Source organism: Clostridium sp. MD294 (assembly GCF_000364165.2).
Lineage (GTDB): Bacteria > Bacillota > Clostridia > Lachnospirales > Anaerotignaceae > Coprocola.
Genome location: NZ_CP097810.1, coordinates 2,133,844 through 2,191,514, shown reverse-complemented (window position 1 = coordinate 2,191,514; position 57,671 = coordinate 2,133,844). Strand labels below are relative to the sequence as shown.

Below are 57,671 nucleotides of genomic sequence, written 5' to 3'. Positions count from 1 at the left end.
CAAATCAATCAAATAGATAAGGAATGTGTAGATTTAATAGAATGGCGTTGTGATTGGTATGAGTACTGTTTTGATACGTCAAAAGTATTACAAACACTTAGTGTAATAAAAAATATGGTGAAGCAAATACCTATATTATTTACATTTCGTACAGAAAAAGAAGGAGGTCAAAAAGAAATTTCTCAAAAACAATATGAAGCACTTCTTTTAGCTGTAATAAAGTGTAAAAAAGTAGACATGATAGATATAGAATTGTTTACAGATAGTATAGTTTTAAATTCTCTATTGCAAAAGGCAAAACAATATGCTGTAAAAACAATAGTATCTAATCATGATTTTAAAAAAACACCACAGGAAAATGAAATTATATCACGACTTTGTACTATGCAGAAATTAGGAGCAGATATTACTAAAATTGCAGTAATGCCCCAAAATAAAAAAGATGTTTTAACACTTCTGTGTGCTACAGAGCAAATGCAATGTCAATATGCAGATAGACCTTTTGTTACTATGTCTATGGGTAATATGGGGGGTATTTCTCGCATTGTAGGAGAAATTTTCGGCTCTGCTATTACATTTGGAGCAGTACAAAAAAGTTCTGCACCAGGACAAATTGAAGCAAAAAAGTTAAAACAACTACTTCAAATGATACACAATAGCATGATTGAAATGTAATGTGGAGAAGTGATACAATGCCTGCTTATTTTAATGTTTCACTACAATTCAAAAGAGAAGACATATACAGCAATTTTATGAATGATTTTTATATAGCACTAGATATTGCTGGTTTAAAATTTTTACATGGGTGTGATAATGAGATTTCTCAAAAACAAATTGTAGAGTGGAACCAACATAAAATAGAACAAAATTTTGTATTAGGTTTTACAGAACATCGCTCTCATGACTATAAACAAAGTGTATTTTACTTTAAAAATTACAGCGAAATAAGAGGATTTTGGTTAAATAATTATCCAGAAGATAATACATTTTGTTATGAAATTATTATACCTGAAAGTGACGTTTTAGTTTCAGAATGTGACACTATATTTCAGCAACAAAAAATAAATGAATTATTAGAATTATCAAAAAAAATATGGCAGTTTCCATATATTAAAGTAATACAAACCGGTTTAGAAGAAAATGACGCTTCTACTAGATTAAGTAAAATAGAACAAGGAGAATATCCTAATATAAGCCCTTTTGCTATAGTAGAAAAAGAAAATATACAATTTATCAATTCAGAATATTATGTCAATCAGTTTCTAGGTGACAGAAATGGCATATTACTGATTTTACCAAGTGTTAGTAAAAAGATAATCCTCTAACAAAAACAAAAGTTAGGGGACTATTTTTTTAATATGATTTAATGAAATACAGAAATAAAATAAAGATATACCAATAGATAACAGTAACAAATATTGTTTTGATAAAAAGCTAAATCCCCAAAATAGACTATATACAAATAGTACAAAAGGAGATAACAAAGGAAAATGTACTCCATACCTTTGCCAAGACATATATAGAATATGAAATAATAGTACAACAAACCAAAATATAGCTGAAAATTTTAAATAAAGCATATTTTTTTCTATACTAAATTTTTTTAATACTTTATACCAGCAATATAAATACACAATAAATAGTATAAAGCATACAAAGTTAGCTTTTTTTTCTATTGCCATAGGTATTATATTTTGAAATGCAATAAACAATGTAAAAATGACAATAAAAATACAATGTATCATAGTCATTTCCTTTCTTTATGCCTCAATATCAACTGTTGTATAACAATACTAGTAATACCCATAGCATAAAAATGCGAGGGTATTACTTATTATTGATAAACAATTTAATTTGTATTTTGTTCTGTATTTTCTTCTGGTTGAGGTTCTTCTTCAGGTACAGCAGTAGCATTTAGTTGTTCTAAAGCATTTTGGGCGTTAGCAACATTATTAGAGTCTGGATATTTTTCTATAATTCTTTGATAGTATTCTATTGCCGCTGTAACATCACCTTTTTCTTGTGCAATTTGTCCTAAATAATAAAACGCATCATCAATGAAATCTTCAGAAGAAGCATATTTTAAACAGTTTTCAAAATTTTCTTTTGCTACATCATAATTTTTATTTAAAAATTCATTTCGTCCTTGTGTATATAATATAGAAGTTGCTTCTGGTAAAACAGATGATTTTAGTGCATTTAGTGCAACATTTTCTTCTTCTGAAAAGTTTGAAGTATCAATTAAAATAATTTTAGCAGCAGAATCAATAAAATTATTATTTTCTGCTAGAGCAGATGCTTCTTGTAATAGCGTAATATTTTGTTGTTTTACAGCTTCTGCTTTATACTTTTCATTTTCTTTTTCTAATTTTTCTGCTCTTTCACGTAGTTCTGTCAGTTCTTCAGGTGTAATATTACCATTTGCTGTAGCAGATGACACTTTAGAGCGTAAATCATCAATAGTTTTATCTTTTTGTTCAGATAATGCAGGCATCACCAAAGAAAGCAATACAATAGCAACGCTAACACCACCAATAAAAAAGGCAATGATTTCATTTTTAAAGCTGCTTTGACGAATTTGTTTGCGATATGTGGGAACAGGGGGAGCAGCATCTGTTCTTTTTGCAGTATTGTTATCTGTATTGTTTTTTGCTGATTTTTTATTCATTGCAATATCTAATTCTCTTGCATAATGCAAGGCAGTAGGATTATACTGGTCGATTTTAAGCACTTTTTGCACAAAATAAGAAGCTCTATTAAAATTTTTTTCTTGTAGACAACAAAGTGTCATTAAATTACAAGCTTCCACAAAATTACTATTATAGTCTAAGGCACGTTTTAATTGTATTAGTGCTAAATCATCACTTCCTTGCTGCAAATAAGCAATTGCTTGATTATAAAACTGGACAGCGTCATTTTTTTTCTCCATTTTTCTACCATCTTTTTGTAATATGTCCATATAACGAGAAGCAGGATTATTTTTGTGTTCTATAGAAGCACTTACAATCCATTGTTTCAAAGCATCTGCAATTTGTCCTTTTTCATGATATACTAATCCTAATAGATTACGTGCAATATAATTATTTTTATCAAAAAGTATACTTTGTTCTAATGATTTAATGGCACCTGTTAAATCACGTGATTTTGCTTGTTCTAATCCCTTATTATATAAACGAATTGAAGTATTACGAGTTTTTCTAAATATAAAGGCGTCTACACCACAATTTGGGCAAACTACCCCTTGACGTATAAAATAACCACAATTTGGACATTTCATTAGACATTCTCCTTAAGAATTTTGTTTTGGTCGACTGTGTACTGTTTGATTTTGCATTGTTTGAGTATAAGCACCTTTTGAAAGGTGCTGTAGTATGTCAAGAATGTCTTGTACTTCGCTAGTATGAATAGAGTCCTCTATTCGTTCTAATTCTAATATAGGTTGGTATTTAGAAAGTTCTTGTTTAAAATCTATCATATATAAAACCTCCAGATAAGAGATGTCGTTTTTTTAGTTACAAATAATATCATTTATAAAAAAGTATGAAATAGTATAATACCATTTCTATTCTATTTTTGTACAGTTTTTATTTACATTTGTGCTGATTTAATTTCTCCAATCATATAAAGAGAACCACAGCAAAGTAATATATCTTTTTTTGCTGTAATAGATAGTGCTGTTTGATATGCTTCTATTACATGAGCATTTTTTAATATTTTTTTATGAGAATATTGCATTGTTTTTTCTAATTTTTCAATATCTAATTTTCTGCTACTCATAGGTTCTGTTAATACTACAATATCTACCATAGGAAGTATAATATCAATCATTTTTTGATATTCTTTCTCCTGCAATACACCTATAAGAAGTGTTATTTTTTTATGTTTGAAATATTTTTTGATAGAATGAGAAAGCATAATAATGCCATCTATATTATGTGCTCCGTCTAATATTACAATAGGATAATGTTGTATTATTTCCATTCTACCTTGCCATTTTGTTTTTTGGATACTATTTAATATAGTTTGTTCTGTTAAATGAAAACCATATTGTTTCAATACATGACAAGCTAACAATACAGTAATACAATTTTGTATTTGATACTCCCCTAATAATGATAAATTTACCATATCATATTGAAAATATTTTGTAGAAACAGAGAATAATGTCTTTTCTAAATTTTGCAAAAGTATTTTTGTTTTAACATTATTTTGCAAATCGTAAAGAGGAGATTGTTTTTGTTTACAAATATCTGCTATTTTATTATATACTAAATTCTTCTGAGGATACAACACTACAGCACAATTTTGTTTTATAATGCCTGCTTTTTCTATTGCAATTTGTTCAATGGTGTTTCCTAAAAATTCTATATGGTCTATACCAATAGACATAATTAAACAAAGAAGTGGATTTTCGATTATATTAGTAGCATCAGATAAACCACCTAAGCCTGTTTCCAACAACACTATATCTACATTTTGCTGTGCAAAATAATGAAAACAGATAGCAGTTAAAAATTCAAACAATGTAGGAGCTTCAAAACCTTCATCAATCATTTGTGTATAATGTTTTTTTATAAAACAAACTTCTTGTGCAAATTTCTCATCTGATATATAAGCACCATCAATTTGATAACGTTCGTTGTATTTTATCAAATGAGGAGAGGTATACAAAGCTGTTTTATAACCGCTTTGAGTGAGTATACTTTGTAACATAGCACAGGCAGAACCTTTTCCGTTTGTGCCTGCAACATGAATACATTTTAATTGCTTTTGAGGGTTTCCTATTCTTTCTAAAAGTTGTTGTATTCTAGATAGTCCAAGTGTTGTTGTAGAACGAAATGAAGAAATTTGATTGATATATATTAAGGCTTGCTGATAGTTCATAATTGCCCCCTTAAAGTTATTTTGCTTTTGTACTTATATAGTGTAGTATTTAGTTCTTTACTAAGTAAAGAACCTTAGTGGGAGCAAAGCTCCCACTAAATTCTTTTACTTGGGAAACAGCTATATTTTCACCATACTAACATTACTATCTGAAATATAATTATAATCAGTAATTGGAAAAAGTGCAATAATATTGCAGAAGATATAAGAGTTTTTTAAGAATTCTATATCAATTACAGGCAATATCATGCAAAAAATAGTAAAATACCACAAAACAAAAGTGACAATACTATTTGTAAATTTATAGTATGGAATAATTTTATAATACAATTTATTATTTTTTATTGTCATTTAGGTAAGAACTATTGTATAATAAATTAGTTTTGTAAGTATTTTGAAGTAATTTGGAGGTGTCAGAGTGGAGGAAAAAGACGGACATAATAGTAATTTATTAGGGAACGAAGAAGAAAAAAATCGTTTTTTACGTGAGATATTTTCGGAAGAACAGCAATTTAATAGAACACGTGAAGAACAAAAATTACATCAACAAAGTAGAGCTACTAGAGGAGAGAGAACACAACAAAAACAAATAAGGCAAAGGCAAACAAAACAAACACACTACAATAACAGAACACAAGCTGTAAGAATGCCAGAAAGGCAATACAAAGAAGAAGGCAGAAAAAATTTGGAAAGAAAAAGAAAGCAAAAAAAGAAACAACGAAGAAAAAAAATACTTTCTACATTGCTATTATTTTTCATTTGTATTGGGCTTTGTTTAGGGGCATTTCAATTTTTTAGAAGTCTAATGATGCCTTCTAATCCGGGTGTTGCAACAGATGTTGGAGAAGATGTTGCTGTTACAATACCAGAAGGAGCAAGTACATCAGATATTGCGGAAATATTAAAAGAGAAGAATTTAATTAAAAGCGTATTCCGTTTTAAATTAGAAAGTAAATTAAATAATTATGATGGTACATTTCAAAAGGGAAATTATACTTTAAATACAAGTATGACACATCAGCAAATTATGGAATTGCTTCAAAAAGGCGGAGAAGCAGAAGAAACATATCAGTTAGTAATACCAGAAGGTTTTACAATAGACAAAATTGCACAAAGATTGCAGGAACAAGATATTATGACAGCAGAAGAATTTATTAATGAAGTCAATACAGGAGAATTTGACTATGAATTTTTAAAAGATTTACCAACTTCACCAGATAGAAGATACAAATTGGAAGGATATTTATTTCCAGCAACCTATACACTCTATGATGGCGTTACAGCACATCAACTAATTGATAAAATGCTACAACGCTTTGAAATAGAATATACACAAAGTATAAAAGACAATTTGGAACAGTCAGAACATACATTAGATGAAATTGTAACAATAGCTTCTATTGTAGAGGCAGAAATACAAGTACCAGAAGAAAGGGCAAGAGCAGCAGGTGTAATTAGAAACCGTTTAGAGCAAGGTATGAAATTACAAATAGACGCTACTGTGTTATATGCACAAGGTACTACAAAAGACCGTGTTATGGAGTCTGACTTAGAATATAGTTCTCCTTATAATACGTATCAAGTGGAAGGTCTTCCTATTGGCCCTATTTCAAATCCAGGTTCTGCAGCATTAGAGGCAGCATTGCACCCAGAAGACAACAATTATATTTATTATGTTGTAGAAAAATATGGAAGTAGCAACCATGTATTTACAGAAACTTATGAAGATTTTATAAAAGCAAGAGATAACTATTTTGCAAGCAGGGAATGATAGTATGAATTATGTAACAGATGAAGAAATGAATTTGTATTTAAGAACAGTACAACCAATGTATGATGGTATATTAGGAGAAATACAAAAAAAATCTATTGCGGAAGATGTGCCTATTATACCTCATGAAACAGCAAGGCTTTTAAGTGTATTACTTTCTATTAAAAAACCAAAAAAAATACTTGAAATTGGTACAGCAGTTGCTTTTTCGGCTGGTCTTATGAGCCAATATTTGCAACAAGGAGGTACTATTACAACAATAGACCGTTTTGAAGTAATGCTTAAAGATGCAAGAGAAAATATTAAAAAAATGAATTTAGAAAATGTGATTACAATATTGGAGGGAGATGCAGCAGATATACTGCCTACACTGCAGGAAAAATATGATGTAATATTTTTAGATGCAGCAAAAGGACAGTATGGCAATTTTTTGCCACACTGTATACGTCTTTTGCCCGTAGGAGGTATATTGATTGTAGATGATGTTTTACAAGGAGGCAGCATTGCTAAAACACGTTTTAGTGTTCCAAGAAGACAAAGAACAATACACAAAAGAATGAGAAACTTTTTATGGGATATTTCCCACCATGCAGCATTGGAGTCCTGTATATTGCCAGTGGGAGATGGTGTAGCAGTTTGCTATAAAAAAAGTGATGAATGATAATTTTAATGAAAAAAGTGGATTTAAACAAAGAAATAAAGGAGAAAAAAATGATACAAAAGCCAGAGTTATTAGCACCAGCAGGTGATTTAGAAAAATTAAAAATAGCTGTACTTTATGGTGCAGATGCAGTATACATTGGAGGAGAAGCTTATGGCTTAAGAGCAAAAGCAAAAAATTTTGACATAGACAATATGAAAGAAGGTATTGATTTTGCTCATGCACATGGTGTAAAAGTATATGTAACAGCCAATATTTATGCCCATAATGCAGATTTTGAAGGTATGGCGGAATATTTTAAGCAAGTGCAGCATATGGGTGCAGATGCTATTTTAATTTCAGATTTAGGCGTGTTTTCTGTAGCAAAAGAAGCAGCACCTGATTTAGAAATACACATTTCTACACAAGCAAATAATACAAATTATAAAAGTGCACAAATGTGGTATCAGTTAGGAGCAAAAAGAATTGTAGTAGCAAGAGAGCTTTCTCTAAAAGAAATTAAACAAATTCGTCAAAATATACCACAGGATATGGACATAGAGGCTTTTGTACATGGTGCTATGTGTATTTCTTATTCAGGAAGATGTCTTCTGAGCAATTACTTAAGTAACCGTGATGCCAATAAAGGAGCTTGTGCTCACCCTTGCAGATGGAAATACCATTTAGTGGAAGAAACAAGGCCGGGAGAATATATGCCTATAGAAGAGAATGAAAGAGGTACTTATATTTATAATTCAAAAGACCTTTGTATGCTAGAACATATTCCTGATTTGATAGACGCAGGTGTTGTAAGTTTAAAAATTGAAGGAAGAATGAAAACACCTTTTTATGTAGGAACTGTAATAAAAGCATATCGCATGGCAATTGACGATTATTTTGAAAATGTCGAAAAATATCAGCAAAATATTCCTTTATATATGCAGGAAGTTTCAAAAGCAAGCCATAGAGATTATACAACAGCATTTTATTATGGGAAGCCTGACGGCAATCAGCAGGTTTATACTAATAACAGTTATATTAGAGAATACGATTTTATAGGCATGATAAAACAAAATTCTGATAAAAATAACTGTGCTATTGTAGAACAAAGAAATAAATTTTCTGTTGGAGAAGTAATTGAAGTAATGCCAGCGAAAGGAATTTCTTTTTCTATGAAAGTAGAAAATATGTGGAATGAGCAAGGAGAGAAAATTTTATCTGCACCACACCCTCAACAGATATTAAAAGTACAGTTTGATAGGCCAGTAAAAGAATTTGATATGATGAGAAAAGCTGTTTTAGAATAGTTTATAAAGTATGTGATAGAAAAGGGCAGTATATTTTTACTGCTTTTTTTATTTCAAAAAAATCTATGTAAGGGCAAAATGCCCAATATAATTATTGTTTCATTTCTGCATATAATTTTTTTAATGCCTTTTTTTCTATACGAGAAACATAAGAACGAGAGATACCCAACATTTTGGCAATTTCTTGTTGTGTAACTTCTTTTTCGCCATATAATCCATACCGTAATTCTATTACAAGTTGTTCTCTATCTTTGAGAACAGATTTTAGATTTTTGTAAAGCTGTTTGGTCTGTATTTTTAAATCAATTTGTTCTGCAATATTATCATTTTCAGCACTGATAATATCTAGCATAACAATTTCGTTACCATCTCTATCTGTTCCAATAGGGTCTTGCAATGAAATATCTTGACTATATTTTTTAGAAGCTCTAAGTGCCATTAAAATTTCATTTTCAATACAACGAGAAGCATATGTTGCTAAGCGAATTCCTTTTTCAGAATGATAAGAAGAAACTGCTTTGATTAAACCGATAGTGCCTATTGAAATAAAATCTTCTTGGTCTTTTTGAAAACCATTATATTTTTTAGCAATGTGTGCTACTAATCTTAAATTATGCTCTATTAGTATATTTTTTGCTTGCTGTTTTTCCTCCTCTGTACCTGTTTCAAATTGCGAGATGTATTTTTTTTCTTCTTCTGCTGATAGGGGTTTGGGAAAAGAACTACTTCCTGATACAAAAGAAAACATAAAAAACGTGCTAAATATTACTGTAAGCACAGCCACACCTCCTAAAGGAGTCATTAATTTATTTTATGAATAAATTTTTGAAAATGTGCGTGTCTAAAATAATATTTTTATGTTATGATAATAAAAATGATATAAATTATTTAAAAAAAGAAAGGAGGCATTATTGTGATAATTATAGTGTGTGTTGATGACAATAATGGTATGTTATTTCACAATAGAAGGCAAAGCAGAGATATTGCCTTGTATCAACATATTATGGAGGTAATAAAAGGGAAAAAACTATTGATGAATGACTATTCTGCAAAATTGTTTTCAGAAGAACAAAAAGAACATATTATAGTACAAAATAATTTTTTAGAAATTGCATCAGAAAATGACTATTGCTTTGTAGAAAATACAGTAGTATTAGATTATCAAAACAATATTCAAAAAATCATATTATATAGATGGAATAGAACATATCCCGCAGACACTTATTTTCAATTTCCGTTGGACCAAAATAAATGGAAATTAGAAAAAACAACTGATATAAAAGGAAACTCTCATGATATTATTACAGAGGAGGTTTATACAAATGAATAAAAAAAGAAAAAGTATTGTTTTACTATTTACTCTTATTACACTGATTTTTGCAGTAGCCTGTGGTAATTTAGACGCCATTTCTCAAGCTACACAATCATCTACTGTCATTAGCATGGAAACATTGCCAAAATATTCTGGAGAGCCTTATGTTGTTATAAATAATAATGAGCCTAATTTTGAGCAAAAATATTTTAACACAAATTCTTTTGAAAGTTATAGTGATTTAGACAGCTTAGGTAGATGTGGTGTTGCTTTTGCAAATATTGGAAAGGACATTATGCCTACGGAAGAAAGAGGTTCTATTAGTCATGTAAAACCAACAGGTTGGCACAGTATAAAATATGACAATGTTGACGGAAAATATCTTTATAACAGATGTCATTTAATTGGTTTTCAATTAACAGGAGAAAATGCAAATGAAAAAAATCTGATTACTGGAACAAGATACTTAAATGTAGAAGCTATGCTTCCATTTGAAAATATGGTTGCAGACTATATAAAAGAAACAAACAATCATGTTTTATATAGAGTAACACCTCTTTTTGAAGGCGACAATCTTTTAGCTACAGGTGTACAAATAGAAGCAGAGTCTGTAGAAGACAATGGAGAAGATATTTTATTCAATGTATTTTGTTACAATAGTCAACCGGGCATTGTGCTAGATTATAAAACTGGAGAAAGTAAACAAGGTGTAGAACAAAATAGTACTACTGTTACAATAAATAGTCAAAATTACATATTAAATACAAATTCCAAAAAGTTCCATAAAGAAGATTGTTCTAGTGCAAAAACAATTAAAGCAGAAAGTAGACAACAATATACTGCAACAAGAGAGGAACTTATATTAAAAGGCTATTCACCATGTGGTGTATGCAAACCATAATAATATACTAATTTAGAAAGGGGAATAACAATGATAAAAAAATATGTTTTTGGTACTCCATTTGAAACAGAAGCCGTTGTAGTAGATATTGAAAAAACAGAAAGTAATCCTAAATATGGCAAGGTATACTGCGAACAAAAATTTTGTTTTGAATATGAAATGTCAAAACAAGATATGATATTTGGTTTAGGACAAAATAATAGAGGCATTAACAAAAGAGGATATATTTATATTAGTAATTGTACAGATGACCCCGAACACACAGAACATAAAACTTCACTATATGGAGCACATAATTTTATAGTAATTTCAGGAAAAGAAAATTTCGGTTTATTTGTAGATTATCCTTCTTCTGTTTGTTTTGATATAGGATATACTCATAGTGACAAATTAAAAATAGAGTGTGAATATTGTGATGTAGCACTTTATGTTATAGAAGGAGAAAATACTTATGACATTGTAAAACAATTTCGTAAATTGATAGGACAAAGTTATATTCCTCCTAAATTTGCATTTGGCTATGCTCAAAGTAGATGGGGATACAAAACAAAACAAGACTATAGAGAAGTGGCAAAAGAATATAGAAACAACCATATACCTATTGATATGGTATATATGGATATTGACTATATGCAGGATTTTAAAGATTTTACATTAAATGAACAAAATTTTAGTGATTTTGAAGAATTTGTAAAAGAGATGAAACAAAATAATTTAAGACTAATTCCTATTATAGATGCTGGTGTCAAAATTGAAAAGGGCTATTCTATTTATGAAGAAGGTGTAAAAAATAATTATTTTTGTAAAAGAGAAGATGGAAGTGATTTTGTTGCAGCGGTATGGCCAAATGATACCCATTTTCCAGATGTACTAAATAAAGAGGCGAGAAAGTGGTTCGGCTCAAAATATAAAATTTTAACAGATAAAGGCATAGAAGGTTTTTGGAATGATATGAATGAACCAGCAATATTTTATACACCAGAAGGCATTGAAAGAATAAAAAAAGATATGAAAGAATTTATTGAAAAACAGCCTTCTAAAGAAGATACTTGGTTTATGAGAGATAATTTACGATATTTAGCAAATAATCCTTCTGACTATCGTGCATTTTATCATACTATAAATGGGAAAAAAATAAGACATGACAAAGTACATAATTTATATGGATACAATATGACAAGGGCAGCAGCAGAGGGTTTGCAGGAAATTGACAATAACCGCAGATATTTATTATTTTCTCGTTCTTCTTATATTGGTATGCACAGATATGGCGGAATATGGACAGGAGATAATATGTCATGGTGGTCTCATCTTTTATTAAATATCAAAATGATGCCTTCTTTAAATATGTGCGGATTTTTATATACAGGAGCAGATATAGGAGGTTTTGGAGCAGATACAACAAGAGAGTTGCTGCTTAGATGGCTTGCTTTTGGAATATTTACCCCTCTTATGAGAAACCATTCTGCAGAAGGTACAAGAAGACAAGAATGTTATCAATTTGAAAGAATAGAGGAATTTAAACGTTTAATAGAAATAAGATACAGATTGATACCATATATTTATAGTGAATATATGAAAGCAGCATTACAATATGATATGTATTTTAAACCTTTGTCATTTGTATATCAAAATGATGAAATCGCTAAAGAAATAGAAGACCAACTTCTAATAGGAAATGAAATAATGATTGCACCCGTTTATACACAAAATGTTAAAGGCCGTTGTGTGTATTTGCCAGAAGAAATGATGATGATAAAATTTTTATCAGATGGAACAATTCATACAAATGTATATCAAAAAGGATATCATTATATTGATATAGAATTAGATGAAGTTGCATTGTTTGTAAGAAAGGGCTGTTGTATCCCTATTGCTCAAGCAGCGGAATATGTAGAACAAATTGATACAGAAAATATGAAATTGTATGGATATAAAAATAGTGAATATTTACTTTACGACGATGATGGTATTACAAAACAATATCAACAACAAAATTATAAAACAATGAAATATGAATAACAAATTATAAATACAAAAAACTTCCCAAACAAAAGGGAAGTTTTTTGATATGGTATCTTATACAATAATTTAGAAAAGTATGCTAAATGATGATTAATCTACTATTGTTAATTCCGTTGATTTATCAAAAACGTGTATTTTATCTACATCTAAAGCAAAACGTACTTTAGAACCAGTATGAGCGTCTGTAGTTGGAGCAACTCTTGCAGTCAAACTTGTACCTTGAACGTCAAAATATAAATAAACTTCTGCACCCAATAATTCAGAAATATTAACAGTGGACTCTATAATACTATTTGAGAATTTTTCAAGCATTTCTTGAGAGTCATAAATATCTTCTGGTCTAATACCCATTACTACCGTTTTATCTGCGTATCCACCGTCAACTAACGCTTTTGCTTTTTGCTCTGGAAGCTCTATAGTATAATCTCCTACTTTTAAACTTGCTTGATTACCATTTATTTTACAAATAGCATCTAAAAAGTTCATTTGAGGAGAACCAATGAAACTAGCAACAAAAAGATTTATAGGATGATTATAAAGATTTTGTGGTGTATCTATTTGTTGTACAATACCATCTTTCATAACAACAATACGTGTTCCTAATGTCATAGCTTCTGTTTGGTCATGTGTAACATATATAATTGTAGTACCAAGTCTTTGATGTAATTTAGAAATTTCTGCTCTCATTTGTACTCTCAATTTTGCATCTAAGTTAGAAAGAGGTTCGTCCATTAAAAATACTTTTGGATTACGAACAATAGCACGACCCATAGCAACACGCTGTCTTTGACCACCAGATAAAGCACTAGGTTTACGTTCTAATAATTTTTCAAGGTCTAATATTTTTGCTGCATTATGTACCATTTGGTCAATTTCTGCTGGTGGAGTTTTACGAAGTTTCAATGCAAATGCCATATTTTCATAGACAGTCATATGTGGATAAAGAGCATAATTTTGAAAAACCATAGCAATATCACGGTCTTTTGGTTCCATGTCATTTACTAATTTTCCATCAATAAGCAATTCACCAGAAGAAATATCTTCAAGTCCTGCAACCATACGCAATGTTGTGGACTTTCCACAGCCAGAAGGACCAACGAATATAATGAATTCTTTGTCCTCTATTTCCATATTAAAATTTTTTACTGCCTCATAACCATTTGGATATTTTTTACAAATGTTTTTTAAAGATATACTTGCCATATTATTATCCTCCTTCTCTTGCCATATTATAAAATTTTTAGTAAAAATTGCAACGTTCTTTGTCTTTTTATTATCATAACATATCAATATGCTGCTATAGAATATCATCAAATAAGTGTTTTTATGTCATATTGCTATTTTTCTATATTTATATGAAATTCACATTGCATTTTGGTATATAAAAGAGCATTTTACTAAAAATTAATAGATTATAGAAGGTATCTATTTTGTATGATTATACTCAATTATTGCAATAAAATTCCTTTTTGTATACGCCATGTGCGAGGAGAAACGCCATAAATATTTTTAAATGCCCTTGAAAAGTGAAGAGCATTAGGATAACCTACAGCGATACCAATTTCTTGTACAGACAACTGTGTTAAACGAAGCAATTCTGTTGCTTTTACCATACGATAATTGATTAAAAATTCCTGAGGAGATTTTCCAACAGCATCTTTAAATATTTTACCGAAATAACTTCTATTTAAGCCACAATTTTCTGCAATATCTTCTACAGAAATATCATTTTGAAAATTTAATTCAATATAAGAAATTGCTTCTTTTAAATAAAAATCACGCAGTTTATTGTGACATTTTGTACACATAGGTGCAATAGAACGAGTAAGATAATCAAGAAATAAATATAAATGTCCTATTAAATGAAAAGGAGAACAATCTCTATGATGCACAATGTAATTCATTTCATGTAGCATATTGTTTTGTAGTTCATCTGAATGAGAACGATAAATAGGATTATTAACAGATAAACCAACAATTTCTAATGCTTCTTTTACACGGAGTCCATCAAATTCCAGCCAAATATATTCCCAAGGAGTTTCTTTTGAAGCAACATACATATTTGTTTGACCTGGAAAAATCATAAATCCTTGTCTTGGCTTTAGTTGATAATTTTGTGTAATTTTGTGGCTATTGTCAGCCATAAGTGTACCTGTTCCTGATATCACATAATGAAACAAATAGTGATTGCGTGAAGCAGGACCAAAAGAATGAGAAGGAGTACATTTTTCCCAACCATATTGATATAGGCAAAGGTCAATAAAATTTTCATTGGGAAATATTGAAAAGATGGCGTTATTCATAATTTTTTCCATAAGCTTTCTCCTAACGTAATTTTTTTTACTACAAGCAGTATAAACAACAACGAACAGAAAAACATTAGTGAAGTGTATAATTTTGCACTGTGTATTCGATGTTTTTTAAATACATATTGAGTAAATTTCATAAGTAAATTAATCATATCTTTAATAACTACCCTATATTATATATCAAAATATACCAAAATGCCATATTAACTGCATATAAAATTAGAAAAATAGCAATATGCCATAAAAACACTGATTTGATGCTATTCAATATATACAGAACAATATGTTATAATGATAAAAAATTTAAAACTATGGGCGAAAAATACATAGTTTTAGCACAAAAAAATGTAAAAAGGGCAAGGTAAAAAAAGAGAGGAGGAAATTTTTATGAAATCACGAATGAAAACAGTTGGCAGTATTCTTCTAATAGGAGCAATGTTTTCAACTGCACTACTGTCAGGTTGTAGCACAGAAACAGCGTCTGGAAAGACAGTGATTGAAATTGTGCAATACAAACCTGAAGCGGTAAAAGCGTTTGAGGCTTTGGAGGAAAAATTTAATGCAACCCATGATAATATTGAGTTGGTGATTGATTCTCCTAATGATGCGATGACAATATTGAAAACAAGATTTGTCAGAGAGGATTATCCAGAAATTATAGGTATTGGTGGCGACATCAATTATTCTAATTTCTTAGATGCTGAAATGCTTATGGATATTTCAGATTTTGAAGGACTGTCAAACATAAAGGACTCTTATTTGAAAATTAACAAACAATTAGAGTTTATTCCTTTAGATGGAATATATGCAGTTCCTTATATGGCAAATGCTGCAGGTGTATTGTATAACAAAGATATCTTTAATGAAAATGGTTGGAAAATTCCAGAAACATTAGATGAATTTTATAAACTTTGTGAAGACATACAGAAAAAAGGTATGCAGCCTTTGTATTTTGGTTTTAGAGATACATGGACTACATTAGCACCATGGAATGCTATTGCAGTAGATGTGGCAGATGCTGAAATTTGTTCACAAGTAAATGCAGGTTTAGCAACATTTTCTGAAGGTTATAGACCTGTAGCAGAAATTACAAAGTCACTTTTAAAATATGCTCAGCCAGACCCAGTTGCTTATAGTTATAATGATGCTTGTACTGCATTTGCAAGAGGAGAGTCTGTAATGTATGTTATAGGAAGCTATGCAGTACCACAAATAAAATCTGTTAATCCAGATATTAACATTGACTCTTTTGTATTCCCAGCAAGTAATAACAAAGAAGAAAATGTTTTGAACTCTGGTAATGACTTACAGTGGTCTGTTATGGCAGGAAATGAAGACAAAAAAGAAGCAATATATGAAGTGCTTAATTTCCTATATGAAGATGAAAACATTCAAACTTATTTAGATGACCAAAGTGCAGTACCATGTAAAAAAGGAGATTTTGAACTTCCATCTATGTTAGATGGTATGAAACCATATATTGAAAATGATAAAATGGCAGATTATCAAGACCACCATTATCCTGCTGAAATGGCTGTAGATGCTATGATACAAACTTATTTAGTAGATAATAGTGAAAATGCTACAGATACATTCCTTACAAAATTTGATGCAGATTGGGCAAGATATAACAGAGATTTGATTGCAAAAGTACAGAAATTTTACTCTGAACACCCTGAAAAGTTAACAGAAGGAGGAGAATAATATGAGAGGCGATAAAGATAGAGAACGTACGTTTCTTCTTATTACAATTCCAGTAGTAGCTTTGTTTGTATGTTTTAATACATTACCATTGATAAAAGGTTTTATATATAGTTTTACTAATTTTAAAGGCTATGGTTCTTATGAATGGGTAGGATTAAGAAATTACATTGATTTATTTACAGATGCACGTGTAGCAAAATCTTATTTGTTTACATTTAAATATGCTTTGTTAGGTACTATATTGACAAATGTAATTAGCTTAATTATTGCAATGGGACTTAATAGCAAAATAAAAGGTAAAAGTGTATTAAGAGGTATTTATTTTGTACCTAACGTATTAGGTGGATTAGTAGTTGGTTATATATTTAGTTTTATATTTACATATGTACTTCCAGTAGTAGGTCAATCACTTGGCATTGAAGCATTAAGCAGTAGTATGCTTTCTAGTGTATCAAAAGCATGGATTGCTATCGTTATTGTTGGCTGTTGGCAAGCAATCGCCATGAACACAATTATTTATATTTCTGGTTTACAAACTGTTCCAGAAGATATTTATGAAGCAGGTGCTATAGATGGCGTTACTGGCTGGAGAAAATTCAAAGATTTAACATTCCCGCTAATTATACCTTTCTTTGGTATTAATATGGTGCTTTCTATGAAAAACTTTTTAATGGTATTTGACCAAGTTATGGCATTAACAAAAGGTGGTCCATCTCAAAGTACAGAGTCTATTTCTTATTTGATTTATAACAATGGTATGAGTGGTGGACAGTTTGGTTTCCAAAGTGCTAACGCATTTTTGTTTTTCGTAGTTATTGTAGTAATTTCAGTTGTACAGATGACAGTTATGAATAAAAAGGAGGAACAGTTATGATGAGCAAAGGCAATAAACAAACAAGAGCAGTCAACTGGCCAGTCACAATATTATTGATATTGGGTTGCTTAACTATATTTTTCCCACTATATATGGCTGTTATCATTTCTATGAAACAACCTTCTGAAATGACAAATGATATTTCAGGTGCATTGTCATTGCCTGCACAATGGAGTTTCGCTAATTTCCAAGAAGCAATGAGAGTAACAGATTTTTGGAATTCTTTAGGAAATAGTCTTTTAATTACAGTAGCAACAGTAGTATTAGCTGTTGTAATACATGGTATGGCAGGATATGCTATAGGCAGAAGTATGAAAAAAAGTAAGGCTTACAATATTATCTATATGTTTATTGTAAGTGGTATGTTTGTACCATTTGCTATATTGATGATGCCTTTGGTAAAACAAACTGCTCAAATGGGCATAGCAAACAGATTAGGTGTTATACTTTCTTATGTTGTATTTTATATGCCTTTAAATGTAATGCTTTATAAAGGATTTTTAACAAATATTCCTGTTGCTATTGAAGAAGCAGCAAGAGTAGACGGTGCAAGCACATGGAAAATTTATTGGACAATTATATTCCCTATGATGAAGCCAATGCACGCAACAGTAGCAGTATTGACAGCAATGAGTACATGGAATGATGTTATGACACCACTTGTTATTATGTCTGGTACAGGTAAAAATACATTACCATTAGCACAGTTGAATTTCCAGACACAATTTGGTACAAATTACAACTTAGCATTTGCATCTTACATACTTGCATTAATACCAATATTATTATTCTATATTGTTTGTCAAAAACAAATTATTAATGGTGTTGTAAATGGTGCTGTAAAATAAGTTTTGTAAAATGATGATAGGAGAGGCAGATTATGGAATGGAAGCAGAGTTATTATGACATATACGGAAAAAATAAAAATACTGATTTGTGTTATAACCAGCTTTTAGACATTATTGAAAAAGCAAAAACGGATAGACCATCATGGCTATTAAAACAAGATAAATTAGGAAACGATTGGTATTTATCTGAAAAAATGGTTGGCATGATGCTATATGTAGACCGTTTTTGTAATGACTTATATGAAATGGAGAAAAAAATAGATTATTTTGTTGAATTAGGTATCACATATGTACATTTTATGCCTCTCCTAAAATCAAGAGAGGGCAACAACGACGGAGGTTATGCTGTTTCAGACTATTTGAATGTAGAGCCACGTCTAGGAAATATGAAACAGCTTCAAAAAGTAGTAAAAATGTTAAAACAAAAGGGAATACGTACTTGCATTGATTTTGTATTAAATCATACTGCAAAAGAACATATATGGGCACAAGAGTGTAAAAAAGGGAATAAAGATTTTGAAAATATGTATTTCATGTTTGATGATGACGTTATTCCAAAAGAATATGAAAAAACAATGACGGAAATTTTTCCAGGTGTTGCACCTAAAAATTTTACTTATTATGATGACATTAAAAAATATGTTATGACACGTTTTTATGAATTTCAATGGGATTTGAATTATGCAAATCCAAAAGTATTTAATAAAATTGTGGAAGTTTTACTTACATTGGCAAATAAAGGAATTGATATTTTTAGATTAGATGCTATTCCTTATATGTGGAAAGAAGTAGGTACAAATTGTATGAACCATATTAATGTGCATACGCTTCTAAAAATGATGTATAGCATTATACAAGAAGTATGTCCATCAGTAATATTTTTAGGAGAAGCCATTATTGAACCAAAAGAAATTGTAAAATATTTTGGAGATGCTGAACAAAAAGAATGTAATGTAATGTATAATGCTTCTTTAATGGTTTTACTATGGAACAGTATTGCAACAAGAGATGTCAGATTAATGGAACGTTCTCTTTCTAAAAAGTATGATGTACCTAAAGATGCTGCATGGATAAATTATGTAAGGTGTCATGATGACATAGGCTGGGGATTTGAACAAGACATATTAAGAGAAATAGGTTTTGACCCAGAAGCACATAAACAATTTATGATACAATTTATGTTAGGAAAATATCCAGGAAGTTTTTCTATAGGAGAATTATATGAATTTAATCCTGTAACATTAGATGCAAGAAATAGCGGAACATTTGCTTCTATGTGTGGTTTGGAACAAGCACTAAATGAAAAACATCAATATAAAATAGAGCTTGCTATAAAAAGAATATTACTTTTAAATTCTATTATCATATCTTATACAGGTATACCACTTTTGTATAGTGGAGATGAAATAGGACAATTAAATGACTGGAGTTATAAAACACAAAAAGATATTGCAGGAGATAGCAGATGGCTTCATAGAGGCGTCATGGATTGGATAGCAGCAGAAAAACGTTGTGATATTTCTACTATAGAGGCAAAAATATTTTATGGTATTAAAAAAATGATTGATATTAGAAAAAATTGTACTTTTTTCCGTTCTGATATACAATCAATACCAATAGATATGGGCAATAAAGCAGTATTTGGTTTTCACAAAGAAGACAAAATGATTATGCTAGCTAATTTTTCAGAACAAGAACAATGGGTAGATACCTATCGTTTTAATTGGTTTGGACTAAAAGAAGAATTAACAGACGCTATTACAGCAAGAAAAATAAATTTGAATGATAATCAAATATTGTTAGGGCCTTATGAGTATTTGTGGTTAATGTAATTGATATTTTATAAAATTTACGAAAGGAATTTCACTATGATAAAATTTGATAAAAAAACAAAAACATTTACAATACAAACAAAATGCTCTACTTATCAAATGAAAATAGACAATTATGGTGTTTTATTACATACCTATTTTGGTGTATCAACAGATGACAGCGATTATTCTTATTTGTTAGTACCAGAAGATCGTGGATTTTGTGGTCAGCCAAGTGGTGCTGGAAATGAAAGAACCTATTCTATGGATTATTATCCATTAGAATATCCAGTACATGGCAATGGTGACTATCGTATAAAGTGTTTAAAAGCAAATTTAACAAATTATGTACCTTCTTTAGATTTGAGATTTTCAGAATATAAAATATCAAAAGGAAAATATCAGCTTACAGGACTTCCAGCAATGTTTGGAGAAGAAGCAGAAACATTAGAGGTTATATTAAAAGACTTATATGAAGACATTTATGTACATCTATATTATGGAGTGTTTGAACAAAAAAATGTTATTACAAGAGCAGCAATAATAGAAAATAAAAGTAAAAAAATGCTTGAAATCAAAAGGGCAATGAGTATGTGTATTGACTTTATGGATAATGATATGCAGCTAATTCACTTTTATGGAAAACACGCTTGTGAAAGACAGTTTGAACGCAGTAATTTAGTACATGGTATTACAGAGATAAGCAGTAAAAGAGGAACTTCAAGTCATCAGCATAATCCATATATTATATTATGCAAAAATGATACAACAGAATATAGTGGTATTTGTTGTGGAATTTCTCTTTTATATAGTGGTAGTTATCAAATTCAAGCTGAAGTAGCACAAATAGAAGGAACAAGAATTGTTTGCGGAATAGATGATGATGAATTTTGTTGGACACTTCAAAAAGGAGAAACATTTGTTACACCAGAAGCAGTAATGTTTTATACAGATAAAGGTTTTTCTGATTTGTCAAATGGATTAAAAAAAGCTTTTGAACAGAATTTAATCAGAAGCTGGTGGAAAAACAAAAAAAGACCAATATTAATTAATAATTGGGAAGCAACTTATTTTGATTTTGATGCAAAAAAATTACTTTCTATCGCAGAAAAAGCAACAGATATTGGATTAGATATGCTAGTATTAGATGATGGTTGGTTTGGAAAAAGAAATGATGACAATTCTGGACTAGGTGACTGGTATGCAAATGAACAAAAATTAGGCTGTTCTTTAAAAGAATTAGTAGAAAAAATAAATCAAATGGGATTAAAATTTGGTATTTGGGTAGAATTTGAAATGGTTTCAGAAGATAGTGACCTTTATCGTACGCACCCAGAATGGGCTATGGTAATTCCTGGTCGTGACCCCAATAGAGGACGTAATCAACTTGTATTAGATTTATCAAGACAGGAAGTAAAACAATATATTATGAATTCTATTGATGATATATTAAGTTCTGCTAATATAGAATATATTAAATGGGATATGAATAGAAGTCTTGATAATTTATATTCTTTTGCTGACCCACAAGCAGCACAGGGTACAATACGTCATAAATATGTATTAGGATTATATGAAGTATTAGAATATGTGGTTAAAAAATATCCTCAAATTTTAATAGAAGGCTGTAGCGGAGGCGGCGGAAGATTTGATGCAGGAATGTTATATTATACACCACAAATATGGTGTAGTGACAATACAGATGCCATAGAAAGATTAAAAATTCATTATGGTACATCATTTGGTTATCCTATGTCTACTGTTGCATCTCATGTATCAGAGTGTCCTAATGAACAAAATAATAGAGAAACTCCATTTAAAACAAGAGGAATTTGTGCAATGCAAGGAGCATTTGGGTATGAAATGGATTTAAGTGTAATATCTGAAGAAGATAAAAAATGTGCCAAAGAACAAATTATAATTTATAATCAGCACTATGAATTGTTTCAAAAAGGGGAATATTATAGATTGTCTTCTCCTTTTCAAAATAGTGATTTTACAGCATGGAGTTATGTATCAGAAGATAAAAAAAGTGCTGTGTTAAGTGTGGTGTATACAGATTTACATGGAAATCCTTCTCCTATGCGTGTAAAATGGAAAGGACTTTTAAAACAAGCTGTATATGAACTAAATGGTGAGAAATATACTGGCTATGCACTTATGAATGGAGGCATTGTTTTACCAAAACCACAATGTAATTATGATGCTGCTATGATATTTATTAAACAAGTATAAAATACACAAAGGGGAGTTCTTATGTCAAATTCTCTGAGCAATGAAGCATTTATCAATTATGAAAAAGCATTAAGTATTGGAAAAAAAGAAGGAAAAATGCCTTTAGTGCTTGATAACATTTTAAAAGAGCAAAATATATTTTCATTTAATGAAATGCCTCTTGGATTAGTTCAAGTACCTATGGAGTTAGTTGTTGGAACAAAAACAGAAGCCAGAGCAAATGCTTTTAGTAAAAATTTTTATCCTGTTATGGAATGTCATACAGAATTTTCTGATAAATGGATACGTTTATATCAATCTCATATTGAGGAAGGAATACATGACCCTATACAAGCATATGAGTATATGAACCGCTTTTATGTAGCAGAAGGAAACAAAAGAGTTAGTGTATTAAAATACTTAAAAGCAGCAACAATACAAGCAAATGTAATACGTATTATTCCACCAAGAACAGAAGAAAAAGAGAATAAAATTTATTATGAATTTATGGACTTTTATAGACTTTCTGGTATCAATTATATATGGTTTACAAAAGAAGGCAGTTTTGCAAAATTGCAAAGACTAACAGGAAAAAAACCAGATTTTGTATGGACAGAAAGTGAAAAGGATAATTTTAATTCTGTATTTACGAGATTTACAAAAGAATTTCAATTGAAAAAAGGACAAGGTTTTAATATTACGATAGGAGATGCTTTCCTTTCATTTTTGGAAATATATGATTATGCTGATTTAGTCAATATGGAGCAGTCTGAAATACGTGAGAAAGTAAATAAATCGTGGGATGAATTTAAACTGTTGCTGACAGATGACCCTATTGAACTGCAAATGACCCCTATGCTAGAAAATAAAAAGAATTTTTTTATGAGACTAATACCTGTTAATGTTCCTCAGCAAAGAGCAGCATTTATTTATGGAAGTACCATACTAAAATCAGGTTGGACATATGCCCATGAATTAGGTAGAAGATATTTACAAAAAATGTTTGCAGGACAAATTAGCACAAGTTATTATGAAGAAGCAACAGAAGAAAATGCAGATGAATTATTGAATAAAGCAGTAGAAGATGGCAATAATTTAATATTTATAACATCACCATTACTTTTAAAAGCAAGTTTAAAAACAGCAGTGGAACATACTGATGTAAAAATATTAAACTGTTCTTTAAATACTGCTCATAGACATATTAGAACATATTATGCAAGAATGTATGAACCAAAGTTTTTAATGGGAGCAATTGCAGGAGCGATTTCAAGTAATGGAAAAATAGGATATATTGCCGACTATCCTGTTTGGGGAACAATCGCAAATATCAATGCTTTTGCATTAGGAGCAAAAATGGTAAATTCCAGAGCACAAATTTATTTGGAATGGACAAAAGTAAAACAAAAAAATATCAATGAAAAATTTTTACAAAATGATGTAGAATATATCTCAGGAAAGGACATATTAACTCCAGTAGAAATAGGCTGTCATTTTGGGCTTTACAGAGCAGAAGAAAAATCCCCTTTAAATGTTGCTATGCCTGTATGGAATTGGGGGAAATTTTATGAACAAATGATAAGAAATATTATGAATGGTTCTTGGAAATATGATGACCCATCAGATGATAAAAAGGGATTAAATTATTGGTGGGGAATGTCGGCAGGTATTGTAGATGTATACTGTTCCAAACATTTGCCTATTGGAACAACAAGACTTATTGCATTGTTAAGAAAAACCATTTGTAATGGCGATTTCAATCCTTTTTCTGGTATACTTTATTCTCAAAATGGCATTGTACAAAAAGATAAAAATAAAAGTATGTCACCAGAAGAGATTATTAATATGAATTGGCTAGCTGAAAATGTCATTGGTTCTATTCCTAAAATGGACGATTTGAAAGAGAAGGCAAAACCTATGATATTATTGCAAGGAGTAGAAGGTGTAGAGTAGAGAAGGTAAAGGAATGTCATATGAAAATACTGGTGGTTTCAGATGAAGAAAGTAAATATTTATGGGATTATTTTCAAAAAGAAAAACTTGATGGAATAGAGCTGATACTTTCCAGTGGAGATTTAGACCCTGACTACCTTTCTTTTCTAGCAACGGTTTCTTCTGTTCCTGTATTATATGTGAGAGGAAATCATGACGACAAATATGCATGGAAGGCACCAGAAGGCTGTATTTGTATTGAAAATAAAATATATGTTTATAAGGGAATTAGAATATTAGGACTAGGCGGTTCTATGAGATACAATAACGGAATAAATCAATATACACAAAAAGAGATGACAGAAAGAGTTAGAAAAATGAAATGGAAAATTCTAAAAAACAGAGGAATTGATATTTTGTTAACACATTCTCCAGCATATGGTTTAAATGATGGCAAAGATTTACCTCATAGAGGATTTGAAGCATTTCATTCTATACTTAATCAATATCAGCCACGTTTTTTTATACATGGTCATGTGCATATGAGTTATGGGAGAGAATATAAAAGAAATATTCAATATGGCAAAACACATATTATTAATGCGTTTGAACGATATATATTTGAATATGAGCTATAAAAAAGACAGATACGTAATTACGTATCTGCTTTTTTTATGCAGTAATATGAAATAATTTGACGATAAAAAATTCATAAAATAAGCATAAAAATGGTGTATAGTAAATAGGAGAAGTTTTATTGTAAGGGAGGAATAAAAATATGAAAATAGAATTTCAAAAAAAATCATCTGCACTGATTGTAAAAATACAGGGAGAAATAGACCATCATTGTGCAGCGATAATAAGAGAAAAAATTGAGAAGGAATATCAAAAAAGTGATACAAAAAATTTAGTATTTGATTTTGAATTTGTAACATTTATGGATAGTTCTGGTATTGGTATGGTTATAGGAAGATATAAAAATGTATTAGCCTATGGAGGAAAAACTGCTGTTGTAAATGCAAATGAAAAAGTTTCAAAAATATTTCAAATGGCAGGTATGCAAAAAATTATTCCACAATATCAAAGTGTAGCAGAAGCATTGCAACAAATGGGAGGTGTAAAAAATGCAGTATGAAAATGAAATGACAATACAATTTAAAGCAATATCTGAAAATGAAGCATTTGCTAGAGTAGTAGCAGCAACATTTATATCACAGTTAAATCCTACTGTATCAGACATTACAGACATTAAAACAGCTGTGTCAGAAGCAGTTACAAATGCTATTATACATGGCTATGAAAATAAAGAAGGTATTGTAACATTATTTTGTGGATACATAGAGGATAAAGTAAGCATTATAGTAACAGATAAAGGAAAAGGCATAAAAGACATAGAACAAGCAAGACAACCCTTGTATACTTCAAAACCAGAGCTAGAGCGTTCTGGTATGGGTTTTACTGTTATGGAAACATTTATGGACGATATGATAATAGAAAGTGTAGAAGGTGTTGGAACAAAAATTACTATGACAAAAATTGTCAATCAAAATACCTTTTTGTGAGGAGATGATATATTGGAAACGCAAGAGGTATATCAGTTAATACAACAAGCACAATCTGGAGAACAACAAGCAAAAGAAAAACTTGTTTCTGAAAATACAGGATTGATATGGTCTATTGTAAAAAGATTTCAAGGAAGAGGATATGATTTAGAAGATTTATATCAAATTGGTGCGATTGGATTACTAAAATGTATTGAAAAATTTGATGTTACTATGAACTTAAAATTTTCTACTTATGCTGTACCTATGATTATGGGAGAAATTAAACGATTTTTAAGAGATGATGGTATGATTAAAGTAAGCCGTCCATTAAAAGAATTAGCTGTAAAAGCAAAATATACAAGACAAATGCTTATTCATAAAACAGGTAGAGATGTGACAATAGGAGAATTAGCAAAAGAATTGCAAGTATCAGTAGAGGAGTTAGTAGCAGCTATGGACGCTGATAGAGAAGTAGAAAGCATTTATGCTACTGTTTATCAAGGAGATAATAATAGTAAAAATATGTATGTATTAGATAGGCTAGAACAAAAACAAAATGATACAGATGAAAAATTGATTGAAAAAATTGCATTAAAGGAAATATTAAATCAGCTTGAACCAAAAGAAAGGCAGATTATTGTATTACGATATTTTGAAGATAAAACACAGTCAGATATTGCTAAAAAAATGGGCATTTCTCAAGTACAAGTATCACGCATAGAAAAAAAGGTGCTTTTAAGAATAAGAAAGAAAATGGAACAAATATAATACTATATTGCCAAGTAGAAAAATAATTTCACTTGGCAATAATTATACTATTAAAATTTGTTTCCACATTTTGCACAATAATTATTTCCATTACGAGGAGCACCACAATAGGTACAAAAATTATTTTCTGAATAAGAAGAACCAGAAACATATTCCATATCACTTTCATCTATAGATGTGATTAAGCCTTTTTTGATGTCTTTTCCTACTTCTGAAAGTATAGAATACATTGCATTACAACAACTGCTTGTTGCATAATATTTTTTATTCCATTTGAATAAAGGAACGAAAAATAAACTAAAATAACTATATCTCAAAAATACATCAAATTGACACATACGGCCACAATGAGGACAAATACCAGACTGTGACGAAAGGTTTTTTGACTTAGAGCCAAAATTGTAAATAAAAATCATAAATTACTACCTCCCCAAATAAAGCAATAAAATCATTTTATTAAAAATCCTTTTACAATTATATCATAACATGGTACAATATTACAATAAAGCCGATAAAAAAACAATCGGCGTCGTTAAAAATAAATCGTGAATAGATGAAAGGGATTACGACATGGGAAATATAAAACGTCTGTATGTAGAAAAAAAAGCTGGCTGTGATGTAGAAGCACAACATCTTTTAGAGGATTTAAAAGAAAATCTAGCTATAGAAGGCTTAATTTCTTTGAGAATACTTCATCGTTATGATGTAGAAGGAATTAGCGAAAAAGATTATCAAAGTGCAAAAACTACTATTTTTTCAGAGCCTCCTGTAGACTATGTTTATGAAGAAGTTGTTTTTTCAGAAGATGAAAGTGTTTTTGCAACAGAGTTTTTGCCAGGACAATATGACCAAAGAGCAGACTCTGCTATGCAGTGTATTCAGCTTATTTCTCAAACAGAGAAGCCTACTATTTCAGTAGCGAAAGTATTTGCATTAAAGGGAAACATTTCAGAACAAGAAATAACCAAAGTAAAAGCATATTGTATCAATCCTGTAGATAGCAGAGAAGCCTCTCTTGAAAAACCAAGTAGCTTACAGCTAGAAATGGAAATACCAGAAGATGTAAAAGATTTTGATGACTTTATCAATAAAACACCAGAGGAACTAGAACAACTTCGTCAACAACTATCTACAGCAATGAGTAAAGAGGACTTTTTATTTTGTCAACAATATTTTAGAGATACAGAAAAAAGAAATCCTACTGTAACAGAAATTAAAGTAATTGACACATATTGGTCTGACCATTGTAGACATACAACATTTCAAACAAAAATACAAAGTGTGGAAATTGAAGACGGAAAATATAAATCACCTTTCCAAAAGGCATATGAATTGTATCAATCAGAAAGAAAAGAAGTATATGGACAAAAAGAAGCACAAAGAGATGTCAATTTAATGGACATTGCTGTTTTGGGTATGAAAGCATTAAAGAAAAAAGGACTGCTTGATAATTTAGACCAATCAGAAGAAATCAATGCGTGTTCTATTGTTGTACCTGTAGATGTAGATGGTGTTACAGAAGATTGGGTAATTATGTTTAAAAATGAAACACATAATCACCCTACAGAAATAGAGCCTTTTGGTGGTGCAGCAACTTGTTTAGGAGGAGCAATACGTGACCCATTATCTGGACGCTCTTATGTATACCAAGCAATGAGAGTAACAGGAGCAGGTGACCCAACAGGTAAAGTGTCTGATACTATAACAGGAAAACTACCTCAAAGAAAGATAGTAACAGAAGCAGCAAAAGGATATAGTTCTTATGGTAATCAAATTGGTTTGGCAACAGGACAAGTTGTAGAAATATATGACCCAGGTTTTGTAGCAAAAAGAATGGAAATAGGTGCAGTTATTGGTGCAGCAAAAAAACAAAATATTATAAGACAAGTACCTCAAGCAAGTGATGCGATTATATTAGTAGGAGGTAGAACAGGACGTGATGGCTGTGGTGGTGCAACAGGTTCTTCTAAAGAACATACTGTTTCTTCTATTGAAAATTGTGGAGCAGAAGTACAAAAAGGAAATCCTCCTACAGAAAGAAAATTACAAAGATTGTTTCGCAATCCAGAAGTCAGTAAAATGATAAAAAGATGTAATGATTTTGGAGCAGGCGGTGTTTCTGTTGCAATAGGAGAACTTGCAGAAGGTCTAGTAATTGATTTAGATGCTGTACCTAAAAAATATGATGGTTTAGATGGCACAGAACTTGCTATATCAGAGTCACAAGAAAGAATGGCAGTTGTTGTTTCAGAACAAAATGTACAGAAATTTATACAATATGCTTTAGAAGAAAATTTAGAAGCAACAAAAGTTGCTGTTGTAACAGATAATAGACGATTGATTATGAATTGGCGAGGAAAAGATATTGTTAATATTTCAAGGGACTTTTTAGATACTAATGGTGCAACACAAGTGACAGATGTTATTATAAAAATGCCTACAAGGGATAACTTTTTCAAGAAAACATCTGTTTCTGAAAATCTTATTGAACAAGATTTTAAACAAGCATGGTTTGAAAATTTACAAAAATTAAATATTGCGGGACAAAAGGGATTAGTGGAGCGTTTTGACTCTACAATTGGAGCAAGCACAGTGCTTATGCCTTTTGGAGGCAAAAACCAACTTACACCTACTGAAGTAATGGCTGCAAAAGTGCCTATGTTAGAAGGAGAAACTACTACTGCTACAATAATGAGTTTTGGTTATCACCCAGAAATTGCAAAATGGAGTCCATTTCATGGGGCAGTATTTGCAGTAGTAGAGTCACTTGCAAAAATTGTAGCAGCAGGTGGTGACTATAAAAAAGCAAGACTAACATTTCAAGAATATTTTGAAAGACTAGGAACAAGTCCTGAAAAATGGGGAAAACCTTTTGCAGCACTGATTGGTGCATTTAAAGCACAAATGGAAATGGGTATAGCTGCAATAGGTGGTAAAGATAGTATGTCTGGTACATTTGAAGATATGACAGTACCTCCAACATTAGTTTCTTTTGCAGTAGATTATGAAAATGTAAAAGGAATTATTTCTCCAGAATTTAAAAAAGCAGGAAATAAAGTAGTATTTTTACCTGCTAGATTAGATGAAAATCATTTGCCAGATTATGAATATTTGAAAAAAATATTTGAATTAGTACATGACTATATTCAAAAAGGAATTTGTATTTCTGCTCATACTGTAAAAAGTGGCGGTATTGCAGAAGCAATTAGTAAAATGGCTTTTGGTAATTTTATAGGTGTACAATTAAATGATGAATTACAACAAAAAGATTTCTTCCAACCTGAATATGGCTCTTTTGTATTGGAATTGGTAAATTCTAAAGTATTTGACTTTAAAGGAGCAGATGCTATTGTATTAGGAGAAACTATAGCAGAACCTGTTATCACTTATGGTAATATAGAAATTGACATTAAACAAGCAGCAGAAACATGGCAAAAACCATTAGAAAGTGTTTTCCCAACAAAAACAAAAGATTGCAAAAAAGAAAACATTACTGTTGCAAATTATAATGTAAAACAAAAAGCAACAAATGCACATAGTATTGCAAAGCCTCGTGTATTTATACCAGTTTTCCCAGGCACAAACTGCGAATATGACTCAAAAAGGGCATTTGAAAAAGCAGGAGCAGAAGTAGAAACACTTGTTATAGCAAATCTTTCTGTACAAGCATTAGAACAAACGATACAGAAAATGGAAAAAATGATACGTAATGCACAAATGATTATGCTTCCAGGAGGATTTAGTGCAGGAGATGAGCCAGAGGGTTCTGGAAAATTTATTGCAGCTACATTTAGAAATCCTGCTATAAAAGAGGCTGTTATGGATTTACTTCAAAATAGAGATGGTTTAATGCTAGGTATTTGTAATGGTTTTCAAGCACTAATTAAATTAGGATTAGTACCTTATGGTGAAATTAGAGATATTGATGAAAACAGTCCAACATTAACATATAATCAAATTGGTAGACACATTTCTTGTTTAGTAGATACAAAAATTACATCTAATTTGTCACCTTGGCTATGGTCGGTAGAACCAGAAGATATTTATACTATACCTGTATCACATGGAGAGGGAAGATTTGTCGCACCTCAATTTGTATTAGAAGAATTAGCAGCAAAAGGACAGATTGCTACACAGTATGTTGACCCTTCAGGAAAACCTACTTATGATATTCGTTATAATCCAAATGGTTCTGCTTTTGCCATAGAAGGCATTACAAGCCCAGATGGCAGGGTATTTGGAAAAATGGGACATTCTGAAAGAATTGGAAATGGTCTTTATAAAAATGTAGCAGGAGAAAAAGACCAAAAGATATTTCTTTCTGGTGTAAATTATTTTAAATAATAAAGGAGTGACTATTGTGAAAGTAACAAAATTGGTGTTGAGTGCAGTATCACTAGCAGTATCTGCGGCACTTTTAACAATGTCTATTATTGACTTAAACACAGGAGAAAAAGAATATTAATTGTGTATGGAATAGAAACAAAATTTATAATGAAAAAATCACTAATTTTTTAAGTTAGTGATTTTTTTATATTATTCGTTGTTATTTTAATGTTTTAAAAAAACTTGATGATGATATTGCTATAGTAGATACAATGATACCTGTAATTATCATAACAATATATATTTTATTATGAAAATAATCAAAAAACAGGCCGTATACCATTTGTCCTATAGGCTGAACACATAATGTAATAGCAGAAGTATAAGACATAATTTTTCCAATAATATGATTTGGTGTTTTTTGTTGTATATAAGAAACTGCAAAAATAGAGAAAATAGTGACGGAAATTTGTATACCACAATAAGAAATGATATTAATACCATATTTTGTAATAGCATTGATTGGGAATATAAAGGCGATGCCAGCAATAATTATAAATAAACCAATGAAACAAAGAATATGATATAATTTATGTATTTTTAATTTTTCTGCAAAAACTACAGAAGCGATACTTCCTAAAATAGTAGCAATAGCTAATGCACTTTCTGCAGCACCATAATATTTCGCATTTAAACTAAGAATAGTACGTACAATATAAGGAAGTCCAACAATAGTAATACCTGTTACAAAAAACCTGAAAATAGCAGTGAAAACAAGTATTTTAAAAATAGATGTCTGTTTTTTAAAAATATATTGCATACTATATAAAAAGTCATGTTTGATAATAGAAAATAAATTGTTATTACTGTAAGAAGTACAATGATTTAATTGAATAAAACATTCTAATAAAGCAGTAATAAAAAAGAAAAGAATACTTATATACATTACATTTTTTAAACCGAACATAGTATATAATATACTGCCTAACATTGGAGCAATGAAGTAAGATAATGAAGCAATTTGATTTACAATTGCATTAGCCTTTGTGATATTATCACCTGTCAACATAGATGGAATACAGGATTGTACAGTAGGCGTTTCAAATGCTGTTAGTATAGAAAGTATTAAAAGCAACATAGTGATTATGATAATATCATTATTTTCAGATAACAAAATAGTTGCAAATAAAATAAAAATTCCAGTAAGTACATCTAATAAAACCATAATATTTTTTTTATTTGTTCTGTCAGCAATAATACCTCCTAAAGGAGAAAATAAAATAGTAGGAATTGTGGCAATAGACAATATTCCAGCAAATATAGCAGCAGATTTTGTTTTTTCTAATATATGCATAGAAAGAGAAAGTTTTACTATAAAATTGCCAAACAAAGAAGCAGATTGTCCTAATATAAGAAGTATAAAATTTTTTGAAAATAATTTTTGTGTCATTGCTTTTTTCCCCCTTTAGCTGAAATATCAGCAATAAATTTTTCTGCTAAAGCTGTTGTTTTATCATGAAAAAGAGGTAATCCCATATGAGAAAGTACTTCCATTATAAAAAGATATTTGTGATGGATTTCTTCGGCAGTGGCAGGATATACTGTTGGAATAAGCCAAAAATTAATAAGTGGTAAAATCTCAGAAAGTTCTTTTGTATATTCTGTTTTGATAGAACCATCTTTTTTAGCTTCTTCTAGTAATTCAAACCATAGAGGTGTTAATATTCTTTTATTTGATTCAATAGCTGATGCTAAAATATGAGGGTCTTTTAATATAGACATAGCTTGTAAATTAAAATCATTTCGCTTTGTATCTGACTGATTTATAACCAAAAGTTCTTTTATTTTTTGTAAACCATTCAAATCAGTACGATTTTTAATTTTTTCAAAAGGATTATTTTCAAAAAACATTTTATCGCATAATGTGTGCATGACTTCTTCTTTACTTTTAAAACAGTGATAAAACATTCCTTTAGCTCCTCCTACTATATCCATAATATCAGATATAGAAGTTTGCTCAAATCCTTTCGAAAGAAATAATGTTTGTGCTGCATCTAATATTTCTTTTTTCCATATTTCAAGTGTTTTTTTAACAGGTCTAGCCAAGAAACAAACCTCCTATTACAATATATAGTTAATGACTTTTAGTCAAAAACAATTATATAGAAATTATATTCATTTGTCAAGTAAAGAAATAGCAATCATAAAACATAAAAAAATTTTAGAAAAAAATAAAAGGTTGAGGGGTAACTCTCAACCTTTTATTTGACTTTTTAGTTGTATAAATTGCATAAAAAATAATTATAAAAAAATTATAGATGAAATTTCAAATAATGTTGAATTTTAAAGAAAAATAGAAATTTAAATATAGAAATAATATTTAAGACAAAATGTAAAATAAAAGTTTTTTCAAAAAAGGATATAAAAAACATCGTTTAAAAATAAATCTAAAGTGAAAAAGTATTGAAATACAATATATAACATAAAATTTGTCAAAAGGTATACTTTTTGACAAATTTTTCCCTAAGTGTAAAGTAATACAAATTTTATAGATTTTTATATTTATACTATAACACAATTTATTTAAAATGTCCAAAAAAATTTTTAAAAAATTAAAAAAATTGGAAAAAAGTTATTTTCTCAAAAAGTATACTTTTTGGGATAATATAAATTTTTATAATTATATAAAAGAGAGGAGGGCAAACTCTCTATTACTATATCAAAATTTGTTTTATTTTTAAGGAGGAGTTTAAGAAATGAAAAGGTATCAAGTAGTAGCTTTTTTATTGTCAACAGCAATGACAGTAAATAGTGTAGTTCCTATATTTGGAGCATCTAGTGATGTTTTAGGTCATTGGGCAGAAGCAACAATTACAAAATGGCAAAATGAAGGTAGAGTTGGAGGATATGAAGATGGTACATTCCGCCCAGATAGAACGATTACAAGAGCAGAGTTTGTAAGGCTTTTAAATAGTGCAGCACCAACAGCTTTTACATCTACAACATTGATACAATTCAATGATGTAAAAGAAAGTGACTGGTATTATGCTGATGTAGTAAAAGCGGTACGTGGCAATGTAGCAAGCGGTTTTGAAGATGGTACATTCCGCCCAAATGAAACAATAACAAGAATGCAGGCAGCGGTATTTATATATAATGCAAAAGGATTGACACCAAATGAAGCAGGTGCAGATGTTTTTACAGATGCAGCAAGTATGCCATCATGGGCGAAAGGTGCAGTAGGAGCAGCAGTATCTGCTGGCTATATGAGTGGTTATACAGATGGTAGCTTTGGTGGAAATAAAGGTATGACAAGAGCAGAAGCAGTTTCAACGTTAGATAGAGTATTAGGAAATAGAGGTACAAATATACCGCAGCCTGCTTCAAATAAACAAGAAAACGACGAAAAAGAAGAAGCTAGAACAGCAGATGCTGGTAATATGGTATGGACAAATGGAGGAGGTGGAGGAAGCAGCAAAAAAAGCTCTAATTCTTCCAGCAACGACAAAAAGACACACAATATAACAATTCGTTCTCAATCTGATGCAGATGACTATGAAGGTAAAACATTAACAGGTACTACAACAATTTATGCAAACAATGGATTAGAATTAAATGATATTAAATTTAAAGGCGATGTTGACATTCATGTAAACAGTGATGCCGCAGTGGCAAGTGCTTATGCTACTGATGACGTAGCAGTAGGAGCAGCATATTTTGAAAAAATCAATATCTATTTTGAGGGCAAAACAAGTATAAGCGGAAAGATTACTATTGTAGAAAATAATGCTCCAAGTTTTCAAGTGGTTATTACAACACGTAATCCAAGAGCATTAGGTGCATCTATTATAGCAAAAGCAGCAACTGCAATATTTGGTTTTGAATTTAGTAGAGTGGAGGCACAAGCACCTGTTGAAATTGCAGAAGGTGCAAAAGTACATACTGTTGAAGTAAATGATGAAGGTAGTGTTGATATTTCAGAAAGTGCAGAAGGCGTTGACAAAGTCATTGTAACAGGTGATGCAAAAGATATTGTATTAAATAGAGAAGGCAGCACAGATATTACAGTACAAAATGGTGCAAGTGTAGAAAAAGTAGAAGTAAATCAAAATGCAGAAGCGAACATTGAGTTAAAAGGTAATGCAGCCGTATCTGATATAGCAGTAAGTGACAATGCAAATGCACAAGTTGTAGTAAATGATACTGCAAAAGTAGAAAATGTAGCAGTAAGTGATAGTGCAAATGCAGATGTTATTGTAAAAGATGAAGCAAATGTTGAAAAAGTAGAACTCAGTGATACAGCAACTGCAAAAGTAGATGTTGCACCAGAGGCAAAAGTAGACGAAATCAGTTCTACCTCTACAGGAAAAACAGAAATTTCTGGAGAGGGCGAAATAGGAAAAATTGAAGCATCAGATCCAAGCACTATAGAAAAATCTGAAGAGGTGCAAACACCTGTAGATGTAATAGATACTCCAACACCTTCTCCAAACCCAGATGACAATAAACCAGGTGAAGATGATAATACAACAAATAAAATTACAGCAAATCCACCAGAAATACTAATAAATACTGCAGAAAGTTTTGTAGAATTAACAACAGAACTAGAAGGCGATATTATATGGAGTGCAGAAGATGCAGATGGCAAAAAATATAGAGTCGAAAAAGATGAAAAAGACAGTAAAAAAGCAAAGTTAGTTATACCAGGATATGTACAAAAAGGTACAATTATTACTGTAACAGCAAAATCAGGAGAAGAAACAGCAACAATAGAAATTGAAGTAGTAACAAATGATAGGTCACCTGTTGTGAATGTTGTAAATGTAAATACTCCTACTGCTGGAAAAATTGTAAAAGGTGGTTCTGGCACATTCACGTTTGAACTTGAAGGTGAAAATTTAGAATTTATAAATACTAAAGACGTAATATTTGAAGTCATTGCAGATGGAAAGGTTATTAGAAATCCTTACAATAGTGTTGCAGATACTATAAAGGGTGTAAGCTGTGAAGGTATATATGAAAAAGGGTATATTGCAACAGGCGTAAAAATAAGTTTAACAGAAGATGCTGACATAGAAGAAGGAAAAGAAATTACAGTAAAAGCAATATCAAGAGTAGACAATACAAAAACTGGTGAAGCAAGTGTTGTTGTTGCAGCAGGACTGGAAGACGAAGAAAAAGAAGCACTTGCAACAGCAGTAGAAGCATTGGAAAATGCAGAAGGTATTGCCATTGAAGAATTGCCAGCATCAGACAGACAAAATCAAGAAGTAATTGAAACAAAAATTGCAGAAGCAGCAAAACAAATTGAAGGTATCAAAGATATAGAAGGTATTGATGTAGAAGCTACCATAACAAATTTACCAGAAGATGGTTTACCAGCAGAAAATTCAACTGATGTAGAAGTTACATTCAAAGTAACTATGCTTGGTGTTCCAGCAAAAGATGAAAGCGGAAATGAAAAGCAAATCGAAAAAACGGTTTCTGTGAATGTATTAGCATTAGAAGAAGTGACATCTGTTATAGTTGGTATTTTACAAAAACCTATTGCAGGACAAGGAACAACAACTTTGTCAAATATGCTGAATATAGGCCACTATGAAAAATATAGAGCGTTTGAAAGTAAAAATGAAGATGAATTAGAAACCACTCGTTGGAACGTGCTCAATGAAGAGAGCGGTGAATTTGAGCCATTTCCTGCTGGTGCTAATTTTGAATCAGGAAAATCTTATCAAGCAGATATATGGTTAAAAACACAAGTAGGTTATCAATTTGTAGGAGAAGAAGTAGAACTTGATATAAGTGGTCATATAGAAGGTGCTGAAGTATCAAAGGCTTCTGTTGTTGGAGAAGGCGAGGGCAATATGGTACATATCTTGGTAACATTCCCTAGCACTGAAACAGGACCTATTACACAAGAAGATGTTTCAGTATACCCTGAAGCATATCCAGCAGCAATTACATTATATCCAACAGAAGGATATTCAAATTTTGCTTCCATTACCATCAATAATGTAGAAGATATTGTTGTTTCAGAAGGATATGATATTAAAATAGAAGCAGTTGGAGAAAATGCTGCTGTAGCGAAAGAATTAGATGCAAAAGCAGAAATAGTAGAAGAAGAAGGTATTAAAAAAATAAAGGTAACATTTACAAATACTACAGGTACTGCTACAAAAGATAAAAAGATACAGTATACAGTAACAATTCCAAAAGAAATGATACAGCCAAAACAAGGTTATACACAGCCAACAGAAGACCTCAGTGCAGACATTGGAGTAGTGGTGCAAGACCGTAAAATAGTTCCAATTATAGGTGTAGATGTATATAATTATTATGATTTTGAAAAGGGATTTAGGTGGGTACAAGGTAAACCAATAAAAGAAGCAGAGAAAGATATTTATAATATGGAGGATCATATTGATGTTATTGTGTCTAATTATGCATATAATCAAGAAAAATTAGGAGAAGGTGCAGATATTTCTGATTGGTTTGAAGGTTTACCAGAAGGCGTAAATGCTGTTGTTAAAGAACTAAAAGGTAGTACACTTCGTGTTAAATTTACTGGTGCACCAGCAACATCAACAGGTACAAAAAACATTGTTATAGATAAAATGACTATATCACAGAGATATATAGAGGGCTATAATGAAGATACTGTTGTAAAGTTAGTTCCAAATACAGATGCTGAGGCTATTAGAATTATAGTAATGCCTGTTGTTAAAAGCATAGGTGTTAAATCTAAGGATGGTGTTACAGGGATAGATCTTCCTCAAATAGGTGATACAGAGTTGCCTACAATAAGCTTGATACCAGACAATGAGGAATACGCACCATATAGGGGAGGCTCAGATACAAGTTATGGATATTTTCTTGAATCAAAAAACGGAAAGATTGCAGAATGGACAAAAGAATCTGGAACAGGAGATACAGTACAAGCAGGAGATGTATATTCCTTTATAATTGAATTTAGAGCAGGTTTTATTGATGATGACACTGGAGATTGCAACCACTATTATAGCCTTGATTATGAAAATATTAATACATTTAAGGGGGCACCTTCAGGAGAAGGTATTACAGTAGAAAAAATACAAGAAGACCCAGACAATAAAAATTCAATACCAAATGAAATGAAAATGCAATTTAAAGTTACTTATACAGTACCAGAAAATAACGATGCAAATAAAATTTCTTCTGTAGGTATTACTGAAACAATTGCCCTTCCAACAGCAGAAAGATTACCAGAAATAGGAGCACTTACAGCAAAACAGGGAGATACAGACAAATATACAGTATCTGCTACTGAATGGGCAGAAACAGATGGAAACTATACAACAGATATTACATTTACAGCAAAAGAAGGCTATACATTTGCAGAAACCATTACAAAACCTGTTTTAACTGGAATAGACGAAAGTGTTATATCAGAAGGTGAAGCTGGTACAGATGAAAGTGGAAATCAAACATGGAAATTTACTATTACAATATCTAGCTCTAGCGACCCTAGTACAAATAGTCAGGCACATATAAGTGCAAAAAGAAATGAAAAACCAATTACTACTGTAAATGATAGTGAGGACAAAACAGAAACAACTGAACTATCAAATAATGGAGAAGACAAAACAGAAGCAACCAAACCATCAGATGATGAAGAAGACAAAACAGAAGCAACTGAACCATCAGATGATGGAGAAGACAAAGCAGAAACAGTTGAACCATCAGACGATGAAGAAGACAAAGCAGAAATAGTTGAACCATCAGACGATGAAGAAGACAAAGTGGAAGCAGTTGAACCATCAGACGATGATGAAAACAAAGCAGAAACAGTTGAACCATCAGACGATGATGAAAACAAATAACCAAATAACATTTTTAACATTCTTAAAAACGGTAAAAGGACTGCCGTAATAATCAAAAAGAGCATTAGCAATCAGCTAATGCTCTTTTTGGCTTTTTTGTTGTACAAACTGCATAAAAAAGTAATATAAAAAAATAGTAGCTAAAATTTCAAAAAATGTTGAATTTAAAAGAAAAATAAAGTATTAACTATTAAAATGTATGAAATAACAAAATATAAAACAAAATCTTTTTGAAAAAAATAAATAAAAAGTATTCTTTTAAAATGAAATAGAAATGAAAAAAGTATTGAAAATACAGAAATATATCATGTAAAAATTGCCAAAAAGTATACTTTTTGGAAAAATAGATTTTCTTCACTTTTTGCAAAATTTTAAAAATTTTCTTAGACATTTTAAATAAATTGTGTTATAGTAAAGGCATAAAAATTTATAGCAAATGTATTCTTTTTAAAAGTACAGCAATTCTTTAAAAAGTATACTTTTTGGGATAATATAAATTTTTATAATTATATTAAAGAGAGGAGGGCAAACTCTCTATTACTATATCAAAATTTGTTTTATTTTTAAGGAGGAGTTTAAGAAATGAAAAGGTATCAAGCAGTAGCGTTTTTATTGTCAACAGCAATGACAGTAAGCAGTGTAGCTCCTGTATTTGGAGCATCTAATGACATTTTTGGCCACTGGGCAGAATTTACAATTACAAAATGGCAAAATGAAGGTAGAATTGGCGGTTATGAAGACGGCACATTCAAACCAGACAGAGCAATTACAAGAGCAGAATTTGTAAGACTGTTAAATAGTGCAGCACCAACAGCATTTACTTCTAGTGCATCTATTAACTTTAGTGATGTAAAAGAAAGTGACTGGTTCTATGCTGATGTAGCAAAAGCAGTAGGCGGCAGAGTAGCAAGTGGTTTTGAAGATGGTACATTCAGACCAGGCGAAACAGTAACAAGAATGCAAGCAGCTGTATTTATTTGCAATGCAAAAGGTTTAACACCAAATGAAGCAGCAGCAAATAACTTTACAGATGCAGCTTCTATACCAGCATGGGCAAAAGGTGCAGTAGGAGCAGCAGTTGCAGCAGGTTACTTAAGCGGTTACCCTGATGGTAGCTTTGGTGGTAGCAAAGGCATGACAAGAGCAGAAGCTGTTTCTACATTAGATAGAGTATTAGGTGGCGGCAGCACAACAACTACACCATCAGGTGAAATCGATACAACTGACAGAGATAACACTAGCACAGAAGACAACAGAACAGCTGAAGCTGGTAACATGGTATGGACTAGCGGCGGTGGTGGCGGCGGAAGCAGCAAAGGTTCTAGCTCTTCTAGCTCTAGCGACAAAGACAAAAAAACACACAATGTAACTATTCGTTCTCAAAAAGAAGCAAATGACTACAGCGGCAAAACATTGACAGGTACTACAGCAATTTATGTTGATGGTAGTGGTATTGATTTGCAAGATATTAAATTCAAAGGCGATGTTGATATTTATGCAGATGATACAGCAACAGCAGCAGCTTACATAGGAGAAGATACTGCAGTAGCAGCAGAAAGTAGTACAGTTGATATTTATTTTGAGGGTAAAACAAGTGTAAGCGGACAAATCACAGTAATTAGAAACAACGTAGCAGGTGCAGACAAAGTGGTTATCAGAACACGTACACCAAGAGCATTGAGTGCATCTGTATTAGCAAAAGTAGCAACGAAAATTGTTGGTTTTGAACTGAATAAAGTAGAAGCACAAGCACCTGTTGAAATTGCAGAAGGAGCAAAAGTAAATACAGTAGAAGCTGGAGATAATGCTGTTGTAGAAGTAGCAGCAGATGCTTCTGTTGATAAAGTAGATGTAACAGGTGACGCAAAAGATATTGTATTAAAAGGCGAAGGTAGCACAGATGTTAGTGTAAAAAGTGGTGCATCTGCACAGAATATCGTTGTAGATAGTGCAGAAGCAACTGTTGAACTCAAAGGTGATGCAAAAGTAAGCAATGTACTTTTAACAGGTGACGCAACAGCAGCAGTAAAAGTAAATGAAAATGCAAAAGTAGAAAATGTAGCAGTAAGCGATAGTGCAAGTGCTGACGTTGCTGTAAAAGATAGTGCTGCAGTAGGAAAAGTAGAACTTTCTGACACAGCTATAGCTAAAGTAGATGTTGCAGCAGATGCAAAAGTGGATACTATTACATCTTCTTCTACAGCAAAAGGTTCAGAAGTTACAGGTGAAGGTACTGTAAATAAAATTGAGGCTACAGTACCTGGTACAATAGACACATCTAATGCTGGAGAAAATATACCTAATGTAGAACAGAAAGAAGAAGAACCATCTACACCAGCAACAGTAACAATTACAGCAGCAGATGTAAAAGGAATAACATTAGATACACCAGTAGCAGGTGAAACTGCTAAATTAAAAGGAGTGCCTACAGGCGTAAAAGTAGCAGCAGAAAAATGGTCAGCTGTAAGCACATCAGCAACAGCAGATGAAACTACAACAAAACAATATGAAGCAGCAATTACATTAACACCAGAAACAGGTTATATTTTTGATGCAGAAGTTAAAGTAGAAGACCTTACTGGTTTAAAAGATGTTATAGTTGCTGATACTGCAACAGCAAGTGCTACAGAAATTAAATTTATTGTAAAAGCAGATATAGAAGATAGTGGTACTGTAACACCACCACAAGATAAAACACCAGCTTCTATTATATTCACATCATCAGCTGTAGACCCAACACAGCCATTAAATCAGGGTTCAGCAATACGTATATTTGCAGATGTAAAAAATGCAGCTGGCGAACAGTTGTCTTGGAGCGATATAACAGGTTTTGACTGGATTATTACAGATGGTGAAGGTCAAGAGATTAATATAGCAGATAAAACAAAAGTAGAAATTAAAAAAGAACTTTTAGAAGAGGGTCAGTCTGTAACGATTAAAAATGTAGCTGCTGAAGAAGGTTATGTTGTTAATGTATCTGCGAAAATAGAGGGTGTTACTTTGAAGGAAGTAAGTACTATGGAAATTACTATGACAACAACACCAGCAGAACTTTATGCAATTAGAGTAGTACCAGAAACGTCAAAGAATAAAACAAAAAATTTCAGACCAAATGATACAGTAACATTTACATTAGAAGGAAGAACTTTAGATAACGCAATTATGGATATTCCTGATGGAGGAACATATAAATGGTCAACTACAGACACAAATTACTCTACAGAATTTAATACAATAACTACTCCAACAGCTTCACTTACTATTTCTGCTGATGACGCTGGATTAACAGCAGGAACAACAACAACAAAAGATATTACAGTAACAGCAGAATGGACACCAAAAGATGGAACTGAAAGTGATAAGAAAACTGGAGATGCGACTATCAAAGCTGAACCAGCAGCAGTAGCGAAAACATTAACAGACATTACAGCAGAAGGTGGAATAAAAGAAGGCGAAGTAGTAACAGTAGCAAAAGGTGGAAAATTAACACTTACTACTACTGTAAAAGACCAATATGGTGAACCAATAAAAGATGCCACAGTAAATTGGAGTGTAGCAGCTACAGATGCTGGAACATTTTCAGCTGCATCATCTACGACAGATGAAAGTGGTGTAGCTACGACTGACTTTACAGCAAAAGATGCTGAAGTAGCTAGTGCAACAATTACAGCAGCAATTAAAGATGTGACTGGTTCAGATGTAACACTTGGTATTAAAGTAAGCGAAGAAAATATACCAGTAACAGTTGAAAAAGCAACATTAGAGAAAGCTGCAAATGCACCTACAAGTATTGTTTCTGTAACAGATGGTACTATTACAGTAGCAGAAAATACAGAAGTTTCTGTAATGACACTAACAAACTTTACAGTAAAAGTTAAAGACGTAGCACTTACAGATACTGTAGGTATAGCTACAATTAAAGTAACTGATAATACAGGCACAGAAAAAACAACAGGAAATTTAGTAGCAGGCGACAAAGTGACTGTAACTGTTACAAAAGATGGTAAAAAAGTTGCAGAGGGTGTTTATACAATCGCTTTAGATAATGATACCAACAAAACAATTTCATCAATTGCAGACATCACACTTAACGAAACTCATATACCAGTAGGAGGAAAAGCTGTACCTACTACTGCACAAACAGTAACAGGAACTGGTTATACAGCAACTGTTACATATGAAGAAAGCGAAAATACTGATAATTTTGCTGATGTAGATGGTACAAAATACTTCAAACCTGGCACAGCATATGTAGCTATAGTTACAATAACACCAAATGCTGATGAAGGTTATAGTTTTGCAGATAATTTTACTAACACATTTAAAGTAAAACTTGGTGCAGATGATGAAGGAACTGAAGTGAGTTTAGCTGATGGAACAGATGGTGTTAAAACAGGAACTGCTACATTCGCAGCTACAGAAGCAGCTACAGCAGAAATTACTACAACACCAACTGACTTAACAGGAACAACAACAGCAAAATTTGAAGAAACAATTACCATTGAATTAACAGGCGATGCTTTTAAAGCTGTTGCTGCTGATACTGCTATTACTAATTTGTTTGAAATTACAGATTTACCATCAGGTTTTACAGCTACAGTAAATGAAGTAACAGCAGCAGCTAATACAGCAGTGATTAAAATTGTAAGTGATAGCGAAACTCCAGCTGAATTAACAAAAACAAATGCTATTACAGTGAAAGTATTGGCAGCTGCTTTAATAAGTGAAAAATCAAACATTGAAATAACAGATAGTTTCACAATTGAAATAATACAAGAATAATAAAAACAAAAAAATTGCATAAACTCAAAAAATAATATAGTTAGTGTTTAAAATAGAAGTGTCCGAAAAACATTGATATAGGGACATCAATGTTAATTATTAAGAAGTACAAATATCTATAAAACAATGTGTATGCCCCTAAAAGCAGAGGGGCAGCACTATTGTTTTGGCTCTGTTCTTAATTGTAAGAACAGAGCTTTTTTATTATACAAATCAAATCATTTTTAGAAATATTTTTTCATAAACTGAGAAAGCAAGTATTAATATAGTAGAAAAAGCTGTCCATTTTTTTACTATATTATATGAAAATAGAAATAAAATAATAAAAAACATAACAATTATATTGTACATTTATAACAGAAATATTGTTAAAATTGTATTTAATTACTAACATTTTGACAAAAAACAAAAAAGTTTTTAAAACATTAGTATCTATTAACAGAAAAAAATAAGAAATGTAGTTTATTAAATTTGTAATTTGTGGTATACTAGAAAAGTAAAAGGCATAGCAAAATATGCCAAATACAGTTTTTTTAAAAGAGGAGGAATTTAAAAATGGTAAAAGTAGGTATTAATGGTTTTGGACGTATTGGTAGACTTGTTTTCCGTGCATCTTTAAGCAGAACAGATTTGGAAGTTGTTGCAGTAAATGACCCTATGATTGATTTGGATTATATGGTTTATATGCTCAAATATGACTCTGCTCATGGCCGTTTTGATGGCGAAGTTGGAACAAAAGACGGAAAATTAGTAGTAAATGGAAAAGAAGTAACTGTATTTAGCTGCATGGACCCTAAAGAAATTCCTTGGGCATCTGCTGGTGCTGAATATGTTGTAGAATCTACTGGTTTGTTCACAACAACAGACAAAGCTTCTGCTCACTTTACAGGCGGAGCTAAAAAAGTTGTTATCTCTGCTCCATCTTCTGATGCTCCTATGTTTGTAATGGGTGTAAATAACGACAAATATAGCAAAGATATGACAGTTGTTTCTAATGCTTCTTGTACAACAAACTGCCTTGCTCCTTTAACAAAAGTTATCAATGATAAATTTGGTGTAGTAGAAGGCCTTATGACAACAGTTCATTCCACAACAGCTACACAAAAAACAGTTGACGGCCCATCTAAAAAAGATTGGAGAGGTGGACGTGCTGCATCTGCAAATATTATTCCATCTTCTACAGGTGCTGCAAAAGCAGTTGGTAAAGTTATACCTGAATTAAATGGTAAATTGACAGGTATGTCTTTCCGTGTTCCTACAATTGATGTTTCTGTTGTTGACTTAACATGTCGTCTTGCAAAACCAGCAACATATGAAGAAATTAAAGCTGCTGTAAAAGAAGCTGCTGAAGGCCCAATGAAAGGCATTTTGGATTACACAGAAGACGATGTTGTATCTAGCGATTTCTTAGGCGATGCTCATACATCTATATTTGATGCAAAAGCAGGTATTGCTTTAAATGACAATTTTGTAAAATTAGTTTCTTGGTATGACAATGAATGGGGTTACAGCAACAAAGTTGTAGACTTAATTCAACATATGGCTAAAGTAGACGCTCAATAATTTTTAAAAATAAAAACACCTTATCTATTTGATAAGGTGTTTTTTTCATTCTTCGGTTTAGTTTTTACAGTAGCAATTGTCCAATATCCTTTTAATTTTTTGACGAATGATATAATTTCTGGTTTTTCATCTTTTTCTAAATTGGCTAATTTTTCATATTCCCTCTTTGACAATGTCTGCCATAGAGCATACTGCTTTTTATATAATTCAGCAGAAAGAGGATTTATTTGGCACCATTGGTTCATTTTTTTATTGTAATATTGTTGCAAACTCCTATATTTTTTATAATAAACATCTTTCTTTTTTTCTTTTTTAAAATTTTTTTCTACACAATTCTGAGAACAAAAAAGAGCGTCTATTCTTTTGCTAGTAAAGCAAGTTTGACATTGAGGACATATTTTAAAAGGTGGTAATACACAACATTCTACAAATTTTTGATATTCTATCAATTCTACAATAAGTGCTTCATGTAATGTATTTACATCATATACTTGTATAAAGCCAATAGAAGGCTCATACTCATAATGAATAGAAAATGATAATTTGTTTTTTTGGCTACTGTTTAATTCATACAATATAGGCAATTTTTGAAAAGAAGAAAAAGCATTGACATTACTTTGTAAATGCAAATTTTGAGAAAGTATTTTTATTGTTTCAAAGAGTAATGTATGCAGTTGCTCTATTTGCTTCTCTGTTGTACTAAAAATTTCTTTATTAAAAAGCAATTCTTTTTTATTTACAAAATGTAATATGGTATCTCCTAAATTTGTAGAATAAATACGTGGCAAAAAAAGTTTTTCTTGATATGATATAATAGGCATTTGCATATTGTTTTGATAAATGGAAATATACATAAAATATCACCTCACTGTAATATATTGTTTAACTATATTATAGTGTAATGAAGTAAAATAATCAACAATATTATTACAATAATAAATATTTTTTATCATTGTAGAAATCAGTATTTTTTCTATAAAAAAGCATTTGTGCATCATATTTTCAACATGATACACAAATGTTCTATTAGTATTATTTTTACTTATTACTATTTATTTTTTAATAGAAAATTGATATGTAGTTTTATGCTCATAAATATCACCTGCTTTTAATATAGGTTTTTCAAAATTGTCTACGTTAATAGCATTTGGAAAATACTGTGTTTCTAAACAAAAACCACAACGATGAGATAATATTACATTATTTTTGCCCACATTAGAACCATCTAAAAAATTGGCAGTATAAAATTGTACTCCAGGTAATGTTGTTGTCATATCCATTTGTATACCAGTTGTTTCAACATAAACAGAGGCAGCGATAGAGGAGTTATTTAATATCCAATTATGGTCATATCCCTTACCAAAACGAATTTGTTCATAGTTTGTATTATTGATATTTTTGCCAATAGGAGTAGGTGTTGTAAAATCCATAGGAGTACCTTTTACAGAAGCAATTTCACCGTGAGGAATAGACTCAGCGTCTGCTTTTGTAAAACTGTCTGCATTAAGTGTTAAAATGTGGCTGAGCACATCACCACTGTCATAACCTCCTAAATTAAAATAACAATGGTTTGTTAATGCACAAAGTGTATCTTTGTCTGTTGTAGCTTTATGAAGTATTGTAAGTTTATTGTTTTGGTCAAATGTATATGTTACAGTAACTGTTAACGCACCAGGATAACCTTCTTCTCCGTCAGGACTGACATATGTAAATATAATGCTGTCGTTTTCCTCTTTTGACTTCCAAACTTTTTTATCAAAACCAATTTTTCCACCGTGTAAGTGATTTTTGCCATCATTGGAATAAAGATTATATGTTTTTCCATTAAGTGTAAAAGCAGAGTTTCCAATTCTATTACATACACGACCTACTGTTGCACCTATATAAGCAGTTTTTGTTTCATAATCTTCTATGGTATCATATCCTAATGATACATCACGTAGTATACTATTTTTATCGGGAACACATATAGAATGAATACGTGCACCATAGTCCAAAAATTCTACATAAGCATTTTCCTTTCCATATAGTCTATAACAATATACTGTTTCACCAGACGCTGTTTCACCAAATAATTTTTTTTCTAAAGCCATAATAATTACCTCCTTATTTTTATTTAAAAATAGAAAAATAAACTATTTTATAATGTTTAATATTTAGAAGGTTTTAATGAATAACTTTCTGTAAGCATATCAAAATCTTCTTCATCAAAATCTTCTGTTGCTGTTTCAGCAGCATATTCTTGTAAAAGAATTATCAGTCCTAATAATCTTAGTGGGTCTTGTTCTGTGTATATTTTCCCATCTTTTTGTGCAGACCACATAAAGTCATCAAAATATATTTTATCTTTTTCATTTGTATTACTAATATAGACTTCATATCCCCATTTCATTAATAAATTGATACTTTTATTATACTTATTGTATATTTTAACATAATCCATATTTTTTTAATCCTCCTCATATTCTGTTTCACTTAACTGTAATAAATAACGATGGGGAACGGCTTCTCTTTGCTTCCAATTTTGACCATATTTTTCTATAATGGTTAAAAGACCTAATAATCTTACAGGGCTTGTTTCTAAATAAGTTTTCCCATTTTTTTTAGCATAATAATACATATGGTCATCTAAATATTCTGTTTCTGTTACTGCTGAAACAGTATAACCCCATTCATATATTTTTTTAAGTGCATAATTTTGTGTATTTCCAGCATCAGTAATATTGACATTTATCATATTTTTACCTACTTTCTCCAAAACTCAAAAATCAATTCTTTCATAATAATCTTCTTTTATTACCTCACCAGATTTCCAATCAGGTAATATTTGCATTAAACCTAATACTGCTAATATATCATCTGATACTAATCTATCATAAATTTTTCTTTCATCATCAATATATTTTATTGCCTCCCAGTGAATATAGCCATTATCATAGGGACACATGGAAACAATATAGTTATTTTCTTGTAATATTTGTATTGCCATACTCCAATAATCGAAATCTTTATTTTTTGCCGACATAGTTTATTACCCCTTTCAATTATTCCTCTACCATACGATAGCCAACACCAATTTCTGTAAAAATATATTGAGGTTCTGCAGGATTTTTTTCTATTTTTCTGCGAATATTTGCCATATTTACTCTCAAAATTTGATTATCCTTTACTGCATAAGGCCCCCAAAGTTCTGCAATAATTTGGTCATAAGTCAATACTCTGCCTTGACTTTTTGCCAAAAGAGAAACAATTTTAAATTCAATTTGTGTTAAATGTACTTCCTTACCATCTATTATAACAAGACGTTTTCCAAAATCAATAGAGAGTCCTTTTACAGAAAATTTATCATTTTGTACGATATTGTTTGAGGCATGACGTATTGCTGTGCGTATTCTTGCTAAAAGCTCTGATGTGCCAAAGGGCTTTGTAATATAGTCATCAGCACCTGTATCTAATGCTTCTACTTTTTCTTCTTCATTTACACGAGCAGAAACTATAATAACAGGAATACCAGACCATTGTCTTAATTGCTTTAATATTTCTAGGCCATCTATATCAGGTAGTCCTAAATCTAATAATATCACATCAGGACAATGTGAGGCAATCATGGAAAGTGCTTCTTTTCCATTAGAACAAAGTAATGTGGTATAACCATTTGCTTTTAATGTTGTTGCTATAAAATTACTGATAGAAATTTCATCTTCTACAATTAAAACTTTAAATTTATTCGCCATTAATATCTTCTCCTTTTGGTAATGAAAAACGGAATGTTGCACCGCCATCTGTATTATTTTCTGCTGAAATCGTTCCATTATGAGCTAAAATAATAGATTTACAAATAGAAAGACCTATACCAAGTCCACGAGTGGAGTCACCTGTTTTTTCAATAGATACACCATCAAATATATGGTCTATTTCATACGGATTTAAGCCAATACCATTATCTTTAATAGAAAAAATGGCTTCCTTTTGTGTATAAACTACAGTAAGTAATATTGGTTTTGTGCTATGAGAATGATAAATTGCATTTTCAAGCAAATTAATAAGTACCTGCATAATTAACGTTGCATCCATAGGAACCATTATAAATTCTTCTGGAACAGTTACTTTTACTTGACAATCAGGAAATCTTTTTTTCATTTTTACTATTGTTGCTGATACAATTTCTTCTATAGCTTCATACTGTTTTTTTATAACAGCATGTTCATTGTTAATTCGAGTGACTGCTAATAAATTTTCTACCATATGTATTAACCATTGTGCATCTTGTATAATATCATTTAGTAATTTTTGTGATGATTGTTTCGATAATGTATCATTATTTTCTAAAAGAGTAGTTGCAGAAAATACAATACAAGTTAAGGGTGTCCTTAAATCATGAGAAACAGCACGCAATAAGTTACTTCTCATTTTTTCTTTTTCTGTTTCTACTAATATTTTTTGTTGTTTTTCAAAAAGATTTTGTCTTTCTATTGCTAGTATTAACTGAGATGTCATAATACCTAAAAAATTTAATGCTTCTGGCTGTTTAAAATGTTCATTTTCAAATAAAAGGCCAATAACGCCAAAAACAGTATCATCTGTGCAAATAGGTAAATAAGTACCTTTTGCTTCTTTTTGATAAGGTGTTCCTGCTCCTGCACCATTTGCAGAAGTATAACAATATTGTGCTGCATTTTGTTCTGCTTGTTGTTCAAATAAAGTATTATGATGAGGCATAAGTGATTTAATACCATAATTTTTATCTGACAAGGGATTTCCGAAATAAATAATTACACTACAACCATAGAAATTACTAAAATAGTCAAGTGTTAGCGTTCTAATATTATCCATACCTGTTGCAGTTAAAAGTCTTTTTGTAATATCATGCAAAGACTCTGCTTGTTTTTCTCTTGTAGCAGAAATAAGAACTTGTTTTTTAATTTTAACAGTAAGTGTACTAATAATAGAAGATATTACAAGCATACTTAAAAATGCAAGAGGATAACCTGCCAATAAAAAATTAAAAGCATAATAAGGATAGGTAAAAAAGTAATTCACACTAAAAATACCTAAAAAAGAGGAAAAAATACCCCAAATATAACCAGAAGTGACAACAGAAATTAATGCGACTGCAAGAATATAAACACTAAAAACATTATCTTTTATTGCAGAAACATTAACTAATATCAAAGCAAGAAGTGTTGCAATCAAAAAAATAAATACTGTTTTTAAAAAATCAGAAAACAATATGACAATATTAATATGTTTTAAAATACATTTTTTCATATTTTTGAACCTACCTAATCGTTATTTATAATTTATTATAACGTAGTAATGTAGTAATGAAAATAACTTTTTGATTGCAAACTAAAAAAACTTTTGCTATAATGTATCATGTATTTTTGAAAGAAGCACTATAAAAACCATAGGTATTATATTTTTACACAAGAGTGAAGGAGTGGAACAATGAAAAAAGTACCTTTTATTACACAACAACAAGCAAAAGAATTAATAGAAAAATATCCTACACCATTTCATCTCTATGACGAAAAAGGCATTAGAGAAAATGCTAGAAAAGTGAAACAAGCGTTTTCTTGGAATAAAGGTTTTAAGGAGTATTTTGCAGTAAAAGCAACACCAAATCCAGTATTGCTTCAAATTTTAAAAGAAGAAGGCTGTGGTGCAGATTGTTCCTCTTATACAGAATTACTCTTATCTGAAGCAGTAGGTGTTACTGGTTCAGATATTATGTTTTCTTCTAATATGACACCAGCAGAAGATTATGTTTTAGCAAAAAAATTAGGTGCAATTATCAATTTAGATGACATCACTCATATTGATTTTTTAGAAAAAGTAGCAGGTATTCCAGAAACAATATGTTGCCGTTTTAATCCTGGCGGATTGTTCCAAATCAATAACGATATTATGGATACACCAGGAGAATCTAAATATGGTTTTACAAGAGAACAAATGACAGAAGGTTTTTTAAAATTGAAACAAAAGGGAGTAAAATATTTTGGTATACACGCTTTTTTAGCAAGCAATACTGTTGCAAATGAATATTATCCTGAACTAGCCAAAATATTGTTTCAAACAGCGGTAGAATTAAAACAGGAAACAGGTGCAGACATTCGATTTATCAATCTTTCTGGAGGAGTTGGCGTGCCTTATAGACCAGACCAACAGCCAAATGATATTATGGCAATAGGAGAAGGTGTCAGAAAAGTATATGAACAGATATTAGTGCCTGCTGGTATGGGAGATGTTGCGATATTTACAGAAATGGGACGCTTTATGTTAGCACCTTATGGTTGTCTTGTTACAACAGCAATACATGAAAAACATACTTATAAAGAATACATTGGATTAGATGCTTGTGCAGCAAATTTAATGCGTCCAGCGATGTATGGAGCATATCATCATATTAATGTATTAGGAAAAGAAAATGATGAATGTGACCATAGATATGATGTTGTGGGCGGTCTTTGTGAAAACAATGATAAATTTGCTATTGACCGTATGTTACCTAAAATTGATATGGGTGACATTTTAGTAATTCATGATACAGGAGCACATGGTTTTTCTATGGGATATAATTATAATGGTAAATTACGTTCAGCAGAGGTACTTTTAAAACAAGATGGTACAAGCCAACTTATTAGAAGAGCAGAAACGCCACAGGATTATTTTGCGACATTTGATTTTATGGATTTGTTCCAAAAATAAATTTAATATAAAATTGAAATGAAATAAGGAATTTTTAAATGCTTGTATCTATGTTGTTACAAGCATTTTTTATAAGAAATTGATAAAGAGGTAATTCATTATGAAAAAGTACATTTTAATTGTAATGGTAGTTATCTGTTATATTTTTTGTGCTTGTCAACATCAGACAAATACTATACAAGATATGGCACAAATACAGATGTTTGCTATGGATACTTTTATTGATTTAAAAGCAAAAGGAAAAAATGGACAACAAGCACTTTTAAAGGTAGAAAAAGAGATAAACCATTTAGAACAATTGCTTTCTACTACATTGGAAAGAAGTGAAGTGTATGCTATCAATCAAAATGCAGGGGTATCTCCTGTGACGGTAACGGAAGATACATTTTATTTGATACAAAAAGCAAAACAATATTATGAATTTACAGAAGGAGCTTTTGATATTACAATCGCACCAGTAGTAAAAGCGTGGGGATTTACAGAAGAAGAAAAAAGAGTACCTTCTCAACAAGAAATACAACAAAAATTAGAACTAGCAGACCAGAATAAGCTGCATATTGATACAGAAAATAATACAATATTTTTAGAAAAAAAAGATATGGCTATTGATTTAGGTGGTATTGCAAAAGGTTATGCTTCTGATAAAGTAAATGAAATATTAAAACAAGAAGGTATAACATCAGCGGTAATTTCTTTAGGTGGAAATATTTCTGCTATTGGAAAAAAAGAAGATGGTTCTAAGTGGAAAGTGGCAGTACAAGACCCTTTAAATGAGCAAGGATTTGCAGGTGTTTTAGAAGTGGAAGACACTTGTGTAGTTACGTCTGGTGTATATCAGCGTTTTTTTGAACAAAATGGAAAAAGATATCACCATATTATTGATACAAAAACAGGAAAACCAGCAGAAACAGGATTACTATCTGTAACTATTATATGCGAAAGTGGTACTATGGCAGATATGCTTTCTACTTCTCTTATGGTAGCGGGACTAGAAAAAGGAAGTGAATTATGGAGGCAATTTCAAAATTTTGGTGCTATATTTATTACAGAACAAAAAGAAATTTATATTACAGAAGACATTGCTTGTTTATTTACATTAGATGAAAATGCAGCATACGAAATTTCTGTTATAAAAAAATGATATTATACTAATATACAATATAAAAATACTTGTATAATAATATAGTTTATGTAATAATTTATATAATAATAAAATTTCAGAATAAAGGGAGTGTGGATATGCAAAATAAAGATGTAGAAACAGAACAATTAAGAGGAAACATTTTAGATTATATTTATGCGGGTGCATTTTCAGGAATGTCTGCTATGATATTAGAAGAAAGTGAAGTAAAAAATGCTTCTTATGAAGAGTTACAAACAATAGCAGAAAGATATGGCATCAGATAAATTAAAAAATATTGTATGCTTGATAAAAAGTGTACAATATTTTTTTATGTATTTTTTACTTCTAAAATAATTATTTTGTAAAAATATGACGAATTGTATTGACGTTTCTATAAATATAGTATATGATAATAATACTATATTTATAGTTTTAAAATAATTTACATATTATTATCAAGAAATAAAAAAGGAGTAAAAATAATGAAAAAATTAAAAAATTTTTTAAACAGAAAAGATATTGAAATTTCTGTAAAACGTTATGGTATTGATGCACTAAGTGCTATGGCACAAGGACTATTTTGTTCTTTACTGATAGGAACAATATTAAACACATTAGGAACACAAATGAATATTTCTTGTTTAACTACAACAGTTGCTACAGTAAATGGAGTAGATTATACTGTAGGAGCATTAGCGTCTGCTATGAGTGGTGCAGCTATGGCAGTAGCAATAGGATATGCATTACATTGTCCACCATTAGTGTTATTTTCTCTTATTACAGTAGGATTTGCGTCAAATATTTTGGGAGGAGCAGGAGGACCTTTAGCAGTTTATTTTATTGCTGTTATTTCATCTGAATTTGGAAAAATGGTGTCAAAAGAAACAAAAATTGATATATTAATAACGCCACTTGTAACGATTGCAACTGGTATTACAGCATCTGCATTTTTAGCACCAATTTTGGGAAATGCTGCATTGAAAATAGGAGAGTTGATTATGTTAGCAACAAATTTACAACCATTTTTAATGGGCATTATAGTTTCTGTGTTAATGGGAATTGCGTTAACATTGCCTATTTCTTCTGCAGCAATTTGTGCAGCATTTGGTTTAACTGGTCTTGCTGGAGGTGCAGCGGTAGCAGGTTGTTGTGCTCAAATGGTAGGTTTTGCAGTAATATCTTTTCCAGAAAATAAATTTGGAGGTTTAGTATCACAAGGAATAGGTACTTCTATGCTTCAAATGGGCAATATTATTAAAAATCCTAAAATATGGATTGCACCTATATTAACATCTGCTATTACTGGCCCTATAGCAACTTGTGTGTTCCATATGGAAATGAATGGAACAGCAGTATCTTCTGGTATGGGAACTTGTGGTTTTGTAGGACAAATTGGTGTATATACTGGTTGGGTAAATGATATTGCACAAGGATTAAAAACAGCAATTACAATGCAGGACTGGATAGGATTGTTTATGATTTCATTTATATTGCCTGCAACACTATGTCCTATTATTAATATGATATTGCAAAAAATGGACTGGGTAAAAAAGGGAGATATGAAACTTTCTTAATAATAGAAATAAAGTCAAAGGTATAGAAAAAATACTTTTGACTTTTATTTTTGTATTAATAAAGTGGTACTATATAAATACTTATTTTATTTAAAAGCAATAAAAACATTTAACCTATTTTTATAGCTACATTTAGTATTATTTTTGCTCCCTATATATAAGCTTCTAAATATTCAAGTTTATTGTTTTTACTATTTAATATAATGATACTTCCTTTTAATTTACTATATAGTTTTAATGTTTCTATGTTAGATATAAGTATCTAAATAGTATTTATGATAATAATTTTTAATATTTCTTCTATACATAAGGTTTTAATATTATTAATTTTCCTCATGTGAGAAGTCCATTTTGTTTACAATATTACACCATGCTTCTTCATCAATTTCTTCATTATGAAATAATTTTGTTTTATCATCATCTGTAATTTTTTTAATCACACGACAAGGATTTCCAGCAGCAAATGACCAATCAGGAATATTTTTTGTAACAACACTACCAGCACCTATTACAACATTATTTCCAATGTGTACACCAGGACAAATCACTGTATTACCTCCTAACCACACATTATGCCCTATTATAATTTGTTTTCCGTATTCGTAAAAAGAATTTCGAGTAACAGGGTGAATAGGGTGACCTGCTGTATATATAGATACATTAGGTGCCATGAAACAGTTATCACCAATGATTACTTTTGCTACATCTAATATTGTACAGTTATAATTTGCAAAAAAATTTTTACCAACTTCTATATTTTTACCATAATCACAATAAAATGGTGGATTGACAAAAGCATTTTCTGATTTTCCAAATAAATCTTTTATCATTTCTGATATAGTATCGAAATCAGAACGGTCTGCAAAATTTAATTTTTGTAATTTTTGTCTGCAAATTTTTTGTTCTTCTATAATATTTTTGTCTGTAATATATGCCATTTGAGCTTGTCTGCGTTGTTGATTTGTCATGATTTTACCTCCTGATATAATATATTTTGTTTTTATCATATAATATTATGATTGTGATTTCTATAAAAATATTTTATAATAATATAACAATATTCTATAATAACAATATATTTTAAAATTTAATTTTAAAAAAAGGTGATACTATGAATACTATTTGTATAGATAATATAAATGAAAAAGATTATTCTGAAAAAATAAATTACAATAAAAAAGAATATCCTGTTTCTATTCATAAAACATTTTTATCACAGTATCCTAACTACTCCTGTATCAGTCATTGGCATGAGGATTTAGAATTTATTTTGATATTATCTGGTCATATGAATTATAATATTAATGGTACTATCATAAATATAACGGAACAGAATGGAATATTAGTAAATAGTCGACAGTTTCATTATGGTTATTCCTATGATTTTACAGAATGTGAATTTATATGTATTCTTTTTAATCCCTTATTACTATGTATAAATGAATATTTTGAAAGTACATATGTCAATACTATTATTAAAAATACAAAACAACCTTATTACATGTTTTATTCCTCTATAACATGGCAAAAACAGATATTAGATATTTTAAAAATGATTTATATACAAAGTGAGAGAAGCTTTGACATATTAGAAATACAATATAATATATTTTCACTTTGGAAAATATTATATAAAAATTTTCCAAAAATAGAAAACAATAATATTAAGCCGAATAGGCAAATAACAAGTATGAAAAAGATGATTACATTTATTAAAAACCATTATAATGAAAATATATCTCTTGATATGATTGCAAATGCTGGAAATATTTGCAAAAGTAATTGTTCTATATTATTTCACAAATATGTTTGTCAAACTCCCATGTCTTATTTAACAAAGTATAGATTAAATCAGTCTATTAATTTACTTTTTCATACAGATATGTCTATTACAGAAATCAGTTATGAAGTTGGTTTTAATAGTACAAGTTATTATTCTGAAATGTTTAAAAAATATTATCAATGTACTCCAAGAGAATATTTAAAAATATATAATACAAAACGAGAAATAATAATATAAAAATGAAAACATCAGTCTACTTGCTGATGTTTTTTCTATGTAAAAGCAATATTTAGAGTGATGAAATAAAGTGATTGTGCAAATTGCACAGAAAATAAAAATTAAGAAATAGATATAAAATTTTGAAAAATGTTGATATTAAGGGAAAAAATAGATGTTGACTATGAAAATGTACAAAAAACAAGAGCAGAAAGTGAAAATTTTTTGAAAATGCTATATAAAACGTGTTATTTGTAAAAGGAAAAAATATAAAAAAACGTTGAAAATTAGGTAATACAAGCAAAAAAAATTGTAAAAAAGTATACTTTTTGAGAATTTTTCCCTAAGTATAAAGTAATACAAATTTTATAGATTTTTATGCTTATACTATAACACAATTTATTTAAAATGTCCAAAAAAATTTTTAAAAATTAAAGTAATTGAAAAAAAGTTATTTTCTCAAAAAGTATACCTTTTGGGACAAAGGAATAATACTAAAAATATAGATTTTTAGGAGAGAAAAGGGAGGGAGGGGAAGTGAATTATATCAACGTTTATTATCAATATTAAGGAGGAGTTTAAGAAATGAAGAAGTATCAAGCAGTAGCATTTTTGCTGTCAACAGCTATGACAGTAAGCAGTGTAGCTCCTGTATTTGGAGCATCTAATGACATTTTTGGCCACTGGGCAGAATTTACAATTACAAAATGGCAAAATGAAGGTAGAATTGGCGGTTATGAAGACGGCACATTCAAACCAGACAGAGCAATTACAAGAGCAGAATTTGTAAGACTGTTAAATAGTGCAGCACCAACAGCATTTACTTCTAGTGCATCTATTAACTTTAGTGATGTAAAAGAAAGTGACTGGTTCTATGCTGATGTAGCAAAAGC

At 30.5% G+C, this 57,671-nt stretch carries 45 protein-coding genes (2 of these 45 only partly in view); 28 read left to right on the top strand and 17 right to left on the bottom strand.

The annotated features are described in order from the left end of the window. Positions 1-675, top strand: the 3' portion of a protein-coding gene (gene aroD / locus C820_RS10930) for a type I 3-dehydroquinate dehydratase (protein WP_004033927.1). Its footprint begins 96 nt before the window's first position; only the last 675 of its 771 coding nucleotides appear in the window; its start codon lies off the left edge, out of view; it ends in the stop codon at positions 673-675. Positions 676-692: 17 nt separating this feature from the next. Then, positions 693-1,325, top strand: coding sequence for a hypothetical protein (locus C820_RS10925; protein ID WP_004033930.1), 633 nt, complete (start codon positions 693-695; stop codon positions 1,323-1,325). Between the two features lie 524 nt (positions 1,326-1,849). Here C820_RS10925 and C820_RS10920 read toward each other — a convergent pair. The 3 genes from C820_RS10920 to C820_RS10910 form a co-directional block, all read right to left on the bottom strand. Then, on the bottom strand, positions 1,850-3,277 hold the full coding sequence (locus C820_RS10920; RefSeq protein ID WP_004033934.1) for a tetratricopeptide repeat protein: 1,428 nt from the start codon (positions 3,275-3,277) through the stop codon (positions 1,850-1,852). 12 nt (positions 3,278-3,289) lie between these two features. Then, positions 3,290-3,475: a hypothetical protein gene (locus C820_RS10915; RefSeq protein ID WP_004033935.1), complete on the bottom strand. Its 186-nt coding sequence runs from the start codon at positions 3,473-3,475 to the stop codon at positions 3,290-3,292. 113 nt (positions 3,476-3,588) lie between these two features. After that, complete coding sequence (locus C820_RS10910; RefSeq protein ID WP_004033938.1) at positions 3,589-4,884, bottom strand: bifunctional folylpolyglutamate synthase/dihydrofolate synthase; 1,296 nt, start codon at positions 4,882-4,884, stop codon at positions 3,589-3,591. A 418-nt stretch (positions 4,885-5,302) separates the two neighbouring features. Between C820_RS10910 and mltG the strand changes: the two genes are divergently transcribed. The 3 genes from mltG to C820_RS10895 are packed head-to-tail and all read left to right on the top strand — an operon-like array spanning position 5,303 to position 8,602. Continuing rightward, positions 5,303-6,655 carry an endolytic transglycosylase MltG gene (gene mltG, locus C820_RS10905; protein WP_004033939.1) on the top strand — a complete coding sequence of 451 codons (1,353 nt, stop codon included), beginning with the start codon at positions 5,303-5,305 and terminating at the stop codon, positions 6,653-6,655. A gap of 4 nt (positions 6,656-6,659) precedes the next feature. Next, positions 6,660-7,316 (top strand): O-methyltransferase, encoded by a 657-nt coding sequence (locus C820_RS10900; protein WP_004033940.1) that lies wholly within the window; start codon positions 6,660-6,662, stop codon positions 7,314-7,316. A gap of 50 nt (positions 7,317-7,366) precedes the next feature. Beyond that, a complete protein-coding gene (locus C820_RS10895) occupies positions 7,367-8,602 on the top strand; it encodes a peptidase U32 family protein (RefSeq protein ID WP_004033941.1) in 1,236 nt (411 codons plus the stop codon). A 91-nt stretch (positions 8,603-8,693) separates the two neighbouring features. Here the strand turns inward: C820_RS10895 and sigK are convergent, their stop codons facing one another. Continuing rightward, the gene (gene sigK / locus C820_RS10890; RefSeq protein WP_035295509.1) at positions 8,694-9,404 is read right to left on the bottom strand and encodes an RNA polymerase sporulation sigma factor SigK; all 711 of its coding nucleotides are present in this window, start codon (positions 9,402-9,404) and stop codon (positions 8,694-8,696) included. Positions 9,405-9,515: 111 nt separating this feature from the next. Between sigK and C820_RS10885 the strand changes: the two genes are divergently transcribed. Genes C820_RS10885 through C820_RS10875 form a run of 3 tightly spaced genes read left to right on the top strand, consistent with a single transcriptional unit; the run spans position 9,516 to position 12,837 of the window. Further along, positions 9,516-9,932 (top strand): hypothetical protein, encoded by a 417-nt coding sequence (locus C820_RS10885; RefSeq protein WP_004033943.1) that lies wholly within the window; start codon positions 9,516-9,518, stop codon positions 9,930-9,932. Further along, a complete protein-coding gene (locus tag C820_RS10880) occupies positions 9,925-10,815 on the top strand; it encodes a DNA/RNA non-specific endonuclease (protein ID WP_004033944.1) in 891 nt (296 codons plus the stop codon). Before C820_RS10885 ends, C820_RS10880 begins: the two co-directional genes overlap by 8 nt. 30 nt (positions 10,816-10,845) lie before the next feature. Further along, a complete protein-coding gene (locus tag C820_RS10875) occupies positions 10,846-12,837 on the top strand; it encodes a TIM-barrel domain-containing protein (protein WP_004033952.1) in 1,992 nt (663 codons plus the stop codon). Positions 12,838-12,930: 93 nt separating this feature from the next. On the opposite strand, the gene C820_RS10870 is transcribed toward C820_RS10875, so the two are convergent. Together C820_RS10870 and C820_RS10865 are read right to left on the bottom strand one after the other, a co-directional pair. Further along, positions 12,931-14,043, bottom strand: coding sequence for an ABC transporter ATP-binding protein (locus C820_RS10870; RefSeq protein ID WP_004033953.1), 1,113 nt, complete (start codon positions 14,041-14,043; stop codon positions 12,931-12,933). 245 nt (positions 14,044-14,288) lie between these two features. Continuing rightward, positions 14,289-15,155, bottom strand: a complete 867-nt coding sequence (locus tag C820_RS10865) for an AraC family transcriptional regulator (RefSeq protein ID WP_004033954.1) — start codon at positions 15,153-15,155, stop codon at positions 14,289-14,291. Between the two features lie 381 nt (positions 15,156-15,536). Here C820_RS10865 and C820_RS10860 point away from each other — a divergent pair, with 381 nt between their 5' ends. From C820_RS10860 to C820_RS10815, 10 genes are all read left to right on the top strand, one after another. Then, the gene (locus C820_RS10860) at positions 15,537-16,853 is read left to right on the top strand and encodes an ABC transporter substrate-binding protein (RefSeq protein ID WP_004033955.1); all 1,317 of its coding nucleotides are present in this window, start codon (positions 15,537-15,539) and stop codon (positions 16,851-16,853) included. Between the two features lies 1 nt (position 16,854). After that, entirely contained in the window at positions 16,855-17,727 is an 873-nt protein-coding gene (locus C820_RS10855) for a carbohydrate ABC transporter permease (RefSeq protein ID WP_004033956.1), read from the top strand. Beyond that, positions 17,724-18,575, top strand: coding sequence for a carbohydrate ABC transporter permease (locus tag C820_RS10850; protein WP_004033957.1), 852 nt, complete (start codon positions 17,724-17,726; stop codon positions 18,573-18,575). The genes C820_RS10855 and C820_RS10850 overlap by 4 nt, the downstream gene beginning before the upstream one ends. A 32-nt stretch (positions 18,576-18,607) precedes the next feature. Further along, the gene (locus C820_RS10845; RefSeq protein WP_004033958.1) at positions 18,608-20,407 is read left to right on the top strand and encodes an alpha-amylase family protein; all 1,800 of its coding nucleotides are present in this window, start codon (positions 18,608-18,610) and stop codon (positions 20,405-20,407) included. Between the two features lie 36 nt (positions 20,408-20,443). Beyond that, positions 20,444-22,621 carry an alpha-galactosidase gene (locus C820_RS10840; RefSeq protein WP_004033960.1) on the top strand — a complete coding sequence of 726 codons (2,178 nt, stop codon included), beginning with the start codon at positions 20,444-20,446 and terminating at the stop codon, positions 22,619-22,621. A 21-nt stretch (positions 22,622-22,642) separates the two neighbouring features. Further along, a complete protein-coding gene (locus tag C820_RS10835; protein ID WP_004033961.1) occupies positions 22,643-24,553 on the top strand; it encodes a BMP family ABC transporter substrate-binding protein in 1,911 nt (636 codons plus the stop codon). A gap of 20 nt (positions 24,554-24,573) precedes the next feature. Then, positions 24,574-25,170: a metallophosphoesterase family protein gene (locus tag C820_RS10830; protein WP_004033962.1), complete on the top strand. Its 597-nt coding sequence runs from the start codon at positions 24,574-24,576 to the stop codon at positions 25,168-25,170. A 140-nt stretch (positions 25,171-25,310) separates the two neighbouring features. Beyond that, positions 25,311-25,667 carry an anti-sigma F factor antagonist gene (spoIIAA, locus tag C820_RS10825; protein WP_004033963.1) on the top strand — a complete coding sequence of 119 codons (357 nt, stop codon included), beginning with the start codon at positions 25,311-25,313 and terminating at the stop codon, positions 25,665-25,667. After that, complete coding sequence (gene spoIIAB / locus C820_RS10820; RefSeq protein ID WP_004033964.1) at positions 25,657-26,094, top strand: anti-sigma F factor; 438 nt, start codon at positions 25,657-25,659, stop codon at positions 26,092-26,094. The genes spoIIAA and spoIIAB overlap by 11 nt, the downstream gene beginning before the upstream one ends. A gap of 12 nt (positions 26,095-26,106) precedes the next feature. Then, positions 26,107-26,844 carry a SigF/SigG family RNA polymerase sporulation sigma factor gene (locus C820_RS10815; protein ID WP_004033965.1) on the top strand — a complete coding sequence of 246 codons (738 nt, stop codon included), beginning with the start codon at positions 26,107-26,109 and terminating at the stop codon, positions 26,842-26,844. A 50-nt stretch (positions 26,845-26,894) separates the two neighbouring features. Here the strand turns inward: C820_RS10815 and C820_RS10810 are convergent, their stop codons facing one another. Continuing rightward, on the bottom strand, positions 26,895-27,260 hold the full coding sequence (locus C820_RS10810) for a zinc ribbon domain-containing protein (protein ID WP_004033972.1): 366 nt from the start codon (positions 27,258-27,260) through the stop codon (positions 26,895-26,897). Positions 27,261-27,414: 154 nt separating this feature from the next. Between C820_RS10810 and C820_RS10805 the strand changes: the two genes are divergently transcribed. Next, positions 27,415-31,188 (top strand): phosphoribosylformylglycinamidine synthase, encoded by a 3,774-nt coding sequence (locus tag C820_RS10805; RefSeq protein ID WP_004033975.1) that lies wholly within the window; start codon positions 27,415-27,417, stop codon positions 31,186-31,188. Positions 31,189-31,390: 202 nt separating this feature from the next. Here the strand turns inward: C820_RS10805 and C820_RS10800 are convergent, their stop codons facing one another. Together C820_RS10800 and C820_RS10795 are read right to left on the bottom strand one after the other, a co-directional pair. Continuing rightward, the gene (locus C820_RS10800; protein WP_004033979.1) at positions 31,391-32,620 is read right to left on the bottom strand and encodes an MFS transporter; all 1,230 of its coding nucleotides are present in this window, start codon (positions 32,618-32,620) and stop codon (positions 31,391-31,393) included. Next, a complete protein-coding gene (locus tag C820_RS10795; protein WP_004033981.1) occupies positions 32,617-33,276 on the bottom strand; it encodes a TetR/AcrR family transcriptional regulator in 660 nt (219 codons plus the stop codon). The genes C820_RS10800 and C820_RS10795 overlap by 4 nt, the downstream gene beginning before the upstream one ends. A gap of 650 nt (positions 33,277-33,926) precedes the next feature. On the opposite strand from C820_RS10795, the gene C820_RS10790 reads away from it, so the two are divergent. The 3 genes from C820_RS10790 to gap all read left to right on the top strand — a co-directional run bounded on the left by C820_RS10790 (position 33,927) and on the right by gap (position 45,374). After that, positions 33,927-39,029: an S-layer homology domain-containing protein gene (locus C820_RS10790; protein WP_004033983.1), complete on the top strand. Its 5,103-nt coding sequence runs from the start codon at positions 33,927-33,929 to the stop codon at positions 39,027-39,029. A 582-nt stretch (positions 39,030-39,611) separates the two neighbouring features. Further along, positions 39,612-43,811 carry an S-layer homology domain-containing protein gene (locus C820_RS10785; protein WP_251855594.1) on the top strand — a complete coding sequence of 1,400 codons (4,200 nt, stop codon included), beginning with the start codon at positions 39,612-39,614 and terminating at the stop codon, positions 43,809-43,811. Between the two features lie 555 nt (positions 43,812-44,366). Then, positions 44,367-45,374: a type I glyceraldehyde-3-phosphate dehydrogenase gene (gene gap / locus C820_RS10780; RefSeq protein WP_004033988.1), complete on the top strand. Its 1,008-nt coding sequence runs from the start codon at positions 44,367-44,369 to the stop codon at positions 45,372-45,374. Positions 45,375-45,394: 20 nt separating this feature from the next. On the opposite strand, the gene C820_RS10775 is transcribed toward gap, so the two are convergent. From C820_RS10775 to C820_RS10745, 7 genes are all read right to left on the bottom strand, one after another. After that, complete coding sequence (locus C820_RS10775) at positions 45,395-46,228, bottom strand: hypothetical protein (RefSeq protein WP_004033990.1); 834 nt, start codon at positions 46,226-46,228, stop codon at positions 45,395-45,397. Between the two features lie 198 nt (positions 46,229-46,426). Continuing rightward, the gene (locus C820_RS10770; protein WP_004033992.1) at positions 46,427-47,467 is read right to left on the bottom strand and encodes an aldose epimerase family protein; all 1,041 of its coding nucleotides are present in this window, start codon (positions 47,465-47,467) and stop codon (positions 46,427-46,429) included. A 56-nt stretch (positions 47,468-47,523) separates the two neighbouring features. Continuing rightward, on the bottom strand, positions 47,524-47,817 hold the full coding sequence (locus C820_RS10765; protein ID WP_004033994.1) for a hypothetical protein: 294 nt from the start codon (positions 47,815-47,817) through the stop codon (positions 47,524-47,526). 6 nt (positions 47,818-47,823) lie between these two features. Then, on the bottom strand, positions 47,824-48,111 hold the full coding sequence (locus C820_RS10760; RefSeq protein WP_004033995.1) for a hypothetical protein: 288 nt from the start codon (positions 48,109-48,111) through the stop codon (positions 47,824-47,826). Positions 48,112-48,135: 24 nt separating this feature from the next. Next, positions 48,136-48,399, bottom strand: coding sequence for a hypothetical protein (locus C820_RS10755; RefSeq protein WP_004033997.1), 264 nt, complete (start codon positions 48,397-48,399; stop codon positions 48,136-48,138). A 19-nt stretch (positions 48,400-48,418) separates the two neighbouring features. After that, positions 48,419-49,108 carry a response regulator gene (locus C820_RS10750; RefSeq protein ID WP_004033998.1) on the bottom strand — a complete coding sequence of 230 codons (690 nt, stop codon included), beginning with the start codon at positions 49,106-49,108 and terminating at the stop codon, positions 48,419-48,421. Continuing rightward, entirely contained in the window at positions 49,098-50,642 is a 1,545-nt protein-coding gene (locus C820_RS10745) for a sensor histidine kinase (protein WP_004033999.1), read from the bottom strand. The genes C820_RS10750 and C820_RS10745 overlap by 11 nt, the downstream gene beginning before the upstream one ends. 180 nt (positions 50,643-50,822) lie before the next feature. Here C820_RS10745 and C820_RS10740 point away from each other — a divergent pair, with 180 nt between their 5' ends. From C820_RS10740 to C820_RS10725, 4 genes are all read left to right on the top strand, one after another. Beyond that, positions 50,823-52,082 (top strand): diaminopimelate decarboxylase, encoded by a 1,260-nt coding sequence (locus C820_RS10740; RefSeq protein ID WP_004034001.1) that lies wholly within the window; start codon positions 50,823-50,825, stop codon positions 52,080-52,082. A gap of 100 nt (positions 52,083-52,182) precedes the next feature. Continuing rightward, positions 52,183-53,223: an FAD:protein FMN transferase gene (locus tag C820_RS10735; RefSeq protein WP_004034003.1), complete on the top strand. Its 1,041-nt coding sequence runs from the start codon at positions 52,183-52,185 to the stop codon at positions 53,221-53,223. A 98-nt stretch (positions 53,224-53,321) separates the two neighbouring features. Next, the gene (locus C820_RS10730) at positions 53,322-53,489 is read left to right on the top strand and encodes a hypothetical protein (RefSeq protein WP_004034005.1); all 168 of its coding nucleotides are present in this window, start codon (positions 53,322-53,324) and stop codon (positions 53,487-53,489) included. A 198-nt stretch (positions 53,490-53,687) separates the two neighbouring features. Next, positions 53,688-54,779 carry a PTS sugar transporter subunit IIC gene (locus C820_RS10725; RefSeq protein ID WP_004034006.1) on the top strand — a complete coding sequence of 364 codons (1,092 nt, stop codon included), beginning with the start codon at positions 53,688-53,690 and terminating at the stop codon, positions 54,777-54,779. A gap of 323 nt (positions 54,780-55,102) precedes the next feature. Here C820_RS10725 and C820_RS10720 read toward each other — a convergent pair whose 3' ends face one another. After that, entirely contained in the window at positions 55,103-55,747 is a 645-nt protein-coding gene (locus C820_RS10720) for a sugar O-acetyltransferase (protein ID WP_004034008.1), read from the bottom strand. A 143-nt stretch (positions 55,748-55,890) separates the two neighbouring features. On the opposite strand from C820_RS10720, the gene C820_RS10715 reads away from it, so the two are divergent. After that, entirely contained in the window at positions 55,891-56,799 is a 909-nt protein-coding gene (locus tag C820_RS10715; RefSeq protein ID WP_004034012.1) for an AraC family transcriptional regulator, read from the top strand. Between the two features lie 564 nt (positions 56,800-57,363). Then, positions 57,364-57,671: the start of an S-layer homology domain-containing protein gene (locus tag C820_RS10710; protein ID WP_251855593.1), read on the top strand. The gene runs 3,484 nt beyond the window's last position; only the first 308 of its 3,792 coding nucleotides appear in the window; its start codon is at positions 57,364-57,366; its stop codon lies off the right edge, out of view.

Excerpts from the sequence above, each read along its gene's own strand:
- gap (WP_004033988.1), top strand. The coding sequence starts at position 44,367 with ATGGTAAAAGTAGGTATTAATGGTTTTGGACGTATTGGTAGACTTGTT.
- C820_RS10750 (WP_004033998.1), bottom strand. The coding sequence starts at position 49,108 with ATGGCGAATAAATTTAAAGTTTTAATTGTAGAAGATGAAATTTCTATC.
- C820_RS10915 (WP_004033935.1), bottom strand. The coding sequence starts at position 3,475 with ATGATAGATTTTAAACAAGAACTTTCTAAATACCAACCTATATTAGAA.
- C820_RS10895 (WP_004033941.1), top strand. The coding sequence starts at position 7,367 with ATGATACAAAAGCCAGAGTTATTAGCACCAGCAGGTGATTTAGAAAAA.
- C820_RS10740 (WP_004034001.1), top strand. The coding sequence starts at position 50,823 with ATGAAAAAAGTACCTTTTATTACACAACAACAAGCAAAAGAATTAATA.
- sigK (WP_035295509.1), bottom strand. The coding sequence starts at position 9,404 with ATGACTCCTTTAGGAGGTGTGGCTGTGCTTACAGTAATATTTAGCACG.
- C820_RS10720 (WP_004034008.1), bottom strand. The coding sequence starts at position 55,747 with ATGACAAATCAACAACGCAGACAAGCTCAAATGGCATATATTACAGAC.
- spoIIAB (WP_004033964.1), top strand. The coding sequence starts at position 25,657 with ATGCAGTATGAAAATGAAATGACAATACAATTTAAAGCAATATCTGAA.
- C820_RS10805 (WP_004033975.1), top strand. The coding sequence starts at position 27,415 with ATGGGAAATATAAAACGTCTGTATGTAGAAAAAAAAGCTGGCTGTGAT.
- C820_RS10790 (WP_004033983.1), top strand. The coding sequence starts at position 33,927 with ATGAAAAGGTATCAAGTAGTAGCTTTTTTATTGTCAACAGCAATGACA.
- C820_RS10785 (WP_251855594.1), top strand. The coding sequence starts at position 39,612 with ATGAAAAGGTATCAAGCAGTAGCGTTTTTATTGTCAACAGCAATGACA.
- C820_RS10775 (WP_004033990.1), bottom strand. The coding sequence starts at position 46,228 with ATGTATATTTCCATTTATCAAAACAATATGCAAATGCCTATTATATCA.
- C820_RS10850 (WP_004033957.1), top strand. The coding sequence starts at position 17,724 with ATGATGAGCAAAGGCAATAAACAAACAAGAGCAGTCAACTGGCCAGTC.
- C820_RS10830 (WP_004033962.1), top strand. The coding sequence starts at position 24,574 with ATGAAAATACTGGTGGTTTCAGATGAAGAAAGTAAATATTTATGGGAT.
- C820_RS10745 (WP_004033999.1), bottom strand. The coding sequence starts at position 50,642 with ATGAAAAAATGTATTTTAAAACATATTAATATTGTCATATTGTTTTCT.
- C820_RS10865 (WP_004033954.1), bottom strand. The coding sequence starts at position 15,155 with ATGGAAAAAATTATGAATAACGCCATCTTTTCAATATTTCCCAATGAA.
- C820_RS10840 (WP_004033960.1), top strand. The coding sequence starts at position 20,444 with ATGATAAAATTTGATAAAAAAACAAAAACATTTACAATACAAACAAAA.
- C820_RS10925 (WP_004033930.1), top strand. The coding sequence starts at position 693 with ATGCCTGCTTATTTTAATGTTTCACTACAATTCAAAAGAGAAGACATA.
- C820_RS10860 (WP_004033955.1), top strand. The coding sequence starts at position 15,537 with ATGAAATCACGAATGAAAACAGTTGGCAGTATTCTTCTAATAGGAGCA.
- C820_RS10910 (WP_004033938.1), bottom strand. The coding sequence starts at position 4,884 with ATGAACTATCAGCAAGCCTTAATATATATCAATCAAATTTCTTCATTT.
- C820_RS10900 (WP_004033940.1), top strand. The coding sequence starts at position 6,660 with ATGAATTATGTAACAGATGAAGAAATGAATTTGTATTTAAGAACAGTA.
- C820_RS10880 (WP_004033944.1), top strand. The coding sequence starts at position 9,925 with ATGAATAAAAAAAGAAAAAGTATTGTTTTACTATTTACTCTTATTACA.
- C820_RS10730 (WP_004034005.1), top strand. The coding sequence starts at position 53,322 with ATGCAAAATAAAGATGTAGAAACAGAACAATTAAGAGGAAACATTTTA.
- C820_RS10855 (WP_004033956.1), top strand. The coding sequence starts at position 16,855 with ATGAGAGGCGATAAAGATAGAGAACGTACGTTTCTTCTTATTACAATT.
- C820_RS10875 (WP_004033952.1), top strand. The coding sequence starts at position 10,846 with ATGATAAAAAAATATGTTTTTGGTACTCCATTTGAAACAGAAGCCGTT.
- C820_RS10810 (WP_004033972.1), bottom strand. The coding sequence starts at position 27,260 with ATGATTTTTATTTACAATTTTGGCTCTAAGTCAAAAAACCTTTCGTCA.
- C820_RS10920 (WP_004033934.1), bottom strand. The coding sequence starts at position 3,277 with ATGAAATGTCCAAATTGTGGTTATTTTATACGTCAAGGGGTAGTTTGC.
- C820_RS10715 (WP_004034012.1), top strand. The coding sequence starts at position 55,891 with ATGAATACTATTTGTATAGATAATATAAATGAAAAAGATTATTCTGAA.
- C820_RS10755 (WP_004033997.1), bottom strand. The coding sequence starts at position 48,399 with ATGTCGGCAAAAAATAAAGATTTCGATTATTGGAGTATGGCAATACAA.
- C820_RS10835 (WP_004033961.1), top strand. The coding sequence starts at position 22,643 with ATGTCAAATTCTCTGAGCAATGAAGCATTTATCAATTATGAAAAAGCA.
- C820_RS10725 (WP_004034006.1), top strand. The coding sequence starts at position 53,688 with ATGAAAAAATTAAAAAATTTTTTAAACAGAAAAGATATTGAAATTTCT.
- spoIIAA (WP_004033963.1), top strand. The coding sequence starts at position 25,311 with ATGAAAATAGAATTTCAAAAAAAATCATCTGCACTGATTGTAAAAATA.
- C820_RS10800 (WP_004033979.1), bottom strand. The coding sequence starts at position 32,620 with ATGACACAAAAATTATTTTCAAAAAATTTTATACTTCTTATATTAGGA.
- C820_RS10765 (WP_004033994.1), bottom strand. The coding sequence starts at position 47,817 with ATGGATTATGTTAAAATATACAATAAGTATAATAAAAGTATCAATTTA.
- C820_RS10845 (WP_004033958.1), top strand. The coding sequence starts at position 18,608 with ATGGAATGGAAGCAGAGTTATTATGACATATACGGAAAAAATAAAAAT.
- C820_RS10760 (WP_004033995.1), bottom strand. The coding sequence starts at position 48,111 with ATGATAAATGTCAATATTACTGATGCTGGAAATACACAAAATTATGCA.
- C820_RS10870 (WP_004033953.1), bottom strand. The coding sequence starts at position 14,043 with ATGGCAAGTATATCTTTAAAAAACATTTGTAAAAAATATCCAAATGGT.
- C820_RS10770 (WP_004033992.1), bottom strand. The coding sequence starts at position 47,467 with ATGGCTTTAGAAAAAAAATTATTTGGTGAAACAGCGTCTGGTGAAACA.
- C820_RS10735 (WP_004034003.1), top strand. The coding sequence starts at position 52,183 with ATGAAAAAGTACATTTTAATTGTAATGGTAGTTATCTGTTATATTTTT.